General features: G+C 72.5%; 55 protein-coding genes and 5 pseudogenes (2 of these 60 only partly in view). 32 read left to right on the forward strand and 28 right to left on the reverse strand.

The genetic code is table 11. The features are described from left to right. The 3 genes from SRB17_RS28025 to SRB17_RS28035 all read left to right on the forward strand — a co-directional run. Positions 1-73, forward strand: the 3' end of a protein-coding gene (locus SRB17_RS28025; RefSeq protein ID WP_153542871.1) for an APC family permease. 1,376 nt of this gene lie to the left of the window's left edge; 73 of the gene's 1,449 nt are visible here — the last part of the coding sequence; the start codon falls outside the window, past its left edge; it ends in the stop codon at positions 71-73. A 90-nt stretch (positions 74-163) separates the two neighbouring features. Further along, positions 164-676 (forward strand): GNAT family N-acetyltransferase, encoded by a 513-nt coding sequence (locus tag SRB17_RS28030; RefSeq protein ID WP_153542872.1) that lies wholly within the window; start codon positions 164-166, stop codon positions 674-676. 113 nt (positions 677-789) lie between these two features. Continuing rightward, positions 790-1,557, forward strand: a complete 768-nt coding sequence (locus tag SRB17_RS28035; RefSeq protein ID WP_153543047.1) for an ArsR/SmtB family transcription factor — start codon at positions 790-792, stop codon at positions 1,555-1,557. Positions 1,558-1,643: 86 nt separating this feature from the next. Here SRB17_RS28035 and SRB17_RS46665 read toward each other — a convergent pair whose 3' ends face one another. Both SRB17_RS46665 and SRB17_RS48580 read right to left on the reverse strand, forming a co-directional pair. Further along, positions 1,644-2,078, reverse strand: coding sequence for an SPW repeat protein (locus SRB17_RS46665; protein ID WP_153542873.1), 435 nt, complete (start codon positions 2,076-2,078; stop codon positions 1,644-1,646). 240 nt (positions 2,079-2,318) lie between these two features. Next, positions 2,319-2,411, reverse strand: a pseudogene (locus SRB17_RS48580) (helix-turn-helix domain-containing protein); the annotation flags it as partial. Positions 2,412-2,656: 245 nt separating this feature from the next. Here SRB17_RS48580 and SRB17_RS28050 point away from each other — a divergent pair. Then, entirely contained in the window at positions 2,657-2,815 is a 159-nt protein-coding gene (locus SRB17_RS28050) for a hypothetical protein (RefSeq protein WP_153542874.1), read from the forward strand. Positions 2,816-2,855: 40 nt separating this feature from the next. On the opposite strand, the gene SRB17_RS28055 is transcribed toward SRB17_RS28050, so the two are convergent. The 3 genes from SRB17_RS28055 to SRB17_RS46670 all read right to left on the reverse strand — a co-directional run bounded on the left by SRB17_RS28055 (position 2,856) and on the right by SRB17_RS46670 (position 5,549). After that, the gene (locus SRB17_RS28055; RefSeq protein WP_153542875.1) at positions 2,856-3,893 is read right to left on the reverse strand and encodes an acyl-CoA dehydrogenase family protein; all 1,038 of its coding nucleotides are present in this window, start codon (positions 3,891-3,893) and stop codon (positions 2,856-2,858) included. A 151-nt stretch (positions 3,894-4,044) separates the two neighbouring features. Then, a complete protein-coding gene (locus SRB17_RS28060; protein ID WP_153542876.1) occupies positions 4,045-5,043 on the reverse strand; it encodes a metallophosphoesterase family protein in 999 nt (332 codons plus the stop codon). Continuing rightward, positions 5,040-5,549: a cupredoxin domain-containing protein gene (locus SRB17_RS46670; protein WP_228396312.1), complete on the reverse strand. Its 510-nt coding sequence runs from the start codon at positions 5,547-5,549 to the stop codon at positions 5,040-5,042. Before SRB17_RS46670 ends, SRB17_RS28060 begins: the two co-directional genes overlap by 4 nt. Positions 5,550-5,706: 157 nt before the next feature. On the opposite strand from SRB17_RS46670, the gene SRB17_RS28070 reads away from it, so the two are divergent. The 10 genes from SRB17_RS28070 (at position 5,707) to SRB17_RS28115 (ending at position 14,528) form a co-directional block, all read left to right on the forward strand. Continuing rightward, positions 5,707-6,309 (forward strand): sigma-70 family RNA polymerase sigma factor, encoded by a 603-nt coding sequence (locus tag SRB17_RS28070; protein ID WP_153542877.1) that lies wholly within the window; start codon positions 5,707-5,709, stop codon positions 6,307-6,309. A gap of 25 nt (positions 6,310-6,334) precedes the next feature. Then, positions 6,335-7,126, forward strand: coding sequence for a zf-HC2 domain-containing protein (locus tag SRB17_RS28075; RefSeq protein ID WP_153542878.1), 792 nt, complete (start codon positions 6,335-6,337; stop codon positions 7,124-7,126). Between the two features lie 155 nt (positions 7,127-7,281). Further along, positions 7,282-7,710 (forward strand): ATP-binding protein, encoded by a 429-nt coding sequence (locus SRB17_RS28080; protein WP_228396313.1) that lies wholly within the window; start codon positions 7,282-7,284, stop codon positions 7,708-7,710. Positions 7,711-7,759: 49 nt separating this feature from the next. Next, complete coding sequence (locus tag SRB17_RS46675) at positions 7,760-7,957, forward strand: hypothetical protein (protein WP_416237095.1); 198 nt, start codon at positions 7,760-7,762, stop codon at positions 7,955-7,957. Between the two features lie 114 nt (positions 7,958-8,071). Further along, on the forward strand, positions 8,072-9,394 hold the full coding sequence (locus tag SRB17_RS28090) for an aldehyde dehydrogenase family protein (RefSeq protein WP_323376330.1): 1,323 nt from the start codon (positions 8,072-8,074) through the stop codon (positions 9,392-9,394). A 41-nt stretch (positions 9,395-9,435) separates the two neighbouring features. Next, positions 9,436-10,341, forward strand: coding sequence for an aldo/keto reductase (locus SRB17_RS28095; RefSeq protein ID WP_153542879.1), 906 nt, complete (start codon positions 9,436-9,438; stop codon positions 10,339-10,341). Positions 10,342-11,556: 1,215 nt separating this feature from the next. After that, entirely contained in the window at positions 11,557-11,937 is a 381-nt protein-coding gene (locus SRB17_RS28100) for a BlaI/MecI/CopY family transcriptional regulator (RefSeq protein WP_153542880.1), read from the forward strand. Next, positions 11,934-12,869, forward strand: a complete 936-nt coding sequence (locus tag SRB17_RS28105; RefSeq protein WP_153542881.1) for a M48 family metalloprotease — start codon at positions 11,934-11,936, stop codon at positions 12,867-12,869. Before SRB17_RS28100 ends, SRB17_RS28105 begins: the two co-directional genes overlap by 4 nt. Positions 12,870-12,999: 130 nt before the next feature. After that, a complete protein-coding gene (locus tag SRB17_RS28110) occupies positions 13,000-13,386 on the forward strand; it encodes a VOC family protein (protein ID WP_153542882.1) in 387 nt (128 codons plus the stop codon). Positions 13,387-13,448: 62 nt separating this feature from the next. Then, on the forward strand, positions 13,449-14,528 hold the full coding sequence (locus SRB17_RS28115; protein ID WP_153542883.1) for an adenosine deaminase: 1,080 nt from the start codon (positions 13,449-13,451) through the stop codon (positions 14,526-14,528). On the opposite strand, the gene SRB17_RS28120 is transcribed toward SRB17_RS28115, so the two are convergent. The 3 genes from SRB17_RS28120 to SRB17_RS28130 form a co-directional block, all read right to left on the reverse strand. After that, on the reverse strand, positions 14,510-15,025 hold the full coding sequence (locus tag SRB17_RS28120; protein WP_153542884.1) for a mycothiol transferase: 516 nt from the start codon (positions 15,023-15,025) through the stop codon (positions 14,510-14,512). The genes SRB17_RS28115 and SRB17_RS28120 overlap by 19 nt on opposite strands. A 28-nt stretch (positions 15,026-15,053) precedes the next feature. Then, the gene (locus tag SRB17_RS28125) at positions 15,054-16,556 is read right to left on the reverse strand and encodes a carotenoid oxygenase family protein (protein WP_153542885.1); all 1,503 of its coding nucleotides are present in this window, start codon (positions 16,554-16,556) and stop codon (positions 15,054-15,056) included. Positions 16,557-16,620: 64 nt separating this feature from the next. After that, the gene (locus SRB17_RS28130) at positions 16,621-17,547 is read right to left on the reverse strand and encodes a LysR family transcriptional regulator (protein WP_153542886.1); all 927 of its coding nucleotides are present in this window, start codon (positions 17,545-17,547) and stop codon (positions 16,621-16,623) included. Positions 17,548-17,689: 142 nt separating this feature from the next. Between SRB17_RS28130 and mgrA the strand changes: the two genes are divergently transcribed. Continuing rightward, the gene (mgrA, locus tag SRB17_RS28135) at positions 17,690-18,682 is read left to right on the forward strand and encodes an L-glyceraldehyde 3-phosphate reductase (RefSeq protein ID WP_153542887.1); all 993 of its coding nucleotides are present in this window, start codon (positions 17,690-17,692) and stop codon (positions 18,680-18,682) included. On the opposite strand, the gene SRB17_RS28140 is transcribed toward mgrA, so the two are convergent. Beyond that, a complete protein-coding gene (locus tag SRB17_RS28140) occupies positions 18,672-19,340 on the reverse strand; it encodes an SDR family NAD(P)-dependent oxidoreductase (protein ID WP_228396347.1) in 669 nt (222 codons plus the stop codon). The genes mgrA and SRB17_RS28140 overlap by 11 nt on opposite strands. On the opposite strand from SRB17_RS28140, the pseudogene SRB17_RS48585 reads away from it, so the two are divergent. Continuing rightward, positions 19,339-20,188: pseudogene (locus SRB17_RS48585) on the forward strand (AraC family transcriptional regulator). The gene SRB17_RS28140 and the pseudogene SRB17_RS48585 overlap by 2 nt on opposite strands. Here the strand turns inward: SRB17_RS48585 and SRB17_RS28150 are convergent. Then, the gene (locus tag SRB17_RS28150) at positions 20,133-20,444 is read right to left on the reverse strand and encodes a DUF1905 domain-containing protein (protein ID WP_153542888.1); all 312 of its coding nucleotides are present in this window, start codon (positions 20,442-20,444) and stop codon (positions 20,133-20,135) included. The pseudogene SRB17_RS48585 and the gene SRB17_RS28150 sit on opposite strands and share 56 nt — an antisense overlap. A gap of 15 nt (positions 20,445-20,459) precedes the next feature. Then, complete coding sequence (locus tag SRB17_RS28155) at positions 20,460-20,861, reverse strand: nuclear transport factor 2 family protein (RefSeq protein ID WP_153542889.1); 402 nt, start codon at positions 20,859-20,861, stop codon at positions 20,460-20,462. Positions 20,862-21,185: 324 nt separating this feature from the next. Between SRB17_RS28155 and SRB17_RS28160 the strand changes: the two genes are divergently transcribed. The 4 genes from SRB17_RS28160 to SRB17_RS28175 all read left to right on the forward strand — a co-directional run bounded on the left by SRB17_RS28160 (position 21,186) and on the right by SRB17_RS28175 (position 25,608). After that, positions 21,186-21,596 (forward strand): hypothetical protein, encoded by a 411-nt coding sequence (locus tag SRB17_RS28160; protein ID WP_323376332.1) that lies wholly within the window; start codon positions 21,186-21,188, stop codon positions 21,594-21,596. A gap of 69 nt (positions 21,597-21,665) precedes the next feature. Further along, positions 21,666-24,005: an FHA domain-containing protein gene (locus SRB17_RS28165; RefSeq protein WP_153542890.1), complete on the forward strand. Its 2,340-nt coding sequence runs from the start codon at positions 21,666-21,668 to the stop codon at positions 24,003-24,005. A 38-nt stretch (positions 24,006-24,043) separates the two neighbouring features. Then, entirely contained in the window at positions 24,044-24,595 is a 552-nt protein-coding gene (locus tag SRB17_RS28170; RefSeq protein ID WP_153542891.1) for a hypothetical protein, read from the forward strand. After that, positions 24,595-25,608: a serine/threonine-protein kinase gene (locus SRB17_RS28175; RefSeq protein WP_153542892.1), complete on the forward strand. Its 1,014-nt coding sequence runs from the start codon at positions 24,595-24,597 to the stop codon at positions 25,606-25,608. Before SRB17_RS28170 ends, SRB17_RS28175 begins: the two co-directional genes overlap by 1 nt. Positions 25,609-25,637: 29 nt before the next feature. Here SRB17_RS28175 and SRB17_RS28180 read toward each other — a convergent pair whose 3' ends face one another. After that, the gene (locus SRB17_RS28180) at positions 25,638-26,906 is read right to left on the reverse strand and encodes a streptophobe family protein (RefSeq protein WP_416237096.1); all 1,269 of its coding nucleotides are present in this window, start codon (positions 26,904-26,906) and stop codon (positions 25,638-25,640) included. Positions 26,907-27,093: 187 nt separating this feature from the next. On the opposite strand from SRB17_RS28180, the pseudogene SRB17_RS28185 reads away from it, so the two are divergent. Both SRB17_RS28185 and SRB17_RS28190 read left to right on the forward strand, forming a co-directional pair. After that, a pseudogene (locus SRB17_RS28185) lies at positions 27,094-28,296 on the forward strand (DUF6777 domain-containing protein); the annotation flags it as partial. A gap of 417 nt (positions 28,297-28,713) precedes the next feature. Further along, entirely contained in the window at positions 28,714-29,166 is a 453-nt protein-coding gene (locus SRB17_RS28190) for an ATP-binding protein (protein ID WP_153542894.1), read from the forward strand. Between the two features lie 37 nt (positions 29,167-29,203). On the opposite strand, the gene SRB17_RS28195 is transcribed toward SRB17_RS28190, so the two are convergent. Next, complete coding sequence (locus SRB17_RS28195; protein ID WP_153543051.1) at positions 29,204-30,097, reverse strand: RNA polymerase sigma factor SigF; 894 nt, start codon at positions 30,095-30,097, stop codon at positions 29,204-29,206. A gap of 281 nt (positions 30,098-30,378) precedes the next feature. On the opposite strand from SRB17_RS28195, the gene SRB17_RS28200 reads away from it, so the two are divergent. After that, on the forward strand, positions 30,379-30,774 hold the full coding sequence (locus tag SRB17_RS28200) for a helix-turn-helix domain-containing protein (RefSeq protein ID WP_153543052.1): 396 nt from the start codon (positions 30,379-30,381) through the stop codon (positions 30,772-30,774). A gap of 14 nt (positions 30,775-30,788) precedes the next feature. Here SRB17_RS28200 and SRB17_RS28205 read toward each other — a convergent pair whose 3' ends face one another. Continuing rightward, the gene (locus SRB17_RS28205; RefSeq protein WP_153542895.1) at positions 30,789-31,988 is read right to left on the reverse strand and encodes an epoxide hydrolase family protein; all 1,200 of its coding nucleotides are present in this window, start codon (positions 31,986-31,988) and stop codon (positions 30,789-30,791) included. 121 nt (positions 31,989-32,109) lie between these two features. On the opposite strand from SRB17_RS28205, the gene SRB17_RS28210 reads away from it, so the two are divergent. Next, entirely contained in the window at positions 32,110-32,592 is a 483-nt protein-coding gene (locus tag SRB17_RS28210) for a VOC family protein (protein WP_153542896.1), read from the forward strand. A 25-nt stretch (positions 32,593-32,617) separates the two neighbouring features. Here the strand turns inward: SRB17_RS28210 and SRB17_RS28215 are convergent, their stop codons facing one another. The 5 genes from SRB17_RS28215 to SRB17_RS28235 all read right to left on the reverse strand — a co-directional run bounded on the left by SRB17_RS28215 (position 32,618) and on the right by SRB17_RS28235 (position 38,408). Continuing rightward, positions 32,618-33,493 carry an aminoglycoside phosphotransferase family protein gene (locus tag SRB17_RS28215; RefSeq protein ID WP_153543053.1) on the reverse strand — a complete coding sequence of 292 codons (876 nt, stop codon included), beginning with the start codon at positions 33,491-33,493 and terminating at the stop codon, positions 32,618-32,620. 96 nt (positions 33,494-33,589) lie between these two features. Next, positions 33,590-34,468 carry a geranyl diphosphate 2-C-methyltransferase gene (locus tag SRB17_RS28220; RefSeq protein ID WP_153542897.1) on the reverse strand — a complete coding sequence of 293 codons (879 nt, stop codon included), beginning with the start codon at positions 34,466-34,468 and terminating at the stop codon, positions 33,590-33,592. Between the two features lie 67 nt (positions 34,469-34,535). Then, positions 34,536-35,606 (reverse strand): family 2 encapsulin nanocompartment cargo protein terpene cyclase, encoded by a 1,071-nt coding sequence (locus SRB17_RS28225; protein ID WP_153542898.1) that lies wholly within the window; start codon positions 35,604-35,606, stop codon positions 34,536-34,538. Beyond that, positions 35,603-37,048: a family 2B encapsulin nanocompartment shell protein gene (locus SRB17_RS28230; protein WP_323376334.1), complete on the reverse strand. Its 1,446-nt coding sequence runs from the start codon at positions 37,046-37,048 to the stop codon at positions 35,603-35,605. The genes SRB17_RS28225 and SRB17_RS28230 overlap by 4 nt, the downstream gene beginning before the upstream one ends. Before the next feature lie 352 nt (positions 37,049-37,400). After that, positions 37,401-38,408 carry a zinc-binding alcohol dehydrogenase family protein gene (locus SRB17_RS28235; RefSeq protein ID WP_194294170.1) on the reverse strand — a complete coding sequence of 336 codons (1,008 nt, stop codon included), beginning with the start codon at positions 38,406-38,408 and terminating at the stop codon, positions 37,401-37,403. A 174-nt stretch (positions 38,409-38,582) separates the two neighbouring features. Between SRB17_RS28235 and SRB17_RS28240 the strand changes: the two genes are divergently transcribed. After that, positions 38,583-39,377 (forward strand): VOC family protein, encoded by a 795-nt coding sequence (locus SRB17_RS28240; RefSeq protein WP_153542901.1) that lies wholly within the window; start codon positions 38,583-38,585, stop codon positions 39,375-39,377. A gap of 33 nt (positions 39,378-39,410) precedes the next feature. Further along, positions 39,411-40,106 carry a ribonuclease H family protein gene (locus SRB17_RS28245; protein WP_153542902.1) on the forward strand — a complete coding sequence of 232 codons (696 nt, stop codon included), beginning with the start codon at positions 39,411-39,413 and terminating at the stop codon, positions 40,104-40,106. A 14-nt stretch (positions 40,107-40,120) separates the two neighbouring features. Here SRB17_RS28245 and melC2 read toward each other — a convergent pair whose 3' ends face one another. Further along, positions 40,121-40,942: a tyrosinase MelC2 gene (melC2, locus tag SRB17_RS28250; protein WP_153542903.1), complete on the reverse strand. Its 822-nt coding sequence runs from the start codon at positions 40,940-40,942 to the stop codon at positions 40,121-40,123. Positions 40,943-40,977: 35 nt separating this feature from the next. Further along, on the reverse strand, positions 40,978-41,370 hold the full coding sequence (gene melC1, locus SRB17_RS28255; RefSeq protein ID WP_153542904.1) for an apotyrosinase chaperone MelC1: 393 nt from the start codon (positions 41,368-41,370) through the stop codon (positions 40,978-40,980). 339 nt (positions 41,371-41,709) lie between these two features. Between melC1 and SRB17_RS28260 the strand changes: the two are divergent. The 6 genes and pseudogenes from SRB17_RS28260 (at position 41,710) to SRB17_RS28285 (ending at position 47,945) form a co-directional block, all read left to right on the forward strand. Continuing rightward, positions 41,710-42,908 (forward strand): annotated as a pseudogene (locus SRB17_RS28260) (FAD-binding monooxygenase). Positions 42,909-43,167: 259 nt separating this feature from the next. Then, positions 43,168-43,989: a lipase family protein gene (locus SRB17_RS28265; RefSeq protein ID WP_153542905.1), complete on the forward strand. Its 822-nt coding sequence runs from the start codon at positions 43,168-43,170 to the stop codon at positions 43,987-43,989. A gap of 97 nt (positions 43,990-44,086) precedes the next feature. Further along, positions 44,087-45,577, forward strand: coding sequence for an MFS transporter (locus SRB17_RS28270; protein WP_153542906.1), 1,491 nt, complete (start codon positions 44,087-44,089; stop codon positions 45,575-45,577). Then, a complete protein-coding gene (locus tag SRB17_RS28275; protein WP_323376356.1) occupies positions 45,574-46,164 on the forward strand; it encodes a TetR family transcriptional regulator in 591 nt (196 codons plus the stop codon). The genes SRB17_RS28270 and SRB17_RS28275 overlap by 4 nt, the downstream gene beginning before the upstream one ends. A 195-nt stretch (positions 46,165-46,359) precedes the next feature. Then, positions 46,360-47,343, forward strand: a complete 984-nt coding sequence (locus tag SRB17_RS28280) for an aldo/keto reductase (protein ID WP_153542907.1) — start codon at positions 46,360-46,362, stop codon at positions 47,341-47,343. A gap of 53 nt (positions 47,344-47,396) precedes the next feature. Beyond that, positions 47,397-47,945 (forward strand): DUF6328 family protein, encoded by a 549-nt coding sequence (locus SRB17_RS28285; RefSeq protein ID WP_153542908.1) that lies wholly within the window; start codon positions 47,397-47,399, stop codon positions 47,943-47,945. A 32-nt stretch (positions 47,946-47,977) separates the two neighbouring features. On the opposite strand, the gene SRB17_RS28290 is transcribed toward SRB17_RS28285, so the two are convergent. From SRB17_RS28290 to SRB17_RS28320, 7 genes and pseudogenes are all read right to left on the reverse strand, one after another. Then, the gene (locus tag SRB17_RS28290) at positions 47,978-48,403 is read right to left on the reverse strand and encodes an SsgA family sporulation/cell division regulator (RefSeq protein WP_323376335.1); all 426 of its coding nucleotides are present in this window, start codon (positions 48,401-48,403) and stop codon (positions 47,978-47,980) included. A 62-nt stretch (positions 48,404-48,465) separates the two neighbouring features. Next, positions 48,466-49,497 (reverse strand): annotated as a pseudogene (locus SRB17_RS28295) (hypothetical protein). Between the two features lie 106 nt (positions 49,498-49,603). Then, positions 49,604-50,575: an LLM class F420-dependent oxidoreductase gene (locus tag SRB17_RS28300; RefSeq protein ID WP_153542909.1), complete on the reverse strand. Its 972-nt coding sequence runs from the start codon at positions 50,573-50,575 to the stop codon at positions 49,604-49,606. 50 nt (positions 50,576-50,625) lie between these two features. Further along, positions 50,626-52,182 carry a serine/threonine protein kinase gene (locus SRB17_RS28305; protein ID WP_153542910.1) on the reverse strand — a complete coding sequence of 519 codons (1,557 nt, stop codon included), beginning with the start codon at positions 52,180-52,182 and terminating at the stop codon, positions 50,626-50,628. Between the two features lie 198 nt (positions 52,183-52,380). Beyond that, a complete protein-coding gene (locus tag SRB17_RS28310) occupies positions 52,381-53,343 on the reverse strand; it encodes a threonine/serine dehydratase (RefSeq protein WP_153542911.1) in 963 nt (320 codons plus the stop codon). 472 nt (positions 53,344-53,815) lie between these two features. Beyond that, complete coding sequence (locus tag SRB17_RS28315; protein ID WP_153542912.1) at positions 53,816-54,835, reverse strand: polyprenyl synthetase family protein; 1,020 nt, start codon at positions 54,833-54,835, stop codon at positions 53,816-53,818. Next, positions 54,832-55,082, reverse strand: the 3' end of a protein-coding gene (locus tag SRB17_RS28320) for a tetratricopeptide repeat protein (RefSeq protein WP_153542913.1). It continues 790 nt past the right edge of the window; the window shows 251 of its 1,041 coding nt (coding positions 791-1,041); its start codon lies beyond the right edge, outside the window — the gene reads right to left on this strand; its stop codon occupies positions 54,832-54,834. Before SRB17_RS28320 ends, SRB17_RS28315 begins: the two co-directional genes overlap by 4 nt.

Below are 55,082 nucleotides of genomic sequence, written 5' to 3' on the forward strand. Positions count from 1 at the left end.
GTGGCCGTTCGGGGAGCGGGAGATCAGCGAGGAGTACCTGGCGGGCCTGGACCCCGACGCGGAGCCCGTCTGACGCTCAACCGGCCTGCACTGGGCTAGAGTTACCACAGCCTGCGCGAACCTCCCCGGTCCGGACCCGAGTCCGCCGGGGAGACTTTCGTCCATGACCGAAACCAGCAATGCTGACGTCTCCGTCCGTCCCGCGACCCCCGAGGACCGGCCCACCGTCGAGCGGCTGTGGCTGATGTTCCGCCACGACCTGTCCGAGTTCTACGGCGTGCTGCCCGCCCACGACGGCACCTTCCGCAGCGATCGCGTCGAGCACGTCTTCACCGCGCCCGGCTGGGTGCCGTATCTGCTGACCTGCGGTGACCGCCCCGTCGGCCTGGCCTTCGTGCGCGGGCTCGACGGGCCGGTACGGGTGCTGAACAGCTTCTTCGTGGTGCGCGGGGCGCGGCGCCGGGGGATCGGGCTCCGGGCCGTGCGCGAGGTGCTGGGCCGGCACCCCGGGGCGTGGGAGATCGCCTTCCAGCAGGACAACGCGACCGCCGTGCGCTTCTGGCGGCGCGTCGCCGAGGACCTGGCCCCCGGCGCCTGGACGCGCGAGCTGCGTCCGGTCCCGGACCGGCCGGAGCTGGACCCGGACGTCTGGATCTCCTTCACCGTGCCCCGCTGAGCCGGCCCGCGGCACCGGCCCGCGGCACCGGCCTGTGGCCTGCCGGGCCCACGGTTGACATGCAAGTAATTACCTGCATAACGTTGAGTGTGCGATCAGAGGACGACACCGGGATGGACAAGGTCTTCAAGGCGCTGGCCGACGACACACGCAGGCGCCTGCTGGACCGGCTCCATGAGAACAACGGCCAGACCCTGGGAGAGCTGTGCGGGCGCATCGCCATGACGCGCCAGTCGGTCACCCAGCATCTGGCGGTCCTGGAGGCCGCCAACCTGATCAGCACGGTGCGGCGGGGGCGGGAGAAGCTGCACTACCTCAACCCCGTACCGCTCCACGAGATCCAGGAGCGGTGGATCGACAAGTTCGAGCGCCCGCGCCTTGCCGCGCTCGGCGCCCTGAAGCGACGAGCTGAGGAAGCCATGACCGACAAGCCGAGTTTCGTGTACGTCACCTACATCGCGAGCACCCCCGAGAAGGTGTGGGAGGCGCTCACGGACGCCGACCTGACGGCCGCCTACTGGGGCCACCGCAACGAGTCCGACTGGCGGCCCGGCTCCCGCTGGGCGCATGTGCGCACCGACGGTTCCGGCATCGCCGACGTGGTCGGCAAGGTGGTGGAGAGCGAGCCGCCGACCCGGCTGGTCACCACGTGGGCCGCGCCCGACGACGAGAGCCGGGAGGAGCGGCACTCGCGCGTCACCTTCGAGATCAGCCCGTACGAGGACATCGTCCGGCTGACCGTCGTCCATGAGGACCTCAACGACGAGGGCGAGCGCTCGGACGTCGCCTCCGGCTGGCCGGCCGTGCTGTCCAACCTCAAGTCGCTGCTGGAGACCGGCCGGACGCTGCCGCAGGAGCCCTGGCTGGTGCCGGGCCGCTGAGCGGACGCGAGGGGGCCGGTCCGCCCGGGCGGACCGGCCTCACGTACTGCCCGTTCTTCCTGTTCTTCCCTTCCGTGCGTCTCCTGTCACGGCCTGGGGGTGCTCCGCGCCGCCGTACCGGCACAGACCAGGCCGAGCAGGAGCGCGAGTGCGCCGATGATGACGTTGTTGATGATCACGCCCTTGTCCGGGCCACTGCCCACGATCCAGGGGGCGATGATCATCCAGATGCCCATGGCGCACATGGCCCAGCTGAGGCCGTACATCCGCTCGGGGGCCCGGGTGAATCCCAGTGCCAGCAGACCTATCGCTATGCCCATGATCAGGTTGTGGGTCATGAGCGCGGGCTGGCTCGTCGTGTAGTGCACTATCCACGGAGATGCCGCGCAGTACAGCCCGAGCAGGAAGACCGGCCCGTCCACGAGCGCCACATCACGACCGCCGAGCATGCGGGCGTAGCGTGCCCGCATTTCGGAGACATCGGGGTGGGTCGATATATCACCCCTGTGCACGTTGGCCATAACTCGTCTCCTTTGACTTGCAGGCCAGACCGTGTCTGGTGCGGTGTATACGGTTACCACCGCATGCTTCCAGTTTGCTCTTATTTTTTCTTTATGTGTAGGCCCGTGTGCGTACTTGCATGTCAGTCGTGGTGGCGTCGGCGATCGACAGCCCGCCACGAGCCCGCGCGGGACCGCCGTCTGCTGCATGCCCACCACCTCGACCCGGGTCACCGGATGTGCCGCGCTCATCGTGGCCGGTGACCGCTTCCGCTCCAGCAGGTCGACCCCGGGCTCCCGCTCCAGATTCCGCAGGGCATCGCTCAACGCGGGCTGCGACAGGCGCAGTTCGTCGGCCGCCCGGCGCGGTCAGGTCCGCTGCCGGAGCTGCGCAAGAGGTTCCCCCGGGTGCCGGAGACCGTGTGGCGGCGGCTGGAGGCCGTGGACGCCCGCGAGTTCACCACCGCGGTCGGCGCGATGGCGGTGCTGCCGGCCACCGCGTGCGCCGACGGCCACCGGAGCGGGGGCCGGTCCGCCGTCCAACCGGGCCGCGCTCAGCGCCTTCGGGCTGCGCCCCGGGCTCCGCGACCACGCCCCTGGTGGTCCTCCCGTTCACCCTGTGGGCCCGCGGCCGGCTGTGCCGCTCCGGTGCCCCGCGTCCCACCCGCCCACGGCACCTGGCCGAGGGCCTCGTCTTCGCGGCGGCGGCCACGGTCGTCACCCGCACGCCGGCCCAGGGCGTACTGCGCCGACGGTGACGGCGAGGCTCCTGACCGGCGCAGACGCCGAGGCCCGGGCTCAGGCACCGCCCAGCGCCCGCAGATGTGCCGTACGGGTCTCGGCTGTCTGGCCCTGCACCAGCAGGAACAGCGCCTCCCGGGCGAGGCGCTGGGCGCGGCTCGTCAGGGCCATCGACCGGCCGCCCCCGGCGACCACCGCCGCCGTGGTCGCCGTACGCAGCACCTCGTACGCCTCCGCGCGCACCGTCAGCCGCTCGGCGACCCGCTCCAGCGGTTCCGGATGGTCGGCCAGGGCGTAGGCCCGGCGGCGGACGTCGGCGAGCCGGGCCGTGAGCGGGGCGGCGGTCTCCGCGTCCAGCAAGGACAGGGCGGCCTGAGTGAGGCCGAAGACCGCGGGGCTCGCGTTCAGCGTCCTGGCCCGGTCCCGGGGCGCCAACCGCTCGTACGGCATCCGCAGCGCCACCGCCTCCTCGGGCAGCCACAGCCCGGTCAGCTCCAGCGACACCGTGCGCGCGGCGCTGAGCGCGGCGAGGCGCATCGGGTCCGAGGCCCGGAGCCCCGGTTGCTCGCGCGCCTCGGCGAACGCGAGCAGCGCCTCGCCCGCGTCGGTCGTCCCGGCGAGCAGCATCACGTCGTTCAGGCCCCACCCGGTGTACCAGGGCACGGTGCCGTCGAACCGCCAGCCGCCGCCCTCCCGGCGGACGCGTACCGGGACAGCCGGATACGACCGCAGATGCGCGTACGCCACCCCGGACATCAGCTCGCCCCGGGACAGCGGGCCCAACAGCCGGTCCCGTACCGGGAGTTCGCTCTGTGTCAGGATCTGCACCGGCGTGTGGTGCTGGGTCTGCACGAACCACGTCGAACAGCACGCCCCGGCGAGGATCTCCGCGATCCGGCGGACCACGGCCGGCGACGCGCCCGAGCCGCCGTACGCGGCCGGAGCGCCCGCCCCGAGCAGCCCGGACCGTTTCACCGCCTCGATGTGGCTCGTCGGCACGCCCTCCTGGTCGACCCGCTCGGCCTGAGGAATCAGCAGGTCCGTGGCGAGCCGGTGGGCGCGGTCGAGGAGCGGATGTGCGGTGGTGGCTGTCATACGGAGGATTGTTTCGAAGGTTTCGGGCCGCCGTACCTCGACGGGGCGCTGGAGCGGGGCCGCAAGGCCGCCCTGGCCACGACGCTGCCTGTCGAGGTACGGCCCTTCGTGGACCGGAACCGGACTCATCCGGTGACGAGCCTCGCGGCGTTCATGCCAGCCTCTCGTCCTTGATCGCCAGCTGCTGGTCTCCCCGCCGGTATCCCACGGTGCGGATGCCGAGCGCGTCCTTCAGCTGCCGGGCGGGCACGACCTGGGGAGTGGGGGCGGGTGCCCGGCCCGGCTTGGGCAGCGGGTAGGCGGTGGTGGTGGCGGAGTGGAAGGTGATGTTGCCCTCCGTCTTGGTGAAGAGCTGGTGGACGTGTCCGTTGAGACAGGTGACCGAGGAGAAGCGGCGCAGGAGCGCGATCACCTTCAGCGCGTCGTCCGTGCTCCAGCCCCACTTCGGGTACATGGCGAACAGCGGGATGTGGCTGAAGACCACGACAGGGGTGTCCGACGGCAGGCCGGAGAGGTCCTTGCGGACGAAGTCGATCTGCTCGGTGCCGAGGTGACCGAGCTTCTCCAGGCGCAGGGTGTTGACCAGCGCGACGAAGTGCACCCCGTGGGTGTCGAAGCTGTACCAGCCGTCGCCGAGCGTGCCCTTGCCGAAGGCCTGCCGGTAGGCGCGGCCCGCGTCGCCGATGGAGTCGTGCTCGCCCGGCACGGTGAAGACACGATCCGTCCGCAGCCCGGCCAGCATCTGCCTGACCTGGTCGAACTGTCCCGCCGTGGACAGGTGGGTCAGGTCGCCGCTGTGCATCACGAAGTCGGGCCTGAACCCCAGCCCGTTGACCTGATGGACCGCTTCGGTGAACGAGCCGACCACGTCCGTGTTGGCGGGACCCTGGAAGCCGATGTGACTGTCGGAGACCTGGACGAACCGCAGGGCACCGTTCGGTGACCCGGCGGCCCCGGCGGCCGCCGCGGCGGCGTCCCGGGTGCCGGCGACATGGCTGATCACCTCGCCGCCGGCCACGGTGAGCACGACGGCCCCACCGAACCATCCGGCGTGCCGCAGGAGTTGGCGCCGGGTCATGCCGTGCTCGGTCGCGGGCTCTTCGGCGCCGCCGGCCGGTGCCGGACCCTGATGATCGTCGTACGCGGTCATGAGGTCACCTCCACGGTGCCGGTCATGAACGGGTGGATGGTGCACACGTAGGCGTAGCTGCCGGGCTTGGTGAACGTGTAGGTGTAGCTGCCGTGCGTGGCGAGGGCGGGCGAGTGCAGCGGGCCGCCCGCGCCGGCACTGGTGACGGTGTGGGCGTCGGTGTCCTCATTGGTCCAGGTCACCGTCGTGCCCGCCGTGACCTTCAGCGTGGCCGGAGAGAACGCGAAGTTCTTGATCGCCACGGCGTCGGCGGACACTGGTGTGGCGGCCGTAGCCCTGCTCGGAGAGGAGGGGGGCATGGTCATGCTGGGCGTCCCCGAGGCGCCGGGCATCCCGGCCGGCTGATGCTGACCCGGGCCGGGCGTGAGGGAGCCGGCGGCCGAGGGGCGGGGTGAGTGGCCGCACGCGCTCAGGAGCCCCAGTACACCGGCGGTGGCCACGGCCAGCCCGGCCGCACAGCGCGATCGGCGGCCCAGGGGGCGGAAGTTGACGTACATGATGTTCATTCCCCAGTGATCGGATGGTGCCGTGTTGCGACGGCTCATGCCTGGTTTCACGGGCGGCGGTGTCGCGCGGTTCGGTCGATACACGCCTTTTGTTCTGTTTCTCGGCAACCACTGGAGATGACACGACAAACACGGTGATATGCGTGATGATCGGCCTATGCCATGGAGTGCTCGAAAACGTGGTGAAGCGATCGATCCGCATCGCTCCGGGCGCCGTGTCTCGGGTAACGGGACCATTTCGACCACGGACGAGGAACTGCTCCGGGCTCTGTACGCCGAGCACGCGGGCCCCCTGTTCCACTACGCACTGCGACTGACGTCAGGAGACCGGCAGTGGGCCGAGGATGTCGTGCAGGAGACGTTGCTGCGGGCATGGCAGCATCCCGCCGCGTTCGATCCCGCACGCGGTCCGGCGCGCGCCTGGCTGTGCACGGTCGCCCGGCATCTGGTCATCGACATGCACCGGGCCCGGCAGGCGAGGCCGGCGGAGGTGGGTGGCGAGGCCCTGGAGCGGGCCGCGGAGCAGACGCCGGGCGAGGACCGGATCGAGCAGGCGTTGCAGAGCTGGGCCGTGGCCGACGCCATCCGGACGCTGTCCGCGGACCACCGTGCCGTACTGCTGGAGACCTACTACCGGGGCCGGACCGTGGCGCAGGCCGCGGAGGTGCTGGGCATCCCGCCGGGCACCGTCAAGTCGCGGACCTACTACGCCCTGCACGCCCTCCGGCTGGCGCTGCGGGAACGAGGCATCGAGTCATGACCACGGCGTGGAGGAGGTGCCGGCCATGAACGCGGATCACGACGCCCTCCGGCTGGCGCTGGGAGCGTATGTCCTGGGCACGCTGTCCCCGGCGGAGACCGAACGGGTGCGCGCGCACCTCGCGGAATGCGACGTGTGCGGGACGGAACACGCCGAGCTGGCCGGACTTCCGGCGCTGCTCGCGACGGTCACCGCGGCGGAAGCCGAGGGTGGGCCCGTGCCGGTCGGCGACGAGGACCCGGCCGACCGGCTGGTGCGACGGGCGGCGGAGAGCGCCGGGGGCCCACCCCGGGCGCCGGCCGACACGTCCACGGTGCCCCGGGCCCCGGAGGCGGGACTGCTCGACCGGATGCTTCAGCAGGCCGCCGCCAGGCGCCGTAGGACATGGCGGCGGCAACTGGCCGGTGCGGCCGCGTCGCTGACGCTGGTCGCCGGGGCGGCGGTCGGCGGCACCTGGCTGGCGATCAGCGGCTCCGTGACCGGCCAGGCGACACGGCCCGCACCGGTCACGCCGGCGCCGTCGCGCGTCTTCTCCGGCAGCGACCCCACCACCGGTGTCACTGCTTCGGTGCGGGTCTCACCGTCGTCGTGGGGCAGTGTGCTGGAGATCTCCGCCCGGGGGGCGCCCGCGGGCATCACCTGTCGGCTGCAGGCGGTCGGGCCCGGTGGAGCCAGGTCGGACGCCGCCACCTGGCGTGCGGGGAAGTACCCGGCCGGCACCACCGTCCCCGGGGCGGTTCCCCTGTCGCCGACGGCCATCGAGCACTTCGAGATCGTCGCGGGCAACGGCCAGAAGCTGGTCACGATCCGGGCGTGAGTCAAAGAAGCGTGAGTCAAAGAAGCGTGAGTCAAAGAACGTGAGTCAAAGAAGTTGAGCAAAAGGGGCAAATCGCTCGAACCATATGCATGCGTCGCCCGTAGAACTGAATGAGTGCTCACATCCAGGTTCCTACGCAGAAGAGCCGGAAGACCATGTTCGTGACCGATTCCGCCCGTGCCGGCTCATCCCCCGCACGGTCCTGCCGCCACCAGGCGATGCTCACCCTGCCCGCGCAGGAGGCGCATGTCCCCGCCGCTCGTCATCTCGCGGCGGAGCTGCTGGAGTGCTGGCGCGTGCCCGAGAACGAGCGGGACTCCGCCGTCCTCATCGTCGACGAACTCGCCGCCAACGCCGCCCGGTACGGCCACGAACGCATGACGCTGCTGCTCGCCCTCGACGGCGGCACCCTGCACATCGTGGTCAGTGACTCCGGAACCGCGGTCGAGCGCGCCCGCCACGACGTGGCCCCGGACGAGCACGGCCGCGGCACCGGCATCGTCGACTCCCTCGCCCAGTCGACCGAGGTCCACCAGACGCGCCGGGGCCGGGAAGTCCGCGCCTGTCTGCGGTGCTCGGCATGATGGAGCCCCGTGGGCTTCCGGGGGCGCCCGTGCCAGGGTCCCGGCCGGGGTGCTCAGCCTCGTCGACTTCCTGGACCTCGGCCGGTGTCACGTGCTGCACGCTGTCCGCGCCGACCTGCTGCGCCGCCTGGGCCGCACCGCCGAGGCGGTGACGGGGTACCGCGTGGCCGCCGAGGCGGCCGGGAGCGAGGTCGCGTGGGCCCGCCCGGAGCGGCAGCGGCGTGAGACCGCCCCCACGACGACGTGATCCGCGTCACCGCGAGCCTCCGGAATGAACGTGAGGACCTGAAAGGTTGGCAAATACATCCACCGAGGACCTAGGCTCGGGCCGAACCCGCCCGTGCACACCAGCGAGGCATCCGTGATCAACCCCGCAATCGAGCAGCCCTCCGACGTCGTGGCCCGGCTGCGCGCCGCCTTCGCCACCGGTCGCACCAAGCCCGTCGAGTGGCGCACCGGTCAGCTGCGCCGGCTGCGCGCGCTGCTCACCGAGCGGGGCGCCGACCTCGCCGCCGCCCTCCACGCCGACCTCGGCAAGAGCAGCGCCGAGGCGTACCGCACCGAGATCGACTTCACCCTCCGCGAGATCGACCACACCCTGGAGCACCTGGCGGACTGGCTGCGCCCGGAGCCCGCGCCCGTCCCGGCCCACCTCGGCGCCGACGCGACGGCCTGGACGCAGTACGACCCCCTCGGCGTCGTCCTCGTCATCGCCCCCTGGAACTACCCGGCGCAGCTGCTGCTCGCCCCCATGGCCGGCGCCCTGGCCTCCGGCAACGCGGTCGTCGCCAAGCCGAGCGAGCTGGCCCCGGCCACCTCGGCCGCCCTCGCCGAGCTGATCCCGGCCTATCTGGACACCGACGCCGTCGCCGTGGTGGAGGGCGGCGTCCCGGAGACCACGGCCCTGCTGGCCGAGCGCTTCGACCACATCTTCTACACCGGCAACGGCGCCGTCGGACGGATCGTGATGCGCGCCGCCGCCGAGCACCTCACCCCCGTCACCCTCGAACTGGGCGGCAAGTCCCCGGTGTTCGTGGACCGCGACGCGGACCCGGAGGTGGTCGCGGACCGGCTCGCCCGCGGCAAGTTCCTCAACGCCGGCCAGACCTGTGTCGCCCCGGACTACGTCCTGACCGACCCGGAGACCGCGGCCGCCCTGGAGGCCGCTCTGGTGCGCGCGGTGAAGGCGCTGTTCGGCGCCGACCCGGCCACCTCGCCCGAGTACGGCCGGATCATCAACGAGCGGCACTTCGACCGGCTGTCCGGGCTGCTCGGCTCCGGTCGGATCGCGGTCGGCGGCGAGAGCGACCGCGACGCCAAGTACATCGCGCCGACCGTCCTCGCGGACGTCGACCCGAAGTCGCCCGTGATGCAGGAGGAGATCTTCGGCCCGATCCTGCCCGTCGTCACCGTGTCCGGCCTCGACGAGGCGATCGCCTTCATCAACGACCGCGACAAGCCGCTCGCGCTGTACGTGTTCACCGAGTCCGAGCGGACCCGTGCCCGCATCGCCGCCGAGACCTCCTCCGGCGGCCTCGGTTACGGCCTGCCCCTGGCCCACCTCACCGTCTCCGATCTGCCGTTCGGCGGGGTGGGGGAGAGCGGCATGGGCAGCTACCACGGCCGGTACTCCATCGAGACGTTCAGCCACCGCAAGGCGGTCCTGGACAAGCCGCTGAGCTGAATTCGCCTGCGTGGCACTGCGGATGTGCGAGACTCCGCCGAATGACCGCTGAAACGATCACCGCGGACGCCTCCGGCACTTTCGCACTCGGCGACCTGCCCGTCCACCGCGTCGGCTTCGGAGCGATGCGGCTGACGGGCAGCGCCGCGTTCCACCTCGGTACGCCCAGCGACCGGGCACGCTCCATCGCCGTGCTGCGGCGGGCCGTCGAACTCGGCGTGAACCACATCGACACCGCCGCCTTCTACTTCTCCGCCACGCGCTCCGCCAACGAGCTGATCAACACCGCGCTCGCCCCGTACGCCGACGACCTGGTCATCGCCACGAAGGTCGGTCCCTTCCGCGACTATCACGGCGAGTGGGGCACCTCGGCCCGGCCCGACCAACTGCGCGGCCACGTGGAGGAGAACCTGCGCCAGCTCGGGCGTGACCACCTCGACGTGGTCTACCTGCGCCGGATGCACCAGGAGTCGATCGCCGAGCACTTCGGCGCGCTCGCCGAACTGCGCGAGGCCGGCCTGATCCGCCACCTGGGCATCTCCGGTGTCGGACCGCGCCACCTCGCCGAGGCGCTGGAGATCGCCCCGGTGGTGTGCCTGCAGAACCGTTACGCCCTGGACAGGCCCGATCCCGTCGACGACGAGATGCTGCGCCTGTGCGGCGAACACGGCATCGCGTTCGTCCCCTTCTTCGCCGTCGCGGGCGCGGCAGGTCCGCGGGCGGCGACCGACACCCACGACGACACCGTGCGCGACATCGCCCGCGCCCATGGAGTGAGCCCCGCGCAGATACGCCTCGCCTGGACCCTGCAGCAAGGCCCCCATGTCCTCGCCATACCAGGCACCGGCAATCCGGACCACCTCGCCGAGAACGTCGCGGCGGGCGCGCTGCGCCTCACGCCGGACGAACTGACCCGACTGGATGCCCTGCACACCCGTACGACATGACCCGCCCCGGCCGCCGCCCCGGCGCCCCCGCTGGACGGCGGCCCCGGGTCCCCGGTCCTGGCTGGCGGTGCCTGGTCGTGGCGCCGGGTCCTCGGTCTTGGTCGGCGGTGCCTGGTCGTGGCGCCGGGTCCTCGGTCTTGGGCGGCGGTGCCTGGTCGTGGCGCCGGGTCCTCGGTCTTGGTCGGCGGTGCCTGGTCGTGGCGCCGGGTCCTCGGTCTTGGTCGGCGGTGCCTGGTCGTGGCGCCGGGTCCTCGGTCTTGGGCGGCGGTGCCGAGCCGTGTTCCCCAGGCTCCCCGGTCTTGGGCGGCGGTGCCTGGCCGTGGCGCCGGGTCCTCGGTCTTGGGTGGCGGTGCCGAGCCGTGGCGCCGGGCCAGGTCTCGGGCGGCCGTTCGTGGCCGTGGCGCCGGGTTCCTGGTCTTGGGCGGTGCTTCCGAGCCGTGTTTCCCAGGGTGCCCGGTCTTGGGGGGCCGGTGCCTGGTCGTGGCGCCGGGTCCTCGGTCTTGGGCGGCGGTGCCGAGCCGTGGCGCCGGGCCAGGTCTCGGGCGGCCGTCCGTGGCCGTGGCGCCGGGTCCCTGGTCTTGGGCGGCGGTGCCGAGCCGTGGCGCCGGGCCAGGTCTCGGGCGGCCGTCCGTGGCCGTGGCGCCGGGTCCCTGGTCTTGGGCGGTGCTTCCGAGCCGTGTTTCCCAGGGTGCCCGGTCTTGGGCGGCGGTGCCTGGTTGTGGCGCCGGGTCCTCGGTCTTGGGCGGCGGTGCCGAGCCGTGGCGCCGGGCCAGGTCTCGGGCGGCCGTCCGTAGCGTGATGCCGGCCCTGATCTCGGGCGGCGGCCCCAAGCCGTCGCTCCGGGCCCGTGCCTGCCGGACGCTGGTCCAGCGATTGCCCCAGCCTCCAGCCGCAGCCCCAGGTCCCAGTCGGCCAAGCCTCAGCCGCATCCGTAGCCCAGCGCCCAGTCCCAGCATGGCTCCAGTTCTCAGCCACAGCCCAGGTCCCGGCCGCCGCGGCACAGGCCTCGGCCATAGCCCCGGCCCCCAGCCAGTCCAGGCCTCAGCCATAACCCCAGCTCCCAGAGCCACAACCCCACCCCCGCATCCTCGACAACGGCCCCCATCCCACCGCCCTCCCATAATGGGGCGGGGCACAGCCGTACGAACGCTCGGCTGACTACTATCGTGTAGACGGTCGCCCGGGCCGCACACGAAGACGGGGTGAGGACGTTCCATGACCGAGGCGAAGGACGAGCGCCGGCCGGCCGGTGAGCTGGAGGCGAGCATCATGGCCGCGCTGTGGGCCGCCGGCGCCCCGCAGACGCCCGGCCAGGTCCAGCTGCGTCTCGGCGCCGACCTGGCCCGTACCACGGTGACCACGATCCTCACCCGCCTGTACGACAAGGGCGTCGTCGAGCGGCACCGCGAGGGCCGCGGCTACGCCTACCTCCCGGTCCGGGACGTCCAGGACGCGCACGGACTCACCGCCCGCCGGATGCACAGCGAACTCGACCGGGACAGCGACCGCGAAACCGTCCTCGCCCGCTTCGTCGCCCAGCTCAGCCCCGACGACGAACGGGTCCTGCGCGACCTGCTCGAACCCGACGAACGATGACCGCACTCCTCCTGCTGCCCCTGCTGCTGCCGTTCGCCCTGCCGGCCCTGGCCCGCCGGGCCCTGGACCGGCTGGCCCCGGTCGCCGCGCTGTGGGCCGTCACCGGCTGTGCCGTCGTCCTCGCCGGCAGCTCACTGGCCGCGCTGGGCTCCTTCGTGCTCATCGGGCTGCTCAAGGTCCCGCTCTTCGCCGCGCTCGGCGAGCTGATCCATCCCCTGCACACCGCCTCGGACCTCGTCGTGCTTCCGGCCGCCGCCACCTCCGTCGGCGTGCTCGCCGTGTGCGGCTGGACCCTGGTGCGCTCGGTGCTGCACCAGACCAGGGCCTTCCGCGCGGCCCGTACGGAGGCCGGGCGGGGCCCCTCGGCCGGCGACCTGTGCGTGGTCGAATCGCCCCGCCCCGACGCCTACGCGCTGCCCGGCCGCCCGCACCGCATCGTGGTCACCACCGCGATGCTGCGCAGCCTGGACGGCCCCGAGCGGGAAGCGCTGTTCGCGCACGAGCGGGCGCACAACGACGGCCACCACCACTACCTCCTCGCCGCCGCCGAGCTCGCCGCGCACTGCCATCCGGCGCTCCGCCCGGTCCGCGGGACGATCCGCCTGGCCGCCGAGCGCGCCGCCGACGAGGCCGCAGCCGCCAGCGTCGGCGACCGGCGCCTGATCGCCCGGGCCATCGCCCGCGCGGCGCTCGCCGGGCAGGCGTCCCGCTCAGCCCGCTCGGGGCGTCCCGACTTCGCGCCCGCCGCGACCACCGGCCCCGTCCCGCAGCGCGTCCAGGCCCTGCTGGCCGTCCCTCTCGTGCCCCGGGCCGGCTGCGTCGTCGCCGCCCTCCTCATCGCGTGCACGGCCGTCTCCTGCGCGGCCTCGGTCGCCGGCATGGCCGACTTCCACCACCGGGTGGAGATCGCCCAGGGCGACGAGACTCCCTGACCCGGTGCGCCCGGAGAACACCCGGGGCAACCTTTCGGCGAACATGGGGCAACGCGCGTAGACCAGAACTGGCGCCCGCGAAGTTTTACGTATAACCTCACGCGCTAACCGCCCACACCGGAAGGTCCCGATGCGACGCGTCGCCCTGGTCACCCTCGTCGTCGACGACTACGACGAGGCCATCCGCTTCTACACCGAGGCCCTCGGCTTCCGGCTCGCCGAGGACGGCCCGCGCCCCGACGGCTCGCGCTGGGTCGTCGTGGAACCGGGCGGCCCCGGCACCGGACTGCTGCTGGCCCGCGCCAAAAGCGAGACCCAGCGGGCCCGCGTCGGCGACCAGACCGGCGGACGCGTCGGGTTCTTCCTGCACACCGACGACTTCGCCCGCGACCACGCCCGGATGACCGCGGCCGGCGTGACCTTCCTGGAAGAGCCACGCCACGAGCCGTACGGCACCGTCGCCGTCTTCCAGGACCTGTACGGCAACCGCTGGGACCTGCTCCAGCCCGCCGACTGAGCTTCCCTTCGCGGCACGCTCCTGCCGCCGCTTCGAACCGCCTGCACAAGGAAAGACCCGCCATGACTGCTACGCGCGTAGACACAGACGTGATCCGCCGTCTCCCCAAGGCCGTGCTGCACGACCACCTCGACGGCGGCCTGCGCCCCGCCACCGTCGTCGAACTCGCGGCGGAGATCGGTCACACCCTGCCCACCACCGACCCCGACGAACTGGCCGCCTGGTACTTCGAGGCCGCCAACTCCGGCGACCTGGTCCGCTACATAGCCACCTTCGAGCACACCCTCGCCGTCATGCAGACCCGTGCGGGCCTGCTGCGCACCGCCGAGGAGTACGTGCTGGACCTCGCCGCCGACGGTGTCGTCTACGCCGAGGTGCGCTACGCCCCCGAGCTGAACACGCGGGGCGGGCTGACGATGCGCGAGGTCGTGGAGACCGTGCAGGAGGGCCTCGCCGCCGGCATGGCCAAGGCGGCCGCCGCCGGCACTCCCGTACGGGTCGGGACCCTGCTGTGCGGCATGCGGATGTTCGACCGGGTCCGCGAGGCCGCCGACCTGGCCGTGGCCTACCGCGACGCCGGTGTCGTCGGCTTCGACATCGCCGGCGCCGAGGACGGCTTCCCGCCCGCCGACCACCTCGAGGCCTTCGAGCACCTGCGCCGCGAGAGCGTGCCCTTCACCATCCACGCCGGCGAGGCGCACGGCCTGCCCAGCATCCACCAGGCCCTGCAGGTGTGCGGCGCCCAGCGCATCGGCCACGGCGTCCGCCTCACGGAGGACATCCCCGACCTCGCGGCCGGCAAGCTCGGCCGGCTCGCCTCCTGGGTGCGCGACCGCCGCATCGCCCTGGAGATGTGCCCCACCTCCAACCTGCAGACCGGCTGCGCCACCTCGATCGCCGAGCACCCGATCACGGCCCTGAAGGACCTCGGCTTCCGGGTCACCCTCAACACCGACAACCGACTGGTCTCCGGTACGACGATGACCCGGGAGATGTCCCTGCTGGTCGAGGAGGCCGGCTGGACCGTCGAGGACCTGCGCACGGTCACGGTGAACGCCCTCAAGAGCGCCTTCGTCCCGTTCGACGAGCGCAAGGCCCTCATCGAGGACGTGGTCCTGCCGGGTTACGCGGCGGCGCTCTGAACGAGCCCCCTGACGTAGGCGGCCTGTCCGACGTGCTGAAGGTCGTCGGACAGGACGCTCACCAGGCGGACGCCCAGGCTGACCGGCGGATCCCAGCGCTCGTCCACGATCCGTTCCAGATCCTTGGCGGCGAGCGAGCGCAGGGCGCCGAGCGTCTGCTCGTGCACGGCGTCGTAGTACCCGGTGAGCAGGTCGGCGGACTCGACCCGCACCTTCGCGACCTTGGCCGGGCTGTGCCCGTAGCCGGTGTCGTGGCGGGGCAGGTCGAGGCCGAAGCGCTTCTCCCAGCCCTGGGACAGCCACACCTGGTCGAGGTCGAAGGCGTCGGCGATGTGGTCGTCCTGCACCCGGGTCAGATGCCAGACGAGCCAGGCGACGGAGTTGGCGTCGGGGGCCGGGCGACGGTGCAGCGCGTCCGGTCCGAGGCGGTCGAGGGCGGCGTGGACTTCTTCCTGGATGCGGCCGTAGCCGTCGATGAGGATGTCCTTGGCATGCATACCGTCCACCATCCCAAACAGCGGGCGTTCACGCGTCCGGAACCCAGCTCCCGTGGAAACCGAGCGGCACCCGTCCGGGCAGGTGCACCCGCGCCAGTGGCTCGCCGGTGAAGTCCTGGGCGGCCAGGATCACCAGGTCGGCGGCGCCGCGGTCCGGGTCGTGGACGTACGCGATCGCGTATCCGTCGTCCTCGGCGGCCCGGTGGCCGGCAGGTACCCGCGGTACGAAAACCGCCTCGCTCGCCGCCGCGTTCCTCGGCAGCCGGTGCACCTGGGTGGTGCCGCGCAGCAGGTCGTGCTTGACGAGCGCGTTGGAGAAGGCGTCGTCGGGCGGGGTGCCGCCGTCCGCCGTCAGATACGCCGCCATCAGGCCGGCCGCCTCCGCCGTGTAGCCGTAGCGGTGCCGCCGGGACACCAACGACTCGTTCACACGCGGGAATTCCTGCGGCCGGTCGTCCAGCACCCGCTGTCGTACGCGCCCGTGGCGCAGGTCGATCGTCCAGCGCTCCAGCCTCGGGCTGCCCGTGGCGGACGGCCCGTCCGAGCCACGCCCTGCGACGTAGAACGGCGCAGGGGTGGTCGTCAGGTCGACCACCACGGACCCGCCCTCGTCGTAGGCGTTCAGGGTGTGCGAGTAGAAGACCGGCTCGATGCCGAACCAGCGCACCGGGCCCCCGGTGCGGGGCATGACACCCACCCGGGTCGGGTGGTGCGGGTTCCAGACGTAGGGCACGAGCGCGCCGTGTTCGGCCGCCGCCGCGTCGAAGGTGACCGGGATGTCGAAAAGGACGACGTGCCGCTCGGTCAGCGCGAAGTCGTGCATCATCGGCGCGTCCGCCACCGGGATCCGCGTCGTGCGGGAGATCTTCCCCGAGCGGTGCACGACCAGGTGCCGGACGTGGTCCCAGGCGGCGTTGTAGGCGACGGCGTGCAGCTCACCGGCGTGCACGTCGAGCTTGGTGTGCGCGGCGAACGCGCCCTCCACGGTGCCCTTGCAGTCGTACGTCCCCGACGTACCCAACTCGCCGTCGAGTTCGTACGGCAGCGGGCCGCCCTCCTGCAGCGCGAGGATCCTCCCCCGGTACGGGATCACGTGCGTGTTGCACGCGAAGTCCTGCTCCGGAACCGGTCCCGGATACGGCTCGCCGAGCTTCTGCGCGACCCGCGCGGAGCGCACCCAGCGGTTGCGGTACCACTCGGCCCTCCCGTCGCGCAGCCGGACGCCGTGCACCATGCCCTCGCCGAGCATCCAGTGATGGGCCCGGGGGTCCTCCAGGCCGAGGACGTTGGGTCCGTTGCGCAGGTAGCGGCCGTTCAGCTCGCGCGGGATGCGGCCCGTCACCGGCAGGTCGAAGGCCGTCAGTTCCTCCGTGACAGGTGCGAACGCCCCTTCCAGAAACGGATAGTGACGATCCGTCACCTCACGTGCGGGCCGGGCCGTCACCGGGCCGGTGCCCAGGCCGGTGAGCGCGCCCGCCGCCGCGAGTGCGGCCGTCCCGCGCAGCACGGTCCGCCGTGTGTGTTCCGCCATGACATGTCCTCCTGACCGTCGTCCTGGCCGACGGTCCTGAGTCTCGTGTGGCGGGCGGCCGTAATCAGGAGGTCTGGGCCCCCTCCTGGGGTGGTGCCAGGCCCCCTGTCCCGCCGGCGGTGTCCAGGAGGGAGACGAGGGCCCGGGCGGCGGGACTGGTGGCACGGTCCGGCGGCAGCAGCGCCACGGTCTGGTACTCGCTCTCGCCCGTGCCCTTCAGCGGCAGCGCCGTGAGCGAGGGCCGCTTGTGCCGGAAGTGCCGGGGTACGACGGCGATCCCGAGGTTCTCGTCCACCAGGTCCAGCAGGCTGTGCACGTCGTTGACCTCCAGCGCGACCATGCGCCGGACACCGGCCGCGGCGAACGCGGCGTCGGTGGTGCGGCGCGGGCCCCAGTCCGGATGGAAGTCCACGAAGACCTCACCGGCCAGATCGTCCGGGGCCAGCACCGCGCCCGCCGAGGCCAGCCGGTGGCCGGGATGGCACAGCACGGTCATCGGCTCGCTCGTCAGCGCCACCGAACGCAGCTGGTCGCTGTCCGCCCGGGTGCGGTAGGCGAAGGCGAGGTCGAGCCGGCCGGCCGCCACCTCCTCGGCCAGCGCGCCCGAACCGGCCTGCCGCAGCCGGATCTCCACGTCCGGATGCCGGCCCCGGAACGCGGCCAGCATCCGCGCCACATGCACCCCCGCGATGCACTGCTCGGTGCCCAGCGCCAGCGTGCCGCGCAGCACGCCCTGCACCGCCGCGACCGCCTCGTGCGCCGCGCGGACCTGTGCGAGGATCCGTTCGGCCTCCACCAGCAGGGCCCGCCCCGCCTCGGTGAGCGTCACCCGTCTGGTGGTGCGCACGAACAGCGGCGCCCGCAGCTCCCGCTCCAGCGCCCGGATGGACGCCGACAACCCTGACTGGGACACCATCAGGCGTTCGGCGGCCCGGGTGAAATGCTGGTCCTCGGCGACGGCGACGAAGTGCTGGAGATGGCGCAGTTCCATGATTGAGAAGCCTAGCCGCACAATTCCATCGGATTCTTCTGTTGGACCGCTGCCCGCCGGCCGGGAAAGAGTGGAAGCGGTCTCCGGGAGCCGCAGCCTCCCGGAGCCGGGAACACCGTGTGCCAACCCCTCTGGAGTCGCGTTGTACACCGCACACCCCGACCGTTACGACGACATGCCCTACCGGCGCACCGGACGCAGCGGACTGAAGCTCCCCGCGCTGTCCCTCGGCCTGTGGCACAACTTCGGCCCGGACCGGCCCGTCGAGACCCAGCGGGCCATCCTGCGTCGCGCCTTCGACCTGGGCGTCACCCACTTCGACCTCGCCAACAACTACGGCCCGCCGCCCGGCGCCGCCGAGTCCGCGCTCGGCGAGGCCCTGAAGGCCGACTTCGGGCGGTACCGCGACGAGCTGGTCATCTCCACCAAGGCCGGCTACCTCATGTGGCCCGGCCCGTACGGCGAATGGGGCTCGCGCAAGTACCTGCTGTCCTCGCTCGACCAGAGCCTTGCCCGCATGGGCCTGGACCACGTCGACATCTTCTATTCGCACCGCCCCGACCCGGAGACTCCGCTGGAGGAGACGATGGGCGCCCTGCACGCGGCGGTGCAGCAGGGCAAGGCGCTGTACGTCGGCGTCTCCAACTACTCGGCGGAGCAGACCCGCGAGGCCGCCCGGATCCTCGCCGACCTGGGCACCCCGCTGCTCATCCACCAGCCGCGCTACTCGATGCTCGACCGGCGCCCCGAGGACGAGGGGCTGCTGGACGCCCTGGAGGAACTCCAGGTCGGGTCCATCGTCTACTCCCCGCTGGAGCAGGGCCTGCTCACCGGCCGCTACCTCGACGGCATCCCCGAGGACTCGCGGGCCGCGAGCGACAGCCCCTTCCTGAACTCGGACGCGGTCACCGAGGACCTCGTGGCCCGCCTGCGCGCCCTCGACGAGATCGCCAAGTCCCGCGGCCAGACCCTGGCCCAGCTGGCCCTGGCCTGGGTGCTGCGCGGCGGCCGGGTCACCTCGGCGCTGGTTGGCGCGAGCAGCCCGCAGCAGCTCGAGGACAGTGTCGGCACCATCCGCAACCTGGACTTCGCGGACGAGGAACTGGCGCGGATCGACGCGATCGTCAAGCCGTGAGCCGCTCGCTGACCTCCCAGAGGCGGGCTGCCGCCTCTGGGTCGACGGCGTACGGCAGCACGCCGGGCAGTCCCGGCTCCGCCCGCCACTCGGCCTCGCTCTCCGGGGGCACCACGGGGCTGATGTCGCAGTTCTCGCAGTAGACACCGCCCAGCCCGTCGAGCCGCGGGCTGGTGGCGCACCACACGCCGGTCGCCGCTCCCTGCTGGACGGTCTTGAGCTGCCGGGCGGGGTCCCGCACCAGTCGGCCTTCCTCGTCGACGGCGCCGGCCGCCCGGAGCGTCTCCTCGCAGATGTGCCTGGCCAGACCGGTGTCGACGATCGTGCCGGGGTGCACGGAGAAGGCCCGCACGCCCTCCGCGCGACCCCGCCGGTCCAGTTCCACCGCGAACAGCGCGTTGGCCGTCTTCGACTGTCCGTAGGCGAGGAACGGGTCGTAGGCCCGGTGCTCGAAGTGCGGGTCGTCGAAGCGGACCGGAGAGAAGCGGATGGCCCGCGAGGACACCGCGACCACGCGCGCCCCACGGGCCGTCACCAGAGCGGGCCAGAGCCGGGTCACCAGCCGGAAGTGCCCGAGGTGGTTCGTGGCGAACTGCCCCTCGTGGCCGCGCGCGTCCCGCCGGAGCGGAGTCGCCATGATCCCGGCGCTGTTCATCATGTCCGCCGATCCTCTCTCCGACGCCCTCGCCGTCGCGGATGCGCGCGGGGTGTTCTCCGGCGGCTTCACGGCCGGCGGGCGCTGGGCGATCCGACTGCGGGGGCGCGACAAGCTGAAGGTGAGGGCGACGTCATCGTCTCCGACGGGCGGCGGCCGTACGTGCTGTGCAGCGAGGCGGGGCTCACGCCCGTAGAACCGGCCCAGGTGGCCGTGGACCCGCGCACCGGGATGGGGGCGCTCGGCGGGGGAGCGGAGGTGGTGTGCGTCTCCGGGCACATCGACCTCAGCCGGGACCGCGGGGACCTGCTGCGCCGGGCCCTGCCCGAGCTGATCCACGTGCGCTCCGCCGCGGCCGAGGCGCCCGTGCTGCGCTGGCTCACCGCCCAGCTGATGCAGGAGATGGCCGGCGGCCGGGCCGGGTCCGCCTTCTCCTCGGACCACCTCGCCCAGTTGATGTTCGTGCAGGTGCTGCGGGCCTGCCTCTACATGCCGACGGACTGCCGGCCGGCTGGCTGCGGGCGCTGGCGGACGAGCGGCTGGCGCCCGCCCTGCGCCTGATGCACGCCGATCCGGCCCACCCCTGGCAGCTGGAGGAGCTGGCGCGCGCCGCCGCGATGTCCCGGACCACCTTCGCCGTGCGTTTCCGGCAGGCCGCGGGCGTGCCGCCGCTGACCTATCTGCAGAACTGGCGCATGAGCCTGGCCGCCCGAGCCCTGAGACAGGACGCGGTGCCGGTGGCCGAACTGGCCCGCTCGGTCGGCTACAGCTCCGAGAGCGCCTTCAGCAACGCCTTCAAGCGCACGGTCGGCGTCGCGCCGCGCCGCTACCGGGAGTCGGTCGTCGGCTGAGCCGTTCCGCCGGGCGTACGGTCACGGTGTCGCCCTCCCGCTTGCCGATCGCCTTCCGGATCCCGGCCTTCACGGGGAGCTTGTGCCGGCCGTCGCCCAGCGCCAGGAACGAACTCCGGAACGGGTGGCCGTCGACCGACCCGCGGACCTCGACCAGGCCGCGGGTGCCGAGGAACGCGGCCGAGCGCGGCCGGACCACATACGTCCGGCCGCCGCCCTGCCGGCTCTGCTGCCGGCCCGCCGCGGTGCAACTCATCGCGGCCAGGCGGTGTCAGGCACCGGCCGGCACCCGGTCCAGAAAGCCCAGCACCTGCCGGATACGGCCCTCGTCGTCCAGCGTGACGACGTCGAACCCGGCGACCGGCGCCGATCCTGGCCCAGAGGGGTCACCCCCAGCCTCGTTCACCAGCTCCCAGCCGAAGCGCGCGGTGTCGTGGTGTCCGTCCACCGCGCCGAGCGGACGGAAGACGAACCCGGGGAACTGCTCGTGCACCGCCGCGATCACGGCCGCGATGCCCTCGTGGCCGCGGACTTCGGCGAGGGGGTCGGTGTAGCCGCCGTCGGCGGTCCAGGCGGCGGCGACCGCCTTCTTCAGCGCCTCCGGTCCGGTCGCGTTCCAGGCCTCGAAGTAACGGGCGGCGGCGCTCTCGTAACGGTCGGTGTTCACGGACATGGTGAATCGGCCTCCTTCGAGGTCGTGACTGCTGGTGGCTGCCGGTCAGAGCCGGATCCGGGGCTTCGCCGATCCGGTGTGACCACCATGCCGGAGCACCGAGAGGCGGGTCGATTACCTGCCGGGTCATGCCCGGGGTGCGGACGCGCCGGTGTGTTCCGGCCAGAACGGGCGGTGAATATGCCAGGAGACTGGCCGGAAAGTCATGGTGACTGTGTTTCGGGAGTGGCGATACTCGAACATCAGGGGCACTTCACCGCACAGCAGCCGCACGGAGAGCGAGGCCGAGCCGGCGCGACCAGCGAGGCGACGGGGGAGTGAGACGTGCACGACGAGTTCCTGTGCCATGTCACGGCGTACGGCATGTGCGACGGCCGGCGCATCGGGGTACCGCTCGGCACCTATCGCGCACCCACGCTGGCCCTGGCCCTGTGGTGGCTGCGCGACCGCGCGTCCTGGATCGCCGAGCGCCTGGACCCTAGCCCGGAGGACCCTGCCTACCCGGCGGGCGCGCTGGTGCCGGTCGCGGACACGGTGGCCGACGTGCCCGCCCTGCTGCGCGCCTGGTGCGCCGACGACGTCCGGCAGGAGCTGGTGGCCGACGAGCTGGCGGGCGGACGGCTGGTACGGATCGCCGTCGGAGACGACACCACCGAGTACGAACTGCTCGCCGAGTCCGTCGACGCGCTGCGCATGCAGCGCACCCTGCCGGCGCTCGTCGTACCCGTCGCCTGACACGAGTCCGCCGCCGGTGCCACCTCCGACTCCGAGCGCACATATGGACGAATCGGTAGAATTCTGGCCATGGCGGAGCGGCCGATCGCCCCGACGGCGCCGGAACTCGTCCTGGAGACCGACATGGGCTCCACGGTCATGAGCCCGGGCCGCGACTACCACGTCGGACGCGACCCGTTGAGCGACATCGTCCTCGACGATGCCCGGGTCTCGTGGCACCACGCCGTGCTGCGCTGCGACCACGACCGCTGGACCCTGACGGACCAGCACAGCACCAACGGCACCTACGCCGACGGCCGCAGGATCGACGCCTGGGGTGTGCGTCCCGGCAGCGTGATCCGCTTCGGCAACCCCACCGACGGCCCCCGCGCGGTCCCGGCCGGCGCCCCACAGCCGGCCCCCGACCGCCCCTCCTCCGTGTCCCTGCCGCTGCTGACCGGCACCTTCCGCCGGCCGAGCAGTGTCCGCCCGCTGCCCGTGCGCTCGGTGCGCATCGGCCGCGCCGCCGACAACGACCTGGTGGTGAACGACCTCGTCGTCTCCCGCCGCCACGCCGAGCTGCGCGCCCACCCCGACGGCACGTACGAGATCGTCGACCTCGGCAGCCACAACGGCACCTACCTCAACGGCCGGCCCGTCACCCGCGCGCCCCTGGGCCCCGGCGACATCGTCGGCATCGGCCACTCCGCCTTCTGCCTGGTCGGCGACGAACTCCAGGAGTACGTCGACACCGGCGAGATCTCCCTCGACGTCCAGGACCTCACCGTCGCCGTGGACGGCGGGCGCAAGGTGCTGCTCGACCACGTGTCCTTCCCGGTGGGCGAGAAGTGCCTGCTCGCGGTGGTCGGACCGAGCGGCGCCGGCAAGTCCACGCTGCTCAACGCCCTGACCGGGCAGCGGCCCGCCGACCGCGGCACCGTCCTGTACGACGGCCGCGACCTCTACCGCGACTACGCCGAACTGCGCCAGCGCATCGGCCTGGTCCCGCAGGACGACATCCTGCACCCCCAGCTCACCGTGCGCGCCGCCCTCACCTACGCCGCCGAACTGCGCTTCCCCGAGGACACCGCCGCGGCCGAGCGGCGGGCCCGGGTGGACGAGGTGATCCGGGAACTCGGCCTCGAACGGCGCGCCGGCCAGCTTGTGCACAGCCTCTCCGGCGGGCAGCGCAAGCGGGTCAGCGTGGCCCTGGAGCTGCTCACCAAACCCTCGCTGCTCTTCCTGGACGAGCCGACCTCCGGCCTCGATCCCGGCATGGACCGCTCGGTGATGAACATGCTGCGCGGCCTCGCCGACGACGGACGTACCGTCGTCGTGGTCACCCACAGCGTCCTCAGCCTCGGCGTCTGCGACCGCCTCCTGGTGCTCGCCCCCGGCGGCAAGGTCGCCTACTACGGGGCGCCCGACGACGCCCTCGCCTTCTTCGGCTTCGAACAGTGGCCGGAGGCCTTCGAGGCCTTCGACCGCGACCCGGAACGCGACTGGGCCAGGGAGTACCGCGAGTCGCCGTTCCACCGGCACTACGTCTCCGAGGCCTCCACCCAGCCGCACCACCCGGGCCCGGCCCCCGTCGCCCCGGCGCCGCCGCCCCGCCCCCGCGGCTGGGGCGCCCAACTCGGAACCCTGGTGCGCCGTTACGCCGCAGTCCTCAGCTCCGACCGCACCTTCCTGGCTGTCATGATCGCCCTGCCGTTCGTGATGGGCGCCATGGCCCGCGCCCTGGCCGGCGGCCGGCTGGCCCGGGACACGGCGATGAACGCGCTGCTCATCCTGTGCGTCGGCGCCGTGCTGACCGGCGCCGCCAACGCGGTGCGCGAACTCGTCAAGGAACGCGTCGTGTATCAGCGCGAACGCGCCGTCGGGCTGCCCCGTTCGGCCTATCTGATGTCCAAGATCGTGGTGCTCGGCACGATCAGCGTCGTCCAGGCCGTCGTCCTCACCCTGGTCGCCCTCCTCGGCGTCGACCTGAACACCCCCGGCGGCCGCGGCGTCCTGCTGCCGCCGCTCGTCGAGATCACCCTGGCCACCGCCCTGCTCGCGTTCACCGCGATGATGCTCGGCCTGCTGATCTCCGCGCTGGTGCGCAAGGAGGAGGTGACGATGCCGCTGCTGGTGCTGCTCGCCATCGTCCAGGTCGTCTTCTGCGGTGCGCTCCTCCCGCTCAACGGCGTGCCCGGCCTGGAGCAGCTGTCCTGGCTCGTGCCCTCCCGATGGGCGCTCGGCGCCATGGCCGGCACGGTCGGGCTGTCCCGCATCGTCCCGGGCAAGCTGACCACCGACCCCCTCTTCCGGCACTCGACGGGCGTCTGGCTGCTCGATCTGGCCATGCTGGTGGTGCTCTCCGTCCTCTACGGGCTCGTGGTCGCCGGGCTGCTGCGCCGGCACGAGCCCGCCGTGATGCGGAAGTAGGCGAACGCGATGGCACACACGCGGAAGCAGGCGCCCCGATGAGCAGAGCGGCCAGTCCCGGATTCCGGCCCACCCACGTCGTGCCGCGGCGCGGCATGCCCGCCTGGGAGTCTCCCGACCCGGCCCGGCCCACCGTGCCCCTCGACCCGCTGCTGCCGGTCGAGCTCGTGGAGCGGCGCGGCGACTGGGGGTACATCCGCTGTGCCAACGGCTGGGCCGCCTGGGTCGACGGCCGTCGGCTCGTCGCCGTACCCGAGGACCCGCCCGCCGCCGACGGCCCGGCCGGCACCGCCGATCCGCGGCCCCTGCTGGCGCGCGCCGGACAGACCCTCGACGACTACCGGACCGCGGTGGAGGAACTGGCCGCCGGCACCCTGGACGGCGAGGACTTCGAGGACCGTACCCGGGGCCTCAGGATCGGCATCGTCGTCGACGGGGAGTCCATGTGGGTGTACGACCCGGAGGAGTGCCGCTGGGTGTACGGCGACGGGCGGCGGCTCACCACCTACGCCACCGACCGGGAGGTCACCGGCGAGGACGCCGCCGGACACGCCCCGACCCGGCTGGCCGCGCCCGAAGGTGAGCGCTGATGGCGCGCGAGACCAGCCTGTTCTCCGGCCGGCCTTCGGAACTGATCGGCCGGCGGATCGCGGGCTACCTCATCGAGGGCGAGATCGGCCGCGGCGGCATGGCCGTCGTCTACCGCGCCCGCGACCTGCGCCTGGACCGCACGGTCGCGCTCAAGCTGCTCGCCCCCGAACTCGCCCGCAACGACACCTTCCGCAAGCGTTTCACCCATGAGTCCCAGGTGGCCGCGGCGATCGACCACCCGCACATCGTGCCGGTCTTCGAGGCCGGCGAGACCGACGGGGTGCTCTACATCGCCATGCGGTACGTCTCCGGCAGCGACCTGCGCCGCCTGCTCGACCTGCACGGACCGCTGCCGCTGCCCGATGCGGTGCGGATCGCCGCGCAGGTGGCGTCCGCCCTCGACGCCGCCCACGAGCACGGCCTGGTGCACCGGGACGTCAAGCCCGGCAACATCCTGGTCGCCGAGGGCATCGACACCGACCACCCCGAGCACGTCTACCTCACCGACTTCGGGCTCACCAAGAAGTCGCTGTCCCTGACCGGCTTCACGAGCGTCGGCCAGTTCGTCGGCACCCTCGACTACGTGGCCCCCGAGCAGATCTCCGGCCGCCCGGTCGACGGCCGTTGCGACGTCTACGGCCTGGCCTGCGTCGTCTACGAGAGCCTCGCCGGCCGGCCCCCCTTCCTGCGGGACGACGACATGGCGCTGCTCTGGGCCCACCAGTACGACGACCCGCCCCCGCCGAGCGAGGCCCGCCACGGCCTCGACCCCGCGGTGGACCCGGTCTTCGCCAAGGCCCTGGCCAAGAGCCCCGACGCCCGCTACGACACCTGCCTCGCCTTCGTCGCCGCCCTGCGCGCCGCCACGGAGACCGGCTCCGCGCCGGCCGACGTCCGCCCGGCGGAGGGACCGGACACGGAGACGGACCACACGGTGAGCGGACCTCCGTGCCCTCCGCACTGGGCGGACCCGGTGTACCGGGCGGAGGCAACAGCGCGGAACACCGCCTGACCACCCGTGTGCGCGGGGCCGACGCGGTTCTAGGGCCCGCTCACCTCGCCCCGCCGGTGCACCCGCCGCGCCAGCAGGCCGCCCAGGAACCCGGCGACCAGTCCCCACAGCGCGCCCAGGCCCACCGCCTGCCACAGCTGAGGTCTGAGGAACAGATCCCCGGACAGCCCGCCGCCCAGGTTGCCGATGCCGAGCAGGGAGAGTCCGTAGTGCGCCGAGATGCGGCCCGTCAGACAGATCATCAGCACCGTCAGTGCCAGCGCCACCGCCAGGTGGACGGCGTGCTGCCACAACCGGATCCGGGCCGGTGAGTGCGCTGCCATACGGAAGGCCACGGCCAGCAGCAGGATCGCGTCCACGGCCACCAGCCACCACCACCGGCCGTCGTGGTCGGTGAGTGAGCCGAGGTTCAGCGCGGAGACGTCCGGGGTGCGCAGGATCGCGTCCAGGACGTGCGGCACCGGCAGGCCGAACGGGCCGTGCACGCGGCCGTTCCAGGTCGCTCCCAGGCCGATGGTGAGGGCCAGCCAGGCCAGATTGGGCAGGCCGAGCAGGATCAGTGCGAAGGTCGCCGGGGCGTGCCCGCGGGTGGCCGCCGTGATCAGTGCGATGACCAGGCCGACGACGACGTACGCGAGGAGCAGCACCACCATGGCGTGCGCCGCCGGGCGCACCGACTCCTGGAAGCGCAGCACCCGTCCCGGCAACGGCGCCCCGCGCGCGACCAGCAGCGCCAGCAGCAGCACCCCGGCCAGCCACAGCAGGCCGAACAGCACCGTCAGCGGCACGTCCGCGCGGAAGCCGACCCGGGGCGCGACGTCGAACAGGCCGGTCAGGTCGCTGAGGGTGCCGCTGCCCACGTCGACGGCGAAGGTCTGCCGGGCGCCCAGGGCCAGGCCGATCAGCACGAGCAGCCACAGCACGGCGATCCGGGCCGCCCACCCCGCCAGCTCACCGGCCGAGGCGACCGCCCGGTGCCGCAGCGGACGCAGAAAGCCCCCGCCGATCGCCAGCGCGCCGACCAGCGTCACCGACAGCGGGATCACGGTGACTCCGGCCCGGGTCTGCGCCAGCACGCCCGCGTTGCCGGAGAGTTCCACACTGCCGCCGACCGCCGTGACCAGGGTCGCGGCCACCACCCGCGGGAACGCGCCGTCCGGCAGGTCACCCGCTCCGGCCGCCCACAGTCCCAGCCCGGCCACCAGCACCATGACGGCCAGCCCGGTCAGCACCGCGGTCACGGCCTGCGCCCAGCCATGACGGGCGGCGGGCCGCGGGGAGACGGTCGGACTGCTCACGCTTGACACGCTAGGCAGCGGCCGGGCACGCCGCCCGCCGGGTGGGCCGTTCGCGTCGGCTTGCGCGCCTCACCCTGCGCCACACAATGGGATCAAAGTGCAGCCAAATGCATCAAATTTGGTTTGACTGAGAAAAAGCCGCGTATCGCACCGCGCATCGCGACGATCGCGACGGGAAGAAGTGCTCGTGAGCGCCGAACCTCCGTCCTCCGGCCGCCCGACCGGGCCGCCCTCCGGCCCGCTGTCGGGCTCCTCCGGGCCCCCGTCCGGACCACCGCCCTCCCAACCGCCGAGTGGTGGTGGCGGCGGAGCCAAGGGACCCCAGGGGCCGTGGTGGAAGTCCGTGCCGCGGGTGGCAGCACTCACCGCCGCCGTCGTCGCCGCCGTGGCCCTCGCGGTGGTGTTCACCCGTCCGGGCGGAGGATCCTCCGCCAAGGGCGGCGAGGTCTTCCTGCAGTCCGCGAACAGCAGCGGCCAGGACCCGTTCACGGAATCCACCGCGAAGCAGAGTTCCGCCCCGCCGCCGCCCTCCGCCTCCGCCGCGCCCTCCGGTACGACCAACGCGGTGCAGGGAGTCGAGGGCGGAGCGCCCGGCCTGTACGGCGGCACCAACCGCACTCCGGCCTGCGACGTCGAGAAGCAGATCACGTTCTTCCAGGCCGACCGGGGCAAGGAGAAGGCCTTTGCCTCCGTGGCCGGCGTCCAGCCCTCCGGTGTGCCCGCCTACCTGCGCTCGCTGACCCCGGTTCAGCTGCGCGTCGACACCCGGGTCACCAACCACGGCTACCGCAACGGGACTGCCACCACCTACCAGTCGGTTCTCCAGGCGGGCACCGCGGTGCTGGTGGACAGCCACGGCGTCCCCCGCGTGCGCTGCGCCTGCGGCAACCCGCTGACCCCGCCGGTCGCCCAGAAGAGCACGCCGAAGCTGGTGGGCACCCGCTGGTCGTCGTACCGGCCCTCGAACGTGGTCGTGGTGACGCCCGCGCCGACCGTCGTCAACGACTTCGTGCTCTACGACGGCCACCACAAGGACTGGATCCACCGTCAGCGCGGTGACCAGTACGGCCGGCACGACCAGCACGCCCAGCCGCCCAAGCTCCCGCACCCTTGGAACCCGCCCAGGCCCCCCTCTCCGTCGTGCCCGCCCGGCTCCAAGCACTGCCCGTCCACACCCGGCAAGCCGAGCCCGTCGACGTCGTCCTCGTCGAGCTCCTCGCCGTCCCCGTCGAAGCCCTCCTCGTCCTCCTCACCCTCCTCTTCCTCCTCTTCCCCTTCTTCGTCCTCGCCGTCGTCGAGTGCGTCCCCGTCGTCCTCGTCGTCGTCCTCGGCCCCGTCGTCGTCCGGTTCGGCGTCCTCGTCCTCGCCCTCTTCTTCGCCGTCCTCACCGTCCGAGTCGAAGTCGTCGGCCTCCAAGTCGTCGGCGTCGCAGTCGTCCGAGTCGAAGTCGTCGTCGGCCGAGTCGTCCTCCGGCGGGCCGGCGTCGCCGTCCGCGGGCCCTCCGTCGGTCCGGACCTCGAGCGAGAGGTCGTCGGGGCAGCAGCCGACCGGCTCCGCTCCGCCGCCCTCGGAGAGCTCGACTCCGGGCCCGGCGACCCAAGGGACGCCGGGCGAGTCGGCGATCACGCCCACCGCGCAGCAGCCGCAGGGCTCGCCCTCGGCGTGAGCGGTCGAGGGGCTCCGGCCGGCGTGACCATCGCCACGGTGCGCGTCGGGTGACCGCCCCGGGGGACTGCCGAGCCCGGCAGGGGGTACGAGCACAGGTGCAACAAGCGACCGGCCGGGCCGGTCTTTCCGGGAGAGGCGCATGACCAAGCACCTGGGCGGGGCAGTGATACCGACCGGTTTCGACGTACCCGTGGAGCCGCTGTGGCGCGCGGCGCACTACACCGGCGAACCCGGCTGCATCGCCGAGGCGCGCACGTTCGCCTCCCGGTTCCTGGAGCAGCTGTGCACCGAGTGGTGCGCCGAGGCCGACCGCCGCACCTTCGGTGAGCTGCTCCTGGTCGTGACCGAACTCGTCACCAACGCCGACCGTCACAGCAACGGCCCGTACATCCTGGAACTGGAAGGCACGGACAGCGCCGTCACGGTGCGCGTCTACGACAGCAGCTCCGCCCTGCCCCGCCGCTTCCCCAAGGACCCCGAACGCGTCGGACGGCACGGCATGGAGATCGTGTACGCCCTGGCCTCGGAGGTCACCGCGGAGCACGTGCCCGTGGGCAAGCGGGTGTGCGTCCGCTTCGACCTGAACCGCTGATCGGACCTGAACCGCCGAACCGTCTTCAGGGGTCGCCTCAGACGCGGTCGAGTTCGCCGAGCATCCCCTGGCGCAGCCGGGTGATGATCCGCTTGATCAGCCGGGACACATGCATCTGGGAGCAGCCGAGTCGTTCCCCGATCTCGGCCTGGGTGGCCTCCTCGACGAACCGCAGATGGATGATCTGCCGGTCCCGCTCGCTCAGTTCCGCCATCAGTGGGGCGAGCGCCTGGAAGTCCTCGACGAGCCGCAGCCCCTCCTCCTCCACGCCGATGAAGTCGGCGAGCACCGCCTCGCCGTCCTCCGGCCCGTCGCCGGTGAGCGCGGCATCCAGGGAGGCGGAGTTGTACCCGTTGGAGGCGAGCTGGGCCTCGACCACCTCGGTCACGGAGATGTTCATCAGGGTCGCCAGCTCGGCCACCGTGGGGTCCCGGTCCAGCCGGCTGGACAGTTCCTCGCGCGCCTTGGCCAGCTCCACCCGCAGCTCCTGGAGCCGGCGCGGCACGTGCACCGCCCATGTGGTGTCCCGGAAGAACCGCTTGATCTCGCCGACGATGTACGGCAGCGCGAAGGAGGTGAACTCCACCTCGCGGGCCAGCTCGAACCGGTCGATGGCCTTGATCATGCCGATCATGCCGGTCTGGACGATGTCCTCCATGTCGTCGCCGCGGCCCCGGAACCGTCCGGCCGCGAACCGCACCAGCGACATGTTCATCTCGATGAGGGTGTTGCGCGCGTACTGGTACTCGTGCGTGCCCTCCTCCAGTTCGGCCAGCCGGCGGAAGAACTGGCGGGACAGCTCCCGCGCGTCACGTGGTGCGACAGCCGCCGGGTTCGCGATGCCGGGCACCGATACCGACCCCTCGCCCGTCCTGTCCTGCTCGGTCCTCTCGGTGACCTCTGCCTGCGACCGGATCCCGGCGGTGTTCATTACCTCTCCCACGGTGGTCATGGTTCTGTGTCCTGCCCCGGCGGCCTCTGCGTGCCCCTTCCCTGCCGTTTGTCCGCTTTACCCATAACCCGGCGTTTCATGCGCACCGGTGGGTGGCGCTCACCGGGCGAGTACCCCCCGTCACGCGGCGCATGCATGCGCGGATGCCGGATCGGGGAAGTGTCCGGCGCCCGCCGGGAGGCCCGGTTTCCCTCAGGGCGCAATGCCGGGCCCTTGTCCCACGGCTTCCGGCTCCTAGGCTGACCGGGGTGAGCAACCAGATGAGCAGTCAGCTGAGCGACGACGCCCGAGTGATCCCCCTGCGACCGGTACCCGCCCGACCGGCGAAGCCCGGGCCCGCGCCCGCGGGGGACAAGGAGCCGCTGTGGCGCGATCTGGTCGGCGAGGTGCTGCGCCGTGAGCGACGGGCACAGGACCGCACCCTCCAGGACGTGGCCGACGCGGCCAGTATCTCGCTGCCCTACCTGTCCGAGATCGAGCGCGGTCGCAAGGAGGCCTCCTCGGAGGTCCTCGCGGCCGCGGCACACGCCCTCGGCCTGGGCCTCGGCGACCTGCTCTCCCTGGCGCACGGCGAGCTGACCCGACGCTCCGGCGTGCAGCACCGGCCGGCAGCCACGCCGCACCGCCCGTACGGCGGCCTCTGTCTGGCCGCCTGACCCGTCGGGCAGGCTCACGTCTCGCGGAGCTGCCGGAAGAACGCCCGGACGTCGTCGATCAGCAGGTCCGGCTCCTCCAGGGCGGCGAAGTGGCCGCCCCGGTCGAACTCCGTCCAGCGCACGAGGTTCTCGGTCCGCTCCGCCTTGTGCCGCAGTGGGGTCTGGGGGTCGGCCGGGAAGACGGCCACCGCGGTCGGCGCCGTCGACGGCTCGGCCGGCTGCCCCGCCCGGTCGCCGCTGAGGTGGGCCCGCTCGTAGTAGATGCGGGCGGACGAGGCGGCCGTACCGGTCAGCCAGTACAGCATCACGTTGGTCAGCAGCCGGTCCCGGTCCACCGCCTCCTCCGGCAGCTCCTCGCAGTCCGTCCACTCCCGGAACTTCTCGACGATCCAGGCGAGTTGACCGACGGGCGAGTCCGTCAGGGCGTAGCCGAGGGTGTGCGGCCGGGTGGACTGCAGGCCCGCGTACCCGGCGCCGTCGCGCAGCCACGTGTCCCACCTGCGCCAGGACCGCAGCGTCCGCTCCCGCTCCTCGGGATCGAGTGCCGCCAGCTCCTCCTCGGTCGGCTCGGTGGCCGCCTGCGCCCCCGGCAGCAGATTGAGGTGGACGCCGATCACCCGCTCCGGACGGACACGGCCCAGCTCGCGCGAGATCGCCGCGCCCCAGTCGCCGCCCTGCAGCCCGAATCGCTCGTAGCCGAGCCGCCGCATCAGCTCCGCCCAGGCGTCGGCCACCCGGCGCGCCTCCCAGCCCCGCTCGGTGGTGGGCCCGGACAGCCCGAAGCCGGGAATGCTCGGCACCACGACGTGGAAGGCGTCCGCCGCGTCACCGCCGTGTGCCACGGGGTCGGTGAGCGGGCCGACCACGTCCAGGAACTCCACGATCGAGCCCGGCCACCCATGGGTGATCACCAGCGGCGTGGCGTTCGGCTCCGGGGAGCGGACGTGGGCGAAGTGGACCTCGGTTCCGTCGATCGTGGTCGTGAACTGCGGCCACCGGTTCAGCTCGGCCTCGGCGGCGCGCCAGTCGTACGCGTGCCGCCAGTACCGGACCAGCTCCCGCAGGTACCCGGCCGGGACGCCGTACTCCCAGTCGGCTCCCGGCAGCTCGGCCGGCCAGCGGGTGCGGTCGAGCCGGTCGTACAGGTCGTCGAGGTCGCTCTGCGGGACCGACAGCCGGAAGGGTTCGATGGGCGCGGCGGGTGTGGAGGTCATGATCGGGATGCTAGGCGGGGCGCCGTTCCCCCGCCCGGATTATTCGGCGGGCCGGCCGATGAGTTTCCCGGCGAGGATCGGTCCACCCTCACGACCGCGTTCCCCCGCCCAGGAGGTACTCATGACCACCGACGGATTCCTCACGTGTCTCTGGTTCGACGGCCAGGCGGAGGAGGCCGCCGCGTTCTACGTGTCGGTCTTCAAGAACTCCAGCATCGGCCGGATCAGCCACTACACCGATGAGGGGCCCGGCCGGACCGGCTCCGTGCTGACCGTGGAGTTCACGGCCAACGGCCACAAGTTCGTCGCGCTCAACGGCGGCCCCCAGTTCACGTTCAACGAGGCCGTCTCCTTCCAGATCCTGTGCGCCGACCAGGACGAGATCGACTACTACTGGACCAAGCTCACCGAGAACGGCGGCGAGGGCGGACCCTGCGGCTGGCTCAAGGACAGGTACGGCCTCTCCTGGCAGGTCGTCTACGACCGGCTGCCCGAGATCCTCCACGACCCCGACCAGGAGAAGGTCGCCCGCACGATGAAGGCCATGCTGGCCATGGGCAAGCTGGACGTCGCCGCGCTGGACAAGGCGTACGCGGGCGAGTGACGGACCTCCGTGCCCACCCTCACCCTCACCCGGCCTCGGCGAGGATCTCGGTGATCACGTGCCGGGAGTTCTCCGCCAGGGCCGGGTTGGTGTTCCAGTAGTACGGCAGCTGGATCAGCGAGATCGACAGCGCCCAGCCCCGCCCGCGCGCCCACTCCGCGTCGTCGGCGCCGACGGCCTTGCGGAAGGTGTCCCGGGCGGACGCGGGCAGCAGGTTCCAGGCCACGATCAGATCCACGGCGGGGTCGCCCACCCCCGCACAGCCGAAGTCGATGACCGCGCTCAGCCGATCCTCGTCCACCAGCACGTTCCCGGGAGAGAGGTCCCCGTGGGCCCACACCGGCGGCCCGGCGTGCCCCGCGGCGCGCAGCGACTCCTCCCACAGGGCGGTGACCGCGCCGGTGTCGACCCGTCCGCCCAGTTCGGCGAGGGCCGTGCGGGTGGGCTCGTCCCGGTCGCGCAGCGGGCCGCCCCGGTATCCGCGCGGCCCGTCCTGCGGGTCGATGCGGCGCAGCGCGCGCACGAACGCCCCGAGGTCCTCGGCGAGCCGCTCCGGGTCCCGTACGGCACCGGCCACCGGGTTGTGCCCCTGCAGCCAGCGGCAGACGGACCAGGGCCACGGGCAACCCTCGTCCGGCTCGCCGAAGCCCACCGGCTCGGGCACGGCGACCGGCAGCAGCGGCCCGAGCCGGGGCAGCCAGCGCTGCTCCAGCGTCACGCCCGGTACGGCGCCGGGCCGCCTGGGCAGCCGTACCAGCAGGTCGGTGCCCAGCCGGAACATGGCGTTCTCGGTCCCGGAGGACGCGAGCCGGCGTACCGGCAGTGCGGCCCACTGCGGGAACCGGCGGGCGATCAGGCGCTGGACCAGCGGGGCGTCGAGATCGACCTCGTCCGCGTGCATCTTCGGCATCGCCGGCGGAGTCCGGCTGTCATCGGCATTCATCGGGGCCCATGACAGCGCCTCGGCGCCCTCGCTGTCGACACGATTTCCCCGGACTCAGACCCGGTCGGCCGCGATCAGCAGGTACTGGAAGCTGCCGTTGCGATAGGCGTCCAGGAACGTGTCCTCGATGCCCGTGACCAGATGGTCGGCCTCCCTGCGCAGTTCCCAGTAGGGGATCGTGGCCTCGGTCAGGTCCTCGACGTGCACCGGCACCAGGCGGTTGCGGGCCATCGCCCTGAAGTACTCCGAGCGCGGGTGGATGTCGCAGATGTAGTGGGCGTTGATGAGCGACACCTCGCGCGAGGCCTGCCCGTAGGTGTCGTTGTAGCAGCCGGTGATCACCACGTAGCGTCCGCCGCGGCGCAGCAGCCGGGCGTGCTCGGCGAACAGCAGGTCCAGCTCGACGTACATGGTGGACTCGTTGTTCCACGAGGCCGCGTACGCGCCGGTCTCGAAGCCGGTGTCGAGCATGTTGCGGTGGTGGTAGCGCACCTTGTCGTCGATGCCCCGGGCGCGGGCCTGCTCGTTCGCGAACTCGGCCTGTTTGGCGGAGATGGTGACGCCGTCGGCGTGGCAGCCGTGGCGCAGATGGGCCACGACACTGCCGCCGCCCCGGCCGCAGCCGGCGTCGAAGACCCGGTCGGCGGGGGTCAGCGGGCCGAGGTGCGAGGCGAGCAGCTCGGCCTGGGCGTGTTCCAGGCGGTGCAGTTCGGCGGTGACGAGGTCCCGGCGCCGCTCCGGATCGGGCTCGTCGAGCACCGAACGGTCGGCCGCTCCGATCCCGTAGTGATGGTGGTACAGGTCGTCGATCCTGCCGAGTTCGAGGTTGACCGGGTTCTCCTCGGCGTTCCAGTAGTCCGCGACCCGGCTCTGGTAGGTGGACTGGGTGGGGACTTGAGCGGGCGTGGTCCGGGCGACGGGGGCGGTGGTCAAAGGTGGCTCCTCGTGGTGCATGTGACGGCGTTCGTGGTGCATGTGACGGTGTTTCGGAAGGGGGCGGTCACCAGTAGTCGGGCAGGTGGTAGCGGTGGGTGTTGGTGGCGTGCCACTCGTGGTTGCCGGACACCCAGGCGGCGAGCCCCCGGGCGTAGCGCTCCACCAGCGGCGAGGTGGCCGACAGCAGGGCCGACTCCTCCTCGAAGGCCGCCATGATCCGGTTGTGGATCTCGACGGACTTCAGATAGGCCGCCTTCAGACCGCGCCGCTCGTCGGCGGCGACGACCTGCGGCAGGTTCAGATGGTCGGGGTCGCTGGCCAGTTCCTTGGTGAAGGAGTACAGGTCGTTGACGATCGTGGTGGCGTTGCAGGCGAGGGCGGTGATCCGCTGGATCTCGGGGCGGGCGTAGACCTGCTCGGGCAGTTCGTAGCCGTCCACGGCGTCCACGATGGACAGACAGGGGCGGAAATTGTTGAACTGCCGCATCACCAGGTACTCCCAGACCCGCGGCCTGTACCGGGTCTCCGCCCACGCGGCCTCCGCGAGGTACCCCAGGTGCAGCCGGGCGATGTCGTGCACGAACCGGTCGGTCTGGCTGGGCGTGGCGAAGCCGGCGAAGTCCTCCAGGGCGAAGTGGTACGACCGCAGCGGACCGTCGGCACGCACGCCCTCGCGCCACTCCTCCTCCAGCTCCGGGACGCCGTGGTAGGGGTCGAGCGACGACTGGGCCATGATCAGCCTGCCGCCGAGGCCGCGGCGCGCCCCGCCCCGGCCCTCGTCCTCCTCGCAGTAGCAGGAGTCGACGATGTTCTCGGCGAGCAGCAGCTTCCCGGCAGCCGTCAGGCGGTCCAGGTCCAGCGCGCCGGGATGCTGCAGGACGACGGCCCGGCCGAACTGGAAACCGGAGAAGTCCCCCTTCCAGGCCTCCGGGAACAGATCCAGGCCACGGGCCCAGGTCTCCAGGCGGCGGTCCACCTCGGCGGCCCTCACCGGGTCGGCGGGCACGGCGGGTTGGTGGTGCAGTCCGGGGATCGCCCCGGTGCGGCGGGGTCTGCGCAGGCTCGCGGCGATGTCGGGCGGCCCCGGCAGCGTGTAGGCGGGAGCGGGCGTGTTCGTGTTCTGCTCGGATGTCATTCGGGGAACCGGCCGATCTGGACGTTCTCCAGGATCCCGGCCGCGTCGGGCACGAGGATCGCGAGCGAGTAGTAGGCGGTCACGAGGTAGCTGAGGATCGCGGCCGAGTCGATGCCCATGAACCGGACGTTCAGCCCCGGCTGGAACTCCTCGGGGATGCCGGTCTGGTAAAGACCGATCACGCCCTGGTCGGCCTCGCCGGTGCGCAGCGCGATGATGCTGGTGGTGTGGTCGTCGCTGATCGGGATCTTGCTGCACGGAAAGATCGGCACCCCGCGCCACGCCGGCACCTCGTGGCCGTCGACGCTCGCGGTGCCGGGCACCAGACCGCGCCGGTTGCACTGTCGGAAGAACGCCGCGATCGCCTTGGGATGGGCCAGGAACACCTTGGTCTTGCGCCGCATCGACAGCAGCTCGTCCAGGTCGTCCGGCACCGGCGGGCCGGTGAAGGTGCTGATCCGCTGGCCGTAGTCGACGTTGTGCAGCAGCCCGAACTCCCGGTTGTTGACCAGCTCCCACTCCTGGCGCTCGCGGATCTCCTCGACCGTCAGCCGGAGCTGCTGCTGGGTCTGGTCCATCGGGTGGTTGTAGAGGTCGGCGACCCGGGTGTGCACCCGCAGCACGGTCTGGGTGAGGGACAACTCGTATTCGCGCGGGGCGAGTTCGTAGTCCACGAAGCCGCCGGGCAGCGTGGGCTCGCCGACATGGCCGGCCTGCACCGGCACCTCGGCCTCGCCCCTGCGGTTCATGGGCTTGTTCTGCCGCTCGACATAGGCCTGGAGATGCGCGGCGAGGGAGGGGACGCGCTCGGTGAGCTCCTGCACGACGGCCCAGGGCAGCGCGAGCACCACTCCGGCCGTCTCGGCCCGCACCGAGGTCAGCCACAGCGGGTCGGACTGCCCGACCGCCTCGTCGCCCATCTGGTCGCCGTCGGTGACGACCCCGGTGATCTCCTCCTCGCCGTACTTGCCGGCGGTGTAGCGGGTGAACCGGCCGTGGACGACCAGATAGGCCTCCGTCACGGGCTGGCCGGCCTCGAACAGCACCTGCCCGGCGCGCACCTCCCGGGGCTGGAAGCGGCCGGCGACGTCCCGCAGCACCTCGACGTCGGGATAGCCGCGCAGGATCGGCAGCTCGGTCAGAGTCTCCGGGATGACCCGGATGTCGTCGGCACCGTTCTGCTCGAAGTGCACCCGGCCGCGGCCCGTGCGCAGTGTCAGGCGGCGGTTGACCCGGTAGGCGCCACCCTTGACGTCCACCCACGGCAGGGTCTTCAGCAGCCATCGCGAGGTGATGGCCTGCATCTGCGGTTCGGACTTGTGGGTCGTCGTGAGCTGGCGTGCCGCCCGGGTGCTCAGGCTGGTGAGCTGCCCGTCGGCCGCCGGGTCGGGGGCGGGTTCGTCGACGGCGGGACCGGTGGCGCTGTCCGGTGTGGTGGTCACATTCCCTCCAGCGGAGCTGCGTGCGAACAGGGGTGGCCGGATCGATGGGTGGTGAGCGTGGTGATCCAGCACCCGGGCCAAGCCAAACAGTCCTGCTGAGCAGCCCGATACAGCGTGAAGGGGGCGGATCATGACACTCAGGGGTGTAAACCTGCTGATCGGGGCACGACCGGCAAACAGCGTGCCCGGGCGCCGGTGTGGTGCGCCGTGGGCGCTCAGCACAGGCCATGGACCGGGCTCGGGCAGGCCGCCGACCGGGTCTGGGCACGCCGTCGACTGGGGCTCCGGCCGGGCCGTGGAGCAGGGTTCAGGGCGGGCCGTGGACCGGGCTGGGCGGGCTGTCGACCGGGGCTCAGGACAGGTCGTCGACCAGGACGGCCGCGCCGTCGAACCGGCCCGCCTTGAGATCGCCGAGCGCCCGAGGGGCTTGCGACAGCGGATAGGCGTGCGTGGTCGCGCGGACGCCGTGCCGGGCGGCCAGGGCGAGGAACTCCCGGCCGTCCGCCCGGGTGTTGGAGGTGACGCTGCGCAGCTCCTTCTCGTAGAACAGCTCCGTCGCGTAGTGCAGCGGTGGTACGTCGGTCAGGTGGATGCCGGCCAGGGCCAGCACCCCACCCCGGTCCAGGGCGCGCAGCGCCACCGGGACCAGCTCGCCGGCCGGGGCGAACAGGATCGCCGCGTCCAGCGGCTCCGGCGGCGCCTCGTGCAGGTCACGCGCCGAGGCGGCGCCCAGCTCCAGGGCCAGCCTGCGGGCGGCCGGCTCCCGGGTGATCACATGCACGGTGGCACCCTCGGCGAGCGCCACCTGCGCGCACAGATGGGCGCTGCCCCCGAAGCCGTACAGGCCGAGCCGCCCGCCCTTGGGCAGTCCGGTCCGCCGCAGCGCGCGGAACCCGATGATCCCCGCGCACAGCAGCGGCGCCGCCGCCACGTCGTCCAGGGCGCCGGGCAGCCGGTAGGCGAAGTCCGCCGGCACGGTCGTGTACGCCGCGTATCCGCCGTCGGCGTCCCAGCCGGTGTATTCCGAGCGGGGGCACAGGTTCTCGGCGCCCCGCGCGCAGTACGCGCACACCCCGTCGGTGCGCCGCAGCCAGGCCACGCCGACCCGGTCGCCCACCGCGAAGTCCCGCACCGTGGCCCCGGCCCCCACGACCTCGCCGACCACCTCGTGGCCGGGGGTCACCCCGGCCCGGTGCACCGGCAGATCGCCCTCGGCGACATGCAGATCGGTCCGGCACACCCCGCAGGCCCGCACCCGCACCAGCAGCTCGTCCGCTCCCGGCACCGGCACGGGCCGCTCCACCAGCCGCAGCGGATGCCCGTCGACCGGCCCCGGCCGCACCACCGACCACGCCCGCATCGTGCCCGTCGTCATCGCACCGTCGCCTCCACTCCCCGTTCCCCATTGTCCGGGCGGCTCCCCGGTTCGGCGCGCGGGCCGACGACGGGATGGCTAGCGTGAGCTTGGGGACGTAAGCCTCAGAGGCGGGGGGACCATCCCGTACGTGGACCGAGGACCAGGAGGGCCGCGAGCATGGCCGTGCAACCCGAGGGAACGCCCTGTTGGGCCGATGCGATGTTCAGCGACGTCGAGGGAGCCAAGCGGTTCTACGGTGACGTCCTGGGCTGGACCTTCGGCGAGTCGTCGTCGGAGTACGGCAACTACACACAGGCCTACGCGGACGGCAAGGCGGTGGCGGCCGTCGTTCCGCCCATGCCCGGCCAGGAGGGCCAGTCGCAGTGGTGCCTGTACTTCGCCTCGCCGGACGCCGCCGCCGCCGCGGAGAGGATCCGGGAGAACGGCGGCGAGGTGCTGATGGAGCCGATGCAGGTCGGGGACTTCGGCACGATGTGCCTGGCCCGCGAGCCCAGCGGGGCCGTCTTCGGGGTCTGGCAGGCCGGGACCCACGAGGGCTTCGAGGCGACGGCGACCCCGGGCGCCTACTGCTGGGCCGAGGTCTTCACCCGTGAGCCCGAGAAGGCCGACAGCTTCCTCTCCGCCGTCTTCCCCTACCGGATGAAGGACATCGTGGACGACGCGGTGGACTTCCGGATGTTCGACATCGGCGAGGAGGCCGTCCTCGGCCGGATGCGGATGACCGACGACTTCCCGCCCGAGGTGCCGTCGTACATCAACGTCTACTTCACCGTCGACGACTGCGACGAGGCCGTGGCGCGTGCCACCAAGCTCGGCGGCGTCCTCCGCTTCGGGCCGATGAGCAGCCCCTTCGGCCGGTTCGCGGCGCTGAGCGACCCGCAGGGCGCGAACTTCTCCGTGATCGACATCACGACCACGGAGGGCGAGATGCCCAAGGTCAAGGAGGCTTGACCCGGCCGCGACGGGGTGCGGTGCGGCCATGGCATGATCGTGCGTATGCGTGAACGTGTGGTGGCCGCGTGCGACGGGGCTTCGAAGGGAAACCCCGGACCGGCCGGATGGGCGTGGGTGATCTCGGACGGCGACGAGCGGACCGCCGCCCGCTGGGAGGCCGGCCCCCTCGGCCGGGCCACCAACAACGTCGCGGAACTCACCGCCCTGGAGCGGCTGCTCACGGCGGTCGAGGCGGACGTGCCGCTGGAGATCCGCATGGACTCCCAGTACGCGATGAAGGCCGTCACCACCTGGCTGCCCGGCTGGAAGCGCAACGGCTGGAAGACGGCGGCCGGCAAGCCCGTCGCCAACCAGGACCTGGTCGTCCGCATCGACGCGCTCCTCGACGGCCGCACGGTCGAGTTCCGCTACGTCCCGGCCCACCAGGTCGACGGCGACCCGCTGAACGACTTCGCCGACCGCGCCGCCAGCCAGGCCGCCTCCGTGCAGGAGGCGGCCGGCAGCGCGCTCGGCTCCCCGGAGCCGCCGCCCTCGCCCGACACCCCGAAGGCGGCCGCCGCGCGCGGGAAGGCGCCCCGCCGCACCGGCGGCGCGGCGTCCTCCCGCACCATCAAGGCGAAGTTCCCCGGCCGCTGCCTGTGCGGCCGCTCCTACGCGGCCGGCGAGTCCATCGCCAAGAACGCGCAGGGCTGGGGCCACCCGGAGTGCCGTACCGCCGAGGCCTGATCACACGTGGCCGATCAGCTGTCGAAGGTGTAGTACTTCGTGTGGTCCAGCAGGTCCGCCGGGCGCACGTCGTTCCACGGCTTCATCGTCTCGTTCAGATCGACGACGTCCGGCGTGCCGCCGGCCGGCACGTACCCCTCGCCCGGATGCCGCCGCCGCCACTCCGCCCAGAGCTTGTCGACGTAGGCGTGGTGGAGCCAGAACACCGGGTCGTTGGGGGAGACCCCGGTGGCCATCTGCCCGCCGACCCAGACATGGACCCGGTTGTGCAGATTGACCCCACGCCATCCCTCCAGGTTGTTGCGGAAGCCGTCCGAGGCGCTGTTGTACGGGGCCATGTCGTACGTCGGTATCGACAGCACCGACTCCACCTCCGCGCGCGTCGGCAGTTCGCGCACGGCCGTGCCGAGCGAGCGGCGCAGGAACGTACGGCCGTCGACGCGTATCGTCAGCGGCCAGTTGCCGGTGGACCCGGCGAACGGGCCGTCCATCACCCGGCCGTCCGTGCCGCGCCCGGTGCCGCCGAGGAAGTCCGGCGCCCACAGCGCGGCACGCACCGTACGGTCGGCGCTCCAGTCCCAGTACGGCAGCGCGACCGAGGCGTCCACCGACTGCAGCGCCTGCTCGAAGTCGAGCAGGAATCTGCGGTGCCAGGGCAGGAACGACGGTGAGCGGTGGCCGGTCCGCTCGCCGGTGTCGGTGTCCGACATGATGAACTCGTTGTGCGTGCGCACGAACTCGTCGTAGCGCCCGTTGCGCTTGAGTTCGAGGACGGCGGACACGAACCGCTTCTTCTCGTCGGCGGTCAGGGCGGCCTGGTTCTTGCGTACGGTCATGGTGCGCGATGCTCCGGAAGTCCTTGCGGGGGCGGTCAGTTGGTGGGGAAGGGCAGCAGCGGGGCGCCCTGCAGCTCGTCCACCGCGGCCCGGGCGGCGGCGCGCGGGCCGGCCACCGGGGCGTAGTGACTGACGACGCTGATCCAGCTCCCGTCGGCGTTGCGCATGACATGCAGCTGCACGCCGTCGACCAACACCTCGTAACCGCCGCCGTGTTCGTGGTGGTGACCGCCGGTGCCCGCCGTCGTGGGCCGGCCCTGTATCCGGCGGCCCTTGTAGACCTCGTCGAAGGTCTCCGGCATAGGCATGGGGTGGTCGTGGTCGTGGCCGGCGGCCGAGGCGACGGGTGCCACGAGAGCGGTCACGGCGGCCGTCGCGGCGAGGGCGGCCGTAGCGGTGAGTGCACGGCGCCGGGTCATGTCGGGCATACGGGTCCTCCTGGAGGGGGTTCCGGTGGTGACGGCGTATGCCTATCGGGGGCTCCCGGACGGGAGGAAATCGCCCGGAACCGGTTGGCCGCGATCCGGACAATTGGCTACATGTCGTACAGTGTTGAACCAGGGTGATCTTGCCGGGGCCGGGTGGTGGCACGCCTCGGAACGGGGAATTCCTTGCCGGGCCGGCTCCGTATCCGGTGATCCTTTCCGTCCGCCGTCCGTCCGAGTGGCCCGGCTCACCACGCCAAACTGACGCGATCGGGCGGCCCGACCACCCTGCTACTCTGCGATACCGATCGATGACACAGCGTGACTGTCAGGGGCGTGCGCGTGAAGGTCGTCTGTGCCGGGGGCGGGCCCGCGGGCCTGTACCTCGCCATCCTGCTCGAGCGGCAGAACCCGTCCCACGACATCACCGTCCACGAGCGCAACCCCGAGGGCTCGACCTACGGCTGGGGCGTGACGTACTGGCGCGGCCTCCCCGACAAACTCCAGGCGCACGACCCCGCCACGGCGCGGGCGATCGAGGGGGCGTCCGTCCGCTGGAGCGACGGCATCGCCCACGTGCGTGACCTGGCAACCCGTCACCACGGCGACGAGGGCTTCGGCATCGACCGCCACCGGCCGCTCGACCTGCTCACCGACCGGGCCCGCGCCCTGGGCGTACGGCTGGAGTTCGAGAGCGAGATCACCGAGCCGCCGGCCGGCGCCGACCTCGTGGTCGCGGCCGACGGGGTGCACAGCACCCTGCGCACCCGCCACGCCGAGTCCTTCGGCACCCGGATCACCACGGGCCGCAACCCCTACATCTGGCTCGGCACCACGAAGGTCTTCGACGCCTTCGCCTTCGCCTTCGCCGAGACCGAGCACGGCTGGATCCGGGCCTACGGCTACGGCTGCGGCGACGAGCACAGCACCTGCGTCGTGGAGTGCGCCCCGCAGACCTTCACCTGGCTCGGGCTGGGCCGGGCGACCGAGGGGCACGGCCTCGCCCTGCCGGAGAAGCTCTTCGCGGACGTCCTCGACGGCCACCCGCTGTCCGCCCGCCCCGGCGCCGGCCGGCTGACCTTCCGCACCCTCACCAACCGCACCTGGCACCACGGCAACCGGGTGCTGCTCGGCGACGCCGCCCACACCACCCACCTACTCCATCGGCGCCCGCACCACCCTCGCCCTGGAGGACGCCATGTGCCTCGCCCTCGCCCTGCACCGGCACGGCGGCCTGACCGACGCCCTGACCTGCCTACGAACGCCGGCCCGCGGCCGAGCCGCTGTCCGTGCAGAGCGCGGCCCGCTGCAGCGCCCGGTGGTACGAGAACCTGCCCCGCTGCATCGACCTGCCCCCGCACCGGATGTTCGCCCTGCCCGGCCGGCGCCACTCGCCCCTGCTGCCGTACGTCCCGCCGCAGCTGTACCACGGCCTCGACAAGGCAGCCGGCCGGCTGCAGGTGCTGCACCGGTTCAAGCGGTGGCTCGGGCCCAGGGCGGCGGGCGCCCTGCATGCCCGGTCCACGGCGCACCGTGGCTAGGCCCTGTCGTCAAACTCCCGCCTGCCCCGCGACGCCATGCACGCACTCTCGCCGCACCGGACCCAGGCCCAAGTACATCCAGTACGAGGGCCAGGGTCCGGCACGCCGAGAGCACGCACCTGACGCCGCAGGGCCCGCCCTTCGGGCGGACGGCTGGAGTTTGACGACAGGGCCTAGGCCCCCCGCCCGTTCCCGCGGCTGCCGGCCGACTCGATTCCCCCCGGTTTCATCCGCCCCCCACACCCGAGGAGTCCCGTCCATGGCCGTACCCGTCTCGTTCGACCAGACCTCGACCGGCTACAGCCTGCAACGCGCCTACTGGCTGGCCCGAGCGGCCGACCTCGCCTACAAGGACCGCGCCGTCATCGAGGACCAGGCCGCCCAGTGGGGCTTCGACCAGGTGCGGCACCACGAGACCCGCTTCACCCCGCCCTTCCCGCTTCAGGACACCCAGGCGTACACCGTGGCCAGCGAGCGCATGATCGTCACGGCCTTCCGCGGCACCGAACCCACCCGGATCAAGGACTGGCTCACCGACGCCACCACCCCGCCGCGGCCCGGACCCGGCGGCAACGGATACGTCCACCACGGATTCGCCGAGGCCCTGGAATCGGTCTACCCGGCCGTCCACCACACCCTCACCGAACTGCGCACCGACGGCCAGACCGTGTACTTCACCGGGCACAGCCTGGGCGGCGCCCTCGCGATGCTGGCCGGTGCCCGGATGTATCTGGAGGACCCGCACCTGGCCGCGGACGGTGTCTACACCTACGGCCAGCCGCGCACCTGTGACCGGCTGCTCGCCGAGGCGTTCCACAAGGGATTCGGCGGCCGCATGTACCGCTTCGTCAACAACAACGACATCGTGCCCCAACTGCCGCCCGAGCCCGTCTTCACCCATGTCCGCGCCCTGCGCTACATCGACTCCCACGGCCGGCTGCACGAGAGCATGCCGATGCTGTCGGCGCTCACCGACCGCGCGGCCGGACTGACCGCCGACGCCTTCGCACCCGCCTCCGACGGCATCCGCGACCACTTCATGCACAACTATCTGACGGCCCTGGAGAAGAGCCTCGACTGAGCCCCGGGCCGGCGCCGGGCACATTGGTGAATGGCCATTCACTCGATAGGGTGAATAGTCATTCACCGTGCAGTCGTGTCGTTTGCAGGAGCGCCGAATGGACCAGCCCGCCCCGATACCCCAGCCGCCCGGCCCGGCCGCGGCGCTCCCGCTGCGGGACCGGCTCACCATCCCGGTGCTGGCGTCGGGCGGCATCCTCATGGCGGTCATGCAGACCGTCGTCGTCCCCCTGCTGCCGGACCTGCCCCGGCTCACCGGCGCGTCCGCCGCGACCGTCTCCTGGACGGTCACCGCCACCCTGCTCTCGGGCGCCGTCCTGACCCCGGTGCTCGGCCGCGCCGGCGACATGTACGGCAAGCGCCGGGTGCTCACCGGCGCGCTCGCCCTGATGACCATCGGGTCGGTGCTGTGCGCACTGACCTCCGACATCGGCGTGCTCATCGCCGCCCGCGCACTCCAGGGCGCCGCCGCCTCCGTCGTACCGCTGTCGATCAGCATCCTGCGCGACGAACTCCCGCCGGAGCGGCGGGGTTCGGCGGTGGCGCTGATGAGCTCCACCGTCGGCATCGGCGCCGCGCTCGGCCTGCCGCTCGCCGCGCTGGTCGTCCAGTACGCCGACTGGCACACCATGTTCTGGCTGACCAGCGCCCTGGGCGCGGCAGGCGTCGCGGCGACCTGGTGGGCGGTCAAGGAGTCGCCCGTGCGCGAGCCCGGGCGGTTCGACGTGCTCGGCGCGCTGGGCCTCGCCGCCGGGCTGGTGTGTCTGCTGCTGGGCGTCTCGCAGGGCGGCTCCTGGGGCTGGGGGAGCGCGCGGGTCCTCGGGCTGTTCCTCGGCGCCGCCGCCGTCCTCGCCCTGTGGTGGTGGCAGCAACTGCGCACCGAACGGCCCCTGGTCGACCTGCGGCTGGTCGGCCGGCCGCGCGTCGGCCTGTCGCACGTGGCCGCCCTGCTGACCGGGTTCGCCTTCTACGCCAACTCGCTGGTCACCGCCCAGCTGGTGCAGGCGCCCAAGGCCACCGGCTACGGCCTCGGCCTGTCGATCGTCGCCACCGGACTGTGCCTGCTGCCCGGCGGCGTGACCATGCTGCTGTTCTCACCGCTGTCGGCCCGCATCTCGGCCGCCCGCGGCCCGCGGATCACCCTCGCGCTGGGCGCCGCCGTCATCGCCTGCGGCTACGCGGTCCGTATCGCCGACAGCCGCGACCTGTGGATGATCATCGCCGGTGCCACCGTCGTCGCGACCGGGACCACGCTGGCCTACTCGGCGCTGCCGACGCTCATCCTGCGGTCCGTCCCCGCCGCGCAGACCGCCTCCGCCAACGGCGTCAACGTCCTCATGCGCACCATCGGCCAGGCCACCTCCAGCGCCGCCGTCGCCGCTGTCCTCGTGCACCACAGCAGCCCCCTCGGCGGCGTTCCCGTCCCCACCCTGCACGGCTATCTGCTTGCGTTCGCGATGGCGGGCGCCGTCGCCCTGGCCGCCTGCGCCGCCGCCCTGTCCATCCCCGGCGACGGCACCCCGGACGGCACCCGGAGAGCCGAGGACACCACCCACGGCGCCCGTGACCAGGCCATGGAGGGAGCATAGGAGGCGTGAGCACCCCACCCGCACCGAGCCTGTCCGCCCGCCGCGACGCCGAGGCCACCAAGGCGGCCATCCTCAGAGCGGCCCGCCACCTCCTCGCCCGGCACGCGCACGCCGACATCACACTCAAGGCGGTCGCCGAACGCGCCGGTGTGAGCCCGCCGTTGATCGTGAAGTACTTCGGCAACAAGGACACCCTGTTCGCCCGCGTGATGTCCTTCGACACGGACGCGGACGCCCTGCTGGACGCGCCGCTGCCCGGCCTCGGCCGGCACATGGCCCGGCACGTGCTCACCAGCCAGCGCGAGCGCGGCGCCGACCCGCTGCTGCGTATCGCCTTCGCCCCGCTGCACGGCGACCACGGCGACATCCTGCGCGCCAACTTCCGCGCCCAGGTGACCGAACGCCTCGCCGCCCGACTGACCGGCCCCGACCCTGGCCTGCGCGCCGAACTCGCCGTCGCCGCACTCGTCGGCCTCGGCGTGATGTACGGCATCGCCCGCGGACCGCACCTGCGCGAGAGCGACGTCGACACCATCGCCGACCGCTACGGACCCCTCGTCCAGGCCCAGTTGACCCCGGGAAGCTGACTCACCCGCCGTTCCGGGGCGGGCACGGTGAGCAGGCCTCCATCGACCTGCGAACCGTACGTGCTCCCCGCCGGCGGCCGTTCGCCGACGGCCGGTACGAGCGTGCCGCGCGCGTCCGGGTGGGTGAAAAACCCGCAGCTCGCCCAAGGAGCGGCTCCTTCCGCGTGGCCCGGTGCCGGATGACACACTGGCGCCATGGACGAACGCGTAATCGGCAGGTCGGGTCAGTGGGCATCGGTGATCGGGCTCGGCACATGGCAGCTGGGCGCCGACTGGGGCGACGTGGACGACAAGGAGGCGGAGTCCGTCCTGGAGGCGGCGGCCGAGTCCGGCGTCACCTTCTTCGACACGGCCGACGTCTACGGCGACGGACGCAGCGAGGAGACCATCGCCACCTTCCTGCGCACCCGCCCCGACCTGCACGTCCTGGTGGCGACCAAGATGGGCCGCCGGGTCGAGCAGATCCCCGGCAACTACGTCCTGGACAACTTCCGTACGTGGAACGACCGCTCCCGCCGCAACCTCGGCGTCGACCGCATCGACCTGGTCCAGCTGCACTGCCCGCCGACGCCCGTCTACTCCTCCGACGCGGTGTTCGACGCCCTGGACACCCTGGTCGAGGAGGAGCGCATCGCGGCGTACGGGGTGAGCGTGGAGACCTGCGCCGAGGCGCTCACCGCGATCGCCCGGCCGAACGTGGCGAGCGTGCAGATCATCCTCAACCCGTTCCGGATGAAACCCCTGCACGAGGTGCTCCCCGCCGCCCGCGAGGCCGGCGTCGGCATCATCGCGCGCGTGCCCCTCGCCTCCGGCCTGCTGTCCGGCAAGTACACCAAGGACACGGTGTTCGCCGCCAACGACCACCGCACCTTCAACCGGCACGGCGAGGCCTTCGACCAGGGCGAGACCTTCTCCGGCGTCGACTACGAGAGCGGGGTCGAGGCCGCCGCCGAGTTCGCCGCGCTCGCTCCCGAGGGCTACACCCCGGCCCAGCTCGCGCTGCGCTGGATCATCGAGCAGGACGGCGTGACCACGGTGATCCCGGGCGCCCGTAACCCGGAGCAGGCCCGTGCGAACGCGGCCGCGGCAAAGCTGCCGCCGCTGCCCGAGGAGACGTTCACCGCGATCCGCGACCTGTACGAGCGGCGGATCGAGGAGCAGGTCGAACACCGCTGGTAGTCGCCGTGTGACGCGTCGTTTGAACCAACGGCCGGGCGGTTACACGCAAGCCCATGAAGGAGGAAGGAAGGCGCAGGGGACGGAACGAGACCGAGGAGGAGCGGGCCGACCGGATGTGGGTCGAGCTCATCCAGGAGGTCCGCGTCGCCCAGACGGGCGTGCAGATCCTGTTCGGCTTCCTGCTGACCGTCGTCTTCCAGCCGAAGTACGCGACGCTGTCCCACACCGACCAGGCGATCTACATCGTGACCGTCGTCCTGGGTGCCTGCACCACCGGGGCCCTCGTCGGGCCGGTCTCCCTGCACCGCCTGGTCTCCGGCCGCCGGGTCAAACCGCAGGCCGTGCGGCTGGCGTCCCGGATGACCCTGGTGGGCCTGGTCCTGCTGCTCGCCACCATGACCTCGGCCCTGCTGCTGATCCTGCGGGTGGCAACGCACGGCCCCTATGTGCCGGCGGTGGTGGCAGCGGTCGTCGCCTGGTACCTGCTGTGGTGGCTCGGCCTGCCCCTGTGGGCCCGCCGCCTGCACATGGCCCGGTCCGAGGACGCGGACGTGCACCCGCCCGGGGCCCCGCCCGGGGACGGACGCCGTACCGGGTCGTGATCGCCGCGATGCGCGGGACCGGCCCGGGGTCCTCAGCCCGCGGAGAGGATCTCGGCCAGCAGTGCGTCCACCGGGTGGCGTTCCCGCCCCGGCGGCACGATCTTGTTGGTCTCGCGCAGGAACGCGGCGACCGTGGGCGCCCAGGCGAACACCACCGCGTGCTGCCGGCTGCCGTCCGGACGGACGTCCCCGAGGAACTCCATGCGCAGCTCGTGCCACGCACCGGTCGCGGCCGGCCGCAGCCGTACGTCCCCGACGCCGACCGGCCGCTCCAGGCCGTCGGAGAGCATCTGCCGGTCCAGCCGCCAGCAGGCCAGCACCCGGCCGTCGTGGCCGAAGACCGCGGTGACGGCGAACGGGTCGTCGGCGTCGTAACTGAGATGGGCCAGCACCGGACACCGGCCGGTGCCTTCCGAACGCAGCTGTACCACCAGGGTCTTGTGCACGAACGTGGTCACGACAGGGCCTCCGGCGACGATCGGCTCAGGGCCCTCTAGTACCCCCGTGACGCCCGGGATGCTCACCCGTGCGACTGGTTTCCGCCGGCTCCGCGCAGCGCGGCCAGGCAGCCGCCGATGGCTTGCTGGAGTTCCTCCAGGCGCCGCACCATGCCGTCCTCGTAGAAGTCCTGGGCGTCGTCGAAGGTCAGCTCCTCGAACGCCCTGGTCGCTTTCTGCAGGCTGCTGTAGAACTTCGTCCGCCGCTCCTGGACGCGCAAGCGGGGATCGGCCTCGACCGTCTCGGCGACGAGCGACTTCATGGTGTCGTAGGCCTCAGCGACAGATGGCGCTCGGCCTCCTCGCGCAGCGGGGCCGGGGCGTCGACGGTCTGCCCGGCCGGGGTCCTGATCTGCCCGGACTCGGCGATCTGCGACGTACCCGATCCGGTCGGCGGCCCGGCTCTCGGTCGCGACGGCCTTCTTCAGGTCGTCGGTCCGTACGACGTCGCGCGCCAGCTCCGCCTGCAGCTCGGGGTCCTCCCGCAGCCGGTCCAGCAGGGCGGCGCGCGCCGTGCGGGCGGTGGAGGGGTCGGCGAGGATGGCGGCGCGCAGGGCGGTCGGGTTCTCGGCGACCTCCAGCGCCTTGGTGGGGCGGATGCCCTCGGCCTCGGCGGCCTCGGCGATCGCGGTGCCGCGTTCGGAGGTCGCGCTGGTGCGGGAGACGTAGTAGGTCAGCCACACGTCCGCGTCCGGCAGTTCGACCTCCTGGCCCGGCCGCAGGGCCTCGAAGTGCGGCACGAGCCCGTCGTCGGCGGCGCGGTCCCAGGCCTTGTAGTAGTGCATGACCCGCTCCGGGGAGCAGCCGGCCAGCTGCGCGAACTCCTTCGCCGACACCTTCGGCGTCTCACCGGCGGCCTGTCCGCCCGGCCGCACACTGCGGGCCACCAGCAACGCGAAGGCCCAGCCGCCGGTGCGCGCGTACACCCCGAACTCACGGGCGTCGCGCACCACCAGGTCGGACAGCGGCGCCACGGCCGGAGCGGGCGGCACGGCCGGGGCGGACGTCTCGGACGGGTCGATGACCTGGGTCACGGATGACTCTCCTGCGAGCATGCTCAAGGGACCCCGCACCCGGGCGCGGACAGGAAAGCCTATAGGGGCGCATTGGCCAGGTATGGGCGGACCTGTGGCGGACCCGTCACGGCGCCGTCCGCGTGCGTCAGCCGAAGGCCTCCCGCAGCGCGGGCAGCAGGGTCTTCGCCGACCAGTCCAGGTACTCCGTCTGCGCGTCGCCGCCGATCTGCACGAGCGCGATCTCCCCGAACCCGGCCTCGGCGTACGGCCGTACGGCCTCCACGAAGGCATCGGGGTCGTCACCGCACGGGACGGAGGCGGCGACGTCGTCCTCGTCCACGAACCGCGTCGCGGACTCGAAGGAGTCGGGGTGCGGCAGTTCGGCGTTCACTTTCCAGCCGAGGCCGAACCAGCGGAACTGGGAGTGGGCGCGCTTGACCGCCGTGTCCCGGTCGGCGTCGTAGCACACCGGCAGCTGGCCGACCCGGGGCTTGCCGCTGCCGCCGTGCCGGTCGAAGGCCTCCAGCAGCCCCGCTTCCGGCTCGGTCGCGATGACGAGGTCGGCGAGGTGCCCGGCCAGTCTGCAGGACTGGTCGCCGGAGACGGCGATGCCGATCGGCGGGGGCTCCTCCGGCAGATCCCACAGCCGGGCCGACTCCACGTCGTAGTGCGGCCCGTGATGGGTGACATGGCCGCCCTCGAACAGCGCGCGGATGATCCCCACGGCCTCCTCCAGCATCTCGTGACGCACGTCCACCGGAGGCCAGCCGCCGCCCACCACATGCTCGTTCAGGTTCTCACCGGCGCCCAGCCCGAGCCGGAACCTGCCCTCGGACAGCAGCTGTACGGTGGCCGCCTGCTGCGCCACGATCGCCGGGTGGTAGCGGAGGATGGGGCAGGTCACATAGCTCATCAGCGGAATCCGCGAGGTGGCCTGGGCGGCGGCGCCCAGCACGCTCCACGCGTACGGGGAGTGGCCCTGCGAACGCAGCCACGGAAAGTAGTGGTCGGAGATCACCGAGAAGTCGAACCCGGTCTCCTCGGCCCGGACGACGTGGTCCACGAGGTCCCGGGGCCCTGCCTGCTCGGTCATCATCGTGTATCCGATTTGCAGCATACGGGGCGAGTCCCCGGGGCGGCGGCCGGAAAACGAGCCACCGGCGCCGGTCAGTCCTGCGGCACCCGGAACGTCTGCAGGAACGTCCTCAGCGCCAGCCGGTTGGCGGCGACGTCCCAGGTCGCGGCCGGGGTCGTGAAGCGCAGGGAGAAACCGTCGCCGCCGCCGGTCAGGAAGCCGCGCCCGAAGGTGTGCACCCGCGCGTCCCCCGCCCCCGCCAGCCACTCCAGGTCGGCCGCCCTGTACCCCTGGTACGTGGTGGCCCGGACGGTGCCGGCGCGGTGGTAGCCGGGGAGCCGCTGCAGGCCGGGCTCGACGTCGTCCCGCCAGACGGCCACGGGATCCGGGCCGACACGCTCGCTGTGGGTGACGGCGAGGGTGGGCGAGGTGCCGTCCCGGCCGAAGGTGACGCGATAGGCGCCGGAGACCCGGGAGGTGGTCAGCCGCTTCCAGCCGTCCGGCAGGGCGACGGAGAAGCCCTCCGGAGCGGTGTAGCGGTGATAGCCGGCCGGCAGTGCGGGCGAGGCGCTCGGAGCCGGGGTCGGGGAGGCGGGCGCGCTGCCGCCGGTGTGCGGGCCGGCCGACGCGGTGGGGCGGGCCGGTGCGTGCGCGGTGCCGAAGCCCGGCAGCTGATGGGCCGCGGCCAGGACCGCGACGGCGACGGTGACCACGGCCAGCGCGGTACCGGCCGCGAGGATCCCTCTGCTCCACTCCCGCCCGGCGAGGCGGACCCCGCCGTACGCGCCGCGCAGCCGGGGCACGGGGGCCGGCTCCCGGTCCGCGTCGGCGTCCTCGTCGAGGGTCCGGATCAGGGCCTCCCGGACCACCGGCCGGGTCAGCCGCTCCCGCGAGTTCTTCCGCAGCAGCCCCTGCACGGCCTGGGTGAGCGGACCCGTGCGCAACGGGGTGCGCAGCGGCAGCCGGTCCACGGCCTTCAGGGTGGCGTCGGGCCGGCCGCGGTCGCGGTACGGCGGCCGGCCCTCCGCCATCGTGTACAGCAGCGCACCCAGCGCCCACAGGTCGGCGGCCGGTCCGATCCGCTCGTCCCGGGCCTGCTCGGGCGAGGCGTACGACGGTGCCGTGAGCCGTGGCACCAGGGTCGCGCCGGCCAGCCCGAAGCCGGTGACGACGACCGGGCCGCTGTCCCGTACGAAGACCTGGCCGGGGCTCAGCTCGCCGTGGGTGATGCCCTCGTCGTGCGCGGCCTGCAGCACGTCGAGCAGTTCCAGGCCGGTCCGGGCCGCCCGCGCGACATTGAACGGGCCCTCACGGTCGAGGAGTTCGATGAGGGGCGTGCCGTCGATCCACTCGGTGACCGTCCACAGGACGCCGGACTCGACCACGGCGTCCACGACCGTGGCGATCTGGCCGGGGCACAGCAGTCGCATCGTCTCGGAGGTGCGGACGACGCGGGCCGTGATCCGGCGCGCGGTGTCGTCGGCGGAGGGTTCCGGCAGGGTGGTCTGGGCCACCAGCCTGGGTTGTTCCGCCGTCACGTCCTCGGCGTACCACCACAGGCGGTTCGTCTCGCGGGCGAAGACCTCCAGGAGCCGGTACCGCCCGGCGACCAGCTCGTGTGCGGAGACGTGCGCCTTGGTCATGGTCATCCCTCGCTGAAACCCCTGTTTCGTGTCCTACAGAGGTACGCGGGGCGTGCCGGGGTGCGTTCAAAGAATCCGTGAGTCCGGTGCCGATCCTGCCTTTCATTCAATTCTTCGAAAGGGCTTGCGAGTTTGGGATGGCCGCACCCGGGGGTCGTTCGACCTGCGGGTAACCGAGGGTAAATGCCCGGGAGCGGCCCTGGCTCACAGCAGCCCGAACCGCTCTGCCCAGCCGGTCAGTTCCCGTGGTGTCGTGTTGCCGCCGCACACCACGAGTCCGATCCGGGCGCCGTCGCCGACCCGGGCCACGACCTGCCGGGCCGCCGGCAGCAGACAGCCCGCGGCCGGCTCGGCCCACACCTTGGCGTGTTCGGCGAGCTCCAGCGAGCCGTGCACCGCCGCCCGGTCCGGCACCACCAGCACCTCCTCCACCAGCGGCGACACATGGTCGTACGTCAGCTGGGACACGGAGGGCGCGCTGAGCGTGGTGACCAGGGACGACAAGGGCACCGGGACCGGTCCGCCCGCCTTCAGCGCACCGGACATGGCCTCGGCGCCCTCGGTCTCCACACCCCAGACGCGGACCCCGGGACGTCTGGCGGCGAGGGCCGCGGCGACCCCGGCGATCAGCCCGCCGCCGCCGATGCTGACCACGACGTCCGTCAGCCCGTCTGCCGCGTCCTCGGCCAGCTCCAGCCCGACCGTGCCCTGTCCGGCGATCACCAACGGGTCGTCGAACGGGTGGACCAGGGTCAGCCCCTCGTCCCTGAGCCGCGTCACCAGCTCGAAGGCGCTGTCCATGCCGTCGGTCAGCCGCACCTGCGCCCCCGCGGCCTCGGCGAGCGCGATGGAACGCTCGGGCGCGGTACGGGGCATGACCACGGTCGCCTTCACATCGAGGGCCGCGGCCATCACCGCGAGGGCGATCCCGTGGTTGCCGCCGCTGACCGCGACCACGCCCGCGGCCCGCTCGGCCTCGCTGAGCGACAGCAGCTTCGCCGTCGCCCCGCGTGCCTTGAACGAGCCGGTGCGCTGGAGCAGTTCGAGTTTGGCGGTGACCGGGACGCCGAGGAGGTCGGTCAGACCCGGACTCGGCACGGTCGGCGTCCGCACGACATGTCCGTCGATCCGCTCCGCCGCGGCTTCGATCTCCTTGATGCCGATCAAGGTGCTTCACCCTTCCGGCGCGGGGTTGAGAGCCGCGCCGACCGCACCCTGACCCGCACGGACTCCCGAGGTCAACATGGTTTCGCCGCCCGCCCACACCTCGCGGCCCACCGGGACGTCCAGCAGCCGGAGCTCGTTGCCGGCCGTTCTGGCTGTGGGTGGTGCCGTCTTGGTCAGTGCCGCGGTCTCCGGGGTCCGTTGCGGGGTGTCGGGTGGTCCGGGTGGTGTGCGGGCCGCCGGGGAGCCGGGCGCGGCTCGCCCCGAGCGGTTTTCGAGTGGGCCTGTACTTCGCTTCGGCCTGCCAGGACGTCCGGCAGCCGGAGGTCGTTGCCGGCCGTTCTGGCTGTGGGCGGTGCCGTCTTGGTCAGTGCGGCGGTCTCCGGGGTCCGTTGCGGGGTGTCGGGTGGTCCGGGTGGTGTGCGGGCCGCCGGGGAGCCGGGCGCGGCTCGCCCCGGGCGGTTTTCGAGTCGGCCTACAGTTCGCGGCCTGCCAGGACGTCCAACAGCCGGAGCAGGTTGCCGGCCGCGTCGGTGGCCAGTGGTGTCTGTGAGAGCAGCGTGCGGGCGGTGGCCGTGTGCGCGCGGGCCTCGGCCAGGGCCGCCGCACGGCCGCCGGCCGCCTCGATCAGTGCGGCGGCCTCCGGGGCCCGGTCCGGCGAGTCGAGCAGTGCGGGCAGTCCGCGGGCCGCCGGGGAGCCGAGTGCCGCCAGCACCGGGTACGTCTTTTTGCGCTGCCGCAGATCGCCGCCCACCGGCTTGCCGGTGACGGCCGGGTCGCCCCAGATGCCCAGCACGTCGTCGACCAGCTGGAAGGCGACGCCGAGCTGCCGTCCGGCCCGGTCCAGCGCGTCGGCCGTGGCCTCGCCCGCCCCGCCGAGCAGGGCGCCCAGCGCGGCGGCACAGCCCAGCAGCGCGCCGGTCTTGCCCTCCGCCATCGACCGGTACTCCTCGGGGGTGACCCGCTCCGGGCCGGTCCAGGGCCGGGTGGCGAACAGCAGGTCGTCGGCCTGTCCGTGCACCAGGTCGGCGAGGGCCGCCGACAGCAGCCGTACGGCCCCGGCACCCCGCGGCGCGATCGCGAGGGTCTCCACCGCCAGCGCGAACAGGGCGTCGCCGGCGAGCACGGCCGGGCCCGTGCCGTACGCCTTCCACACGGCGGGGCGGCGTCGCCGGGTCGCGTCGCCGTCCATGATGTCGTCGTGCAGCAGCGAGAAGGCATGCACCAACTCCACCGCCACCGCTGCCGGGACGCCGGCCCGCCCGTCGGCGCCCGCCGCCTCGGCGCCGAGCACCGCCAGCGCCTGCCGTACGCCCTTGCCGCCCGGCGCGGCGGCGGGCGCCCCGCCGACCTCGCACCAGCCGAAGGAGTACCCGGCCATCTCGGCCACCCACGGATGCAGCCGGCCGACCGCCTCCCGCAGCGCCGGCTGCACCAACTCCCGGCAACGGAGGAGGACTTCGGACGTGGAAGGTGCGGCCTGTATGGTGGTCATCGGGCGACCTCCGCGTCGAGACCGAACTCCTCCTGGGCCCGGGCCACCATCTCCCGGGCGTGCCTCAGTCCACTCTGCTCCAACGTCCTTGCCAGATGGGCCAGTTCGGCCGCCGTCTCGGACCGGTCCCGGCCGAGCTGCGCCAGCGACTTGGCCAGCCCGAGCCGCGCCAGTGCCTCGCCGCGCGGCTCGCTCATCGCGCGGAACTCCTCCAGTGCCCGCTCGTACAGATCCCGCGCCTCGGTGT

It is taken from the genome of Streptomyces sp. RB17 (genome assembly GCF_009604455.1).
Lineage (GTDB): Bacteria > Actinomycetota > Actinomycetes > Streptomycetales > Streptomycetaceae > Streptomyces.

Coding starts and splice junctions, on each gene's coding strand:
- melC2 (WP_153542903.1), bottom strand. CDS start 40,942: ATGACCGTACGCAAGAACCAGGCCGCCCTGACCGCCGACGAGAAGAAG.
- SRB17_RS28030 (WP_153542872.1), top strand. CDS start 164: ATGACCGAAACCAGCAATGCTGACGTCTCCGTCCGTCCCGCGACCCCC.
- SRB17_RS28110 (WP_153542882.1), top strand. CDS start 13,000: ATGCGACGCGTCGCCCTGGTCACCCTCGTCGTCGACGACTACGACGAG.
- SRB17_RS28095 (WP_153542879.1), top strand. CDS start 9,436: ATGACCGCTGAAACGATCACCGCGGACGCCTCCGGCACTTTCGCACTC.
- SRB17_RS28070 (WP_153542877.1), top strand. CDS start 5,707: ATGCCATGGAGTGCTCGAAAACGTGGTGAAGCGATCGATCCGCATCGC.
- SRB17_RS28155 (WP_153542889.1), bottom strand. CDS start 20,861: ATGTCCGTGAACACCGACCGTTACGAGAGCGCCGCCGCCCGTTACTTC.
- SRB17_RS28120 (WP_153542884.1), bottom strand. CDS start 15,025: ATGCATGCCAAGGACATCCTCATCGACGGCTACGGCCGCATCCAGGAA.
- SRB17_RS28060 (WP_153542876.1), bottom strand. CDS start 5,043: ATGACCGCGTACGACGATCATCAGGGTCCGGCACCGGCCGGCGGCGCC.
- SRB17_RS28115 (WP_153542883.1), top strand. CDS start 13,449: ATGACTGCTACGCGCGTAGACACAGACGTGATCCGCCGTCTCCCCAAG.
- SRB17_RS28080 (WP_228396313.1), top strand. CDS start 7,282: ATGTTCGTGACCGATTCCGCCCGTGCCGGCTCATCCCCCGCACGGTCC.
- SRB17_RS28300 (WP_153542909.1), bottom strand. CDS start 50,575: ATGCTGCAAATCGGATACACGATGATGACCGAGCAGGCAGGGCCCCGG.
- SRB17_RS28205 (WP_153542895.1), bottom strand. CDS start 31,988: ATGACCTCCACACCCGCCGCGCCCATCGAACCCTTCCGGCTGTCGGTC.
- SRB17_RS28150 (WP_153542888.1), bottom strand. CDS start 20,444: ATGAGTTGCACCGCGGCGGGCCGGCAGCAGAGCCGGCAGGGCGGCGGC.
- SRB17_RS28190 (WP_153542894.1), top strand. CDS start 28,714: ATGACCAAGCACCTGGGCGGGGCAGTGATACCGACCGGTTTCGACGTA.
- SRB17_RS28170 (WP_153542891.1), top strand. CDS start 24,044: ATGAGCAGAGCGGCCAGTCCCGGATTCCGGCCCACCCACGTCGTGCCG.
- SRB17_RS28100 (WP_153542880.1), top strand. CDS start 11,557: ATGACCGAGGCGAAGGACGAGCGCCGGCCGGCCGGTGAGCTGGAGGCG.
- SRB17_RS28210 (WP_153542896.1), top strand. CDS start 32,110: ATGACCACCGACGGATTCCTCACGTGTCTCTGGTTCGACGGCCAGGCG.
- SRB17_RS28285 (WP_153542908.1), top strand. CDS start 47,397: ATGAAGGAGGAAGGAAGGCGCAGGGGACGGAACGAGACCGAGGAGGAG.
- SRB17_RS28165 (WP_153542890.1), top strand. CDS start 21,666: ATGGCGGAGCGGCCGATCGCCCCGACGGCGCCGGAACTCGTCCTGGAG.
- melC1 (WP_153542904.1), bottom strand. CDS start 41,370: ATGCCCGACATGACCCGGCGCCGTGCACTCACCGCTACGGCCGCCCTC.
- SRB17_RS28280 (WP_153542907.1), top strand. CDS start 46,360: ATGGACGAACGCGTAATCGGCAGGTCGGGTCAGTGGGCATCGGTGATC.
- SRB17_RS28195 (WP_153543051.1), bottom strand. CDS start 30,097: ATGAACACCGCCGGGATCCGGTCGCAGGCAGAGGTCACCGAGAGGACC.
- SRB17_RS28125 (WP_153542885.1), bottom strand. CDS start 16,556: ATGGCGGAACACACACGGCGGACCGTGCTGCGCGGGACGGCCGCACTC.
- SRB17_RS28105 (WP_153542881.1), top strand. CDS start 11,934: ATGACCGCACTCCTCCTGCTGCCCCTGCTGCTGCCGTTCGCCCTGCCG.
- SRB17_RS28240 (WP_153542901.1), top strand. CDS start 38,583: ATGGCCGTGCAACCCGAGGGAACGCCCTGTTGGGCCGATGCGATGTTC.
- SRB17_RS28175 (WP_153542892.1), top strand. CDS start 24,595: ATGGCGCGCGAGACCAGCCTGTTCTCCGGCCGGCCTTCGGAACTGATC.
- SRB17_RS46670 (WP_228396312.1), bottom strand. CDS start 5,549: ATGAACATCATGTACGTCAACTTCCGCCCCCTGGGCCGCCGATCGCGC.
- SRB17_RS28075 (WP_153542878.1), top strand. CDS start 6,335: ATGAACGCGGATCACGACGCCCTCCGGCTGGCGCTGGGAGCGTATGTC.
- SRB17_RS28235 (WP_194294170.1), bottom strand. CDS start 38,408: ATGCGGGCGTGGTCGGTGGTGCGGCCGGGGCCGGTCGACGGGCATCCG.
- SRB17_RS28265 (WP_153542905.1), top strand. CDS start 43,168: ATGGCCGTACCCGTCTCGTTCGACCAGACCTCGACCGGCTACAGCCTG.
- SRB17_RS28140 (WP_228396347.1), bottom strand. CDS start 19,340: ATGATGAACAGCGCCGGGATCATGGCGACTCCGCTCCGGCGGGACGCG.
- SRB17_RS28245 (WP_153542902.1), top strand. CDS start 39,411: ATGATCGTGCGTATGCGTGAACGTGTGGTGGCCGCGTGCGACGGGGCT.
- SRB17_RS46665 (WP_153542873.1), bottom strand. CDS start 2,078: ATGGCCAACGTGCACAGGGGTGATATATCGACCCACCCCGATGTCTCC.
- SRB17_RS28055 (WP_153542875.1), bottom strand. CDS start 3,893: ATGACAGCCACCACCGCACATCCGCTCCTCGACCGCGCCCACCGGCTC.
- SRB17_RS28035 (WP_153543047.1), top strand. CDS start 790: ATGGACAAGGTCTTCAAGGCGCTGGCCGACGACACACGCAGGCGCCTG.
- SRB17_RS28130 (WP_153542886.1), bottom strand. CDS start 17,547: ATGGAACTGCGCCATCTCCAGCACTTCGTCGCCGTCGCCGAGGACCAG.
- SRB17_RS28270 (WP_153542906.1), top strand. CDS start 44,087: ATGGACCAGCCCGCCCCGATACCCCAGCCGCCCGGCCCGGCCGCGGCG.
- SRB17_RS28215 (WP_153543053.1), bottom strand. CDS start 33,493: ATGCACGCGGACGAGGTCGATCTCGACGCCCCGCTGGTCCAGCGCCTG.
- SRB17_RS28225 (WP_153542898.1), bottom strand. CDS start 35,606: ATGACATCCGAGCAGAACACGAACACGCCCGCTCCCGCCTACACGCTG.
- SRB17_RS28315 (WP_153542912.1), bottom strand. CDS start 54,835: ATGACCACCATACAGGCCGCACCTTCCACGTCCGAAGTCCTCCTCCGT.
- SRB17_RS28305 (WP_153542910.1), bottom strand. CDS start 52,182: ATGACCATGACCAAGGCGCACGTCTCCGCACACGAGCTGGTCGCCGGG.
- SRB17_RS28200 (WP_153543052.1), top strand. CDS start 30,379: ATGAGCAGTCAGCTGAGCGACGACGCCCGAGTGATCCCCCTGCGACCG.